At 67.8% G+C, this 49,990-nt stretch carries 28 protein-coding genes and 1 pseudogene; 8 read left to right on the top strand and 21 right to left on the bottom strand.

Going from position 1 to position 49,990, the window contains the following annotated elements:
- Positions 1 to 817: pseudogene (locus GT354_RS45020) on the bottom strand (ABC transporter permease); the annotation flags it as partial.
- Positions 814 to 1,740 carry an ABC transporter ATP-binding protein gene (locus GT354_RS45015; protein WP_161363115.1) on the bottom strand — a complete coding sequence of 309 codons (927 nt, stop codon included), beginning with the start codon at positions 1,738 to 1,740 and terminating at the stop codon, positions 814 to 816. The pseudogene GT354_RS45020 and the gene GT354_RS45015, both read right to left, overlap by 4 nt.
- A gap of 221 nt (positions 1,741 to 1,961) precedes the next feature.
- Between GT354_RS45015 and GT354_RS45010 the strand changes: the two genes are divergently transcribed.
- Positions 1,962 to 2,465, top strand: a complete 504-nt coding sequence (locus GT354_RS45010) for a MarR family transcriptional regulator (RefSeq protein ID WP_161363124.1) — start codon at positions 1,962 to 1,964, stop codon at positions 2,463 to 2,465.
- A 112-nt stretch (positions 2,466 to 2,577) separates the two neighbouring features.
- Here GT354_RS45010 and GT354_RS45005 read toward each other — a convergent pair whose 3' ends face one another.
- From GT354_RS45005 to GT354_RS44955, 11 genes are all read right to left on the bottom strand, one after another.
- Complete coding sequence (locus tag GT354_RS45005) at positions 2,578 to 8,157, bottom strand: DUF4011 domain-containing protein (RefSeq protein ID WP_161363113.1); 5,580 nt, start codon at positions 8,155 to 8,157, stop codon at positions 2,578 to 2,580.
- 223 nt (positions 8,158 to 8,380) lie between these two features.
- Entirely contained in the window at positions 8,381 to 9,154 is a 774-nt protein-coding gene (gene drmC / locus GT354_RS45000) for a DISARM system phospholipase D-like protein DrmC (RefSeq protein WP_161363110.1), read from the bottom strand.
- Positions 9,151 to 11,058 (bottom strand): DUF1998 domain-containing protein, encoded by a 1,908-nt coding sequence (locus GT354_RS44995; RefSeq protein WP_161363108.1) that lies wholly within the window; start codon positions 11,056 to 11,058, stop codon positions 9,151 to 9,153. Before GT354_RS44995 ends, drmC begins: the two co-directional genes overlap by 4 nt.
- Positions 11,055 to 14,888: a DISARM system helicase DrmA gene (gene drmA / locus GT354_RS44990; RefSeq protein ID WP_161363105.1), complete on the bottom strand. Its 3,834-nt coding sequence runs from the start codon at positions 14,886 to 14,888 to the stop codon at positions 11,055 to 11,057. Before drmA ends, GT354_RS44995 begins: the two co-directional genes overlap by 4 nt.
- Before the next feature lie 237 nt (positions 14,889 to 15,125).
- The gene (locus GT354_RS44985) at positions 15,126 to 16,325 is read right to left on the bottom strand and encodes a DNA sulfur modification protein DndB (protein WP_161363103.1); all 1,200 of its coding nucleotides are present in this window, start codon (positions 16,323 to 16,325) and stop codon (positions 15,126 to 15,128) included.
- A gap of 115 nt (positions 16,326 to 16,440) precedes the next feature.
- Positions 16,441 to 18,189 (bottom strand): ABC-three component system protein, encoded by a 1,749-nt coding sequence (locus tag GT354_RS44980; protein ID WP_161363101.1) that lies wholly within the window; start codon positions 18,187 to 18,189, stop codon positions 16,441 to 16,443.
- Positions 18,167 to 18,433, bottom strand: coding sequence for an ABC-three component system middle component 6 (locus GT354_RS44975; protein WP_161363099.1), 267 nt, complete (start codon positions 18,431 to 18,433; stop codon positions 18,167 to 18,169). Before GT354_RS44975 ends, GT354_RS44980 begins: the two co-directional genes overlap by 23 nt.
- A 1-nt stretch (position 18,434) precedes the next feature.
- Entirely contained in the window at positions 18,435 to 19,376 is a 942-nt protein-coding gene (locus GT354_RS44970; protein WP_237536083.1) for an ABC-three component system protein, read from the bottom strand.
- Positions 19,377 to 19,416: 40 nt separating this feature from the next.
- On the bottom strand, positions 19,417 to 19,857 hold the full coding sequence (locus tag GT354_RS44965; RefSeq protein WP_161363094.1) for a DUF4357 domain-containing protein: 441 nt from the start codon (positions 19,855 to 19,857) through the stop codon (positions 19,417 to 19,419).
- A gap of 93 nt (positions 19,858 to 19,950) precedes the next feature.
- Complete coding sequence (locus tag GT354_RS44960; protein WP_161363093.1) at positions 19,951 to 20,316, bottom strand: DUF2924 domain-containing protein; 366 nt, start codon at positions 20,314 to 20,316, stop codon at positions 19,951 to 19,953.
- Between the two features lie 104 nt (positions 20,317 to 20,420).
- A complete protein-coding gene (locus GT354_RS44955) occupies positions 20,421 to 20,894 on the bottom strand; it encodes an ATP-binding protein (protein ID WP_161363091.1) in 474 nt (157 codons plus the stop codon).
- A 156-nt stretch (positions 20,895 to 21,050) separates the two neighbouring features.
- On the opposite strand from GT354_RS44955, the gene GT354_RS44950 reads away from it, so the two are divergent.
- Both GT354_RS44950 and GT354_RS44945 read left to right on the top strand, forming a co-directional pair.
- Positions 21,051 to 21,884, top strand: coding sequence for a helix-turn-helix transcriptional regulator (locus GT354_RS44950; RefSeq protein ID WP_161363089.1), 834 nt, complete (start codon positions 21,051 to 21,053; stop codon positions 21,882 to 21,884).
- A 14-nt stretch (positions 21,885 to 21,898) separates the two neighbouring features.
- A complete protein-coding gene (locus GT354_RS44945; protein WP_161363122.1) occupies positions 21,899 to 22,078 on the top strand; it encodes a DUF397 domain-containing protein in 180 nt (59 codons plus the stop codon).
- A gap of 81 nt (positions 22,079 to 22,159) precedes the next feature.
- Here the strand turns inward: GT354_RS44945 and GT354_RS44940 are convergent, their stop codons facing one another.
- The 4 genes from GT354_RS44940 to GT354_RS44925 all read right to left on the bottom strand — a co-directional run bounded on the left by GT354_RS44940 (position 22,160) and on the right by GT354_RS44925 (position 32,658).
- Complete coding sequence (locus GT354_RS44940) at positions 22,160 to 26,584, bottom strand: DNA methyltransferase (RefSeq protein WP_161363087.1); 4,425 nt, start codon at positions 26,582 to 26,584, stop codon at positions 22,160 to 22,162.
- The gene (gene drmD / locus GT354_RS44935; protein ID WP_161363085.1) at positions 26,581 to 29,901 is read right to left on the bottom strand and encodes a DISARM system SNF2-like helicase DrmD; all 3,321 of its coding nucleotides are present in this window, start codon (positions 29,899 to 29,901) and stop codon (positions 26,581 to 26,583) included. Before drmD ends, GT354_RS44940 begins: the two co-directional genes overlap by 4 nt.
- Before the next feature lie 147 nt (positions 29,902 to 30,048).
- The gene (locus GT354_RS44930; RefSeq protein WP_161363083.1) at positions 30,049 to 31,638 is read right to left on the bottom strand and encodes a serine/threonine-protein kinase; all 1,590 of its coding nucleotides are present in this window, start codon (positions 31,636 to 31,638) and stop codon (positions 30,049 to 30,051) included.
- A gap of 90 nt (positions 31,639 to 31,728) precedes the next feature.
- A complete protein-coding gene (locus tag GT354_RS44925; protein WP_161363081.1) occupies positions 31,729 to 32,658 on the bottom strand; it encodes a serine/threonine-protein kinase in 930 nt (309 codons plus the stop codon).
- A gap of 206 nt (positions 32,659 to 32,864) precedes the next feature.
- On the opposite strand from GT354_RS44925, the gene GT354_RS44920 reads away from it, so the two are divergent.
- Entirely contained in the window at positions 32,865 to 34,949 is a 2,085-nt protein-coding gene (locus tag GT354_RS44920) for an N-6 DNA methylase (protein ID WP_161363079.1), read from the top strand.
- 31 nt (positions 34,950 to 34,980) lie between these two features.
- Here the strand turns inward: GT354_RS44920 and GT354_RS44915 are convergent, their stop codons facing one another.
- Complete coding sequence (locus GT354_RS44915) at positions 34,981 to 36,513, bottom strand: serine/threonine-protein kinase (RefSeq protein ID WP_161363076.1); 1,533 nt, start codon at positions 36,511 to 36,513, stop codon at positions 34,981 to 34,983.
- Positions 36,514 to 36,824: 311 nt separating this feature from the next.
- Here GT354_RS44915 and GT354_RS44910 point away from each other — a divergent pair, with 311 nt between their 5' ends.
- Genes GT354_RS44910 through GT354_RS44895 form a run of 4 tightly spaced genes read left to right on the top strand, consistent with a single transcriptional unit; the run spans position 36,825 to position 46,259 of the window.
- Positions 36,825 to 38,426, top strand: a complete 1,602-nt coding sequence (locus tag GT354_RS44910) for a PD-(D/E)XK nuclease family protein (RefSeq protein ID WP_346012464.1) — start codon at positions 36,825 to 36,827, stop codon at positions 38,424 to 38,426.
- On the top strand, positions 38,423 to 39,589 hold the full coding sequence (locus GT354_RS44905; RefSeq protein ID WP_346012463.1) for a hypothetical protein: 1,167 nt from the start codon (positions 38,423 to 38,425) through the stop codon (positions 39,587 to 39,589). The genes GT354_RS44910 and GT354_RS44905 overlap by 4 nt, the downstream gene beginning before the upstream one ends.
- Positions 39,582 to 43,298 carry a hypothetical protein gene (locus GT354_RS44900; protein ID WP_161363072.1) on the top strand — a complete coding sequence of 1,239 codons (3,717 nt, stop codon included), beginning with the start codon at positions 39,582 to 39,584 and terminating at the stop codon, positions 43,296 to 43,298. Before GT354_RS44905 ends, GT354_RS44900 begins: the two co-directional genes overlap by 8 nt.
- Positions 43,299 to 43,325: 27 nt before the next feature.
- Positions 43,326 to 46,259, top strand: coding sequence for a DUF3962 domain-containing protein (locus GT354_RS44895; RefSeq protein WP_161363070.1), 2,934 nt, complete (start codon positions 43,326 to 43,328; stop codon positions 46,257 to 46,259).
- A gap of 68 nt (positions 46,260 to 46,327) precedes the next feature.
- Here the strand turns inward: GT354_RS44895 and GT354_RS44890 are convergent, their stop codons facing one another.
- The 3 genes from GT354_RS44890 to GT354_RS44880 form a co-directional block, all read right to left on the bottom strand.
- Positions 46,328 to 47,011, bottom strand: a complete 684-nt coding sequence (locus GT354_RS44890; protein ID WP_202513011.1) for an HNH endonuclease family protein — start codon at positions 47,009 to 47,011, stop codon at positions 46,328 to 46,330.
- Between the two features lie 115 nt (positions 47,012 to 47,126).
- A complete protein-coding gene (locus GT354_RS44885; protein WP_161363068.1) occupies positions 47,127 to 48,215 on the bottom strand; it encodes a Zn-dependent alcohol dehydrogenase in 1,089 nt (362 codons plus the stop codon).
- A gap of 106 nt (positions 48,216 to 48,321) precedes the next feature.
- Positions 48,322 to 49,776: an aldehyde dehydrogenase family protein gene (locus GT354_RS44880; RefSeq protein WP_161363066.1), complete on the bottom strand. Its 1,455-nt coding sequence runs from the start codon at positions 49,774 to 49,776 to the stop codon at positions 48,322 to 48,324.
- Positions 49,777 to 49,990 lie beyond the last annotated feature (214 nt).

Genomic DNA, 49,990 nt, shown 5'->3' with positions numbered 1-49,990 from the left:
AGGCCACGGCGACGCCGGCGGCGGTCAGCGCGATCGGCAGGAGCAGGACCCACCAGCGTTCGTCGGCGAACGGCCGTGCCTGCTGGGGCCAGCCCAACGGGGACATCCACACCAGCGCGTGATCGCCCGTGGCCGAGGCCGCGTTGCCCGCGCCGCGCAGTACGAACGAGAGGCCCACGAGCGTGATCGCGCTGCCCTTGGCCACCCGGGTGTTCTCGGTGACCTGGGCAACCACGGCGGTGAGCGCGCCGAAGGCGGCCCCGGTGAGCGCGACGCCCGCGCCGAACGCGGCCGAGCCGGCGGCCGGTTGGTCGGCCTTGATCAAGAGCGCGGTGTACAGCACGAACACGATCGCGTTGGCGATGCCCACCGTCACGAGTGCGGCGGTGAGCGGCGCGCGCCGGCCCACCATGCCGGAGGACAACGCCTCCTGACGGCCCGTCTCCTCCTCCTCGCGGGTGTGCCGCACGACCACGAGCGCGCTCATGATCGCGGCCAGAAGGGCGACGTAGCCGCCGACGCGCCACATGGTCAGGCCGCCGTAGGAGTCGTCGAAGATCGGCCCGTACAGTGCCCGCATCGACGAACCGGCGTTCGTGTCCTTGGCCACGTCGGCGCGCTCGGCGGCCGTTTTGTACACCTTGTGCAGCGAGTTCTCGACACTCGCCACCATGACGACCAGGCCGAGCAGCCACGACGGCAGCAGTACGCGGTCTCGGCGCAGCGCCAGACGGAGCAGGATGCCGGTGCCCGCGAGGTCGCGCGACCCGGTGCGTGGGCGCGTGGCGGCGGGTGCGGCCTCCAGTACGGCGGTCATCGCGACGTCGCCTCGCTCGGCTGGGTCTCGGCCGTCGTGGAGTCGTCCTGGTAGTGCCGCATGAACAGCTCCTCCAGGGTCGGCGGACTGCTGGAGAGGCTGCGCACGCCCGCCTCGGACAGCACCCGCAGGACCGCGTCGAGGTGCTCGTTGTCGACCTGCAGCGCGATGTGTCGCTCGCGCGCGTCCAGGTCGTGCACGCCCGGCAGGCCGGCCAGGCCCGAGGCGGGCCGGTCGAGTTCGGCGCGGACCGTGGTACGGCTGAGGTGACGCAGATCGGCGAGGCTGCCGGACTCGACGGTGCGGCCCTTGCGGATGATGCTGACCCGTTCGCACAGCGCCTCGACCTCGTCGAGGATGTGGCTCGACAACAACACGGTACGGCCGCGATCGTGCTCCTCGCGGACGCACTCGCGGAAGACCTCCTCCATCAGCGGGTCCAGACCCGACGTGGGCTCGTCCAGGATCAGCACGTCGACGTCGGACGCGAACGCGGCCACCAGGGCGACCTTTTGCCGATTGCCCTTGGAGTAGGCCCGGCCCTTTTTGGTCGGGTCGAGCTCGAACCGTTCCAGCAGATCGGCCCGCCGTGCGGCGTCCAAACCGCCGCGTAACCTGCCGTACAGGTCGATCACTTCGCCGCCGCTGAGATTGCGCCACAGGGTGACGTCTCCCGGTACGTAGGCGACGCGCCGGTGCAGGTCGACCGCGTCGTGCCAGGGGTCGGCGTCGAGCATGCGCACCTCGCCCCGGTCGGCGCGCAGCAGGCCGAGCAGGACCCGGATCGCGGTCGACTTGCCGGCGCCGTTGGGGCCCAGGAAGCCGTGTACCTCGCCGGTGGTGACGGTCAGGTCGAGGCCGTCGAGGGCGTGAGTGTGCCCGAAGGACTTGTGCAGACCGGACACGGAGATGGCCGTATTCATGACCGGTAAACTACGCTGGTTTCAGAAATTTGTGAAGTTAAGAAATCATAAGAAGTATGAGGGATGATGAGACGGTGACCGGAAAGATCGATTCCCCCGCCGACCGCTCTGCGGCGGCACCCGACGCGACCCCGCGTGACCAGGCCAAGGCGCACGGCGACGGGCTCGACCCGACCCGCCCCGACCCCGCCCCGGGCGATCCGACCCCACCGGATCAGGACGTGCCCGCGCGCGACCGGGAGGCCGTGTCCCGCTTCGTGGAACGCTTCGCCGCCGAACTGACCGAAGCCGGCATGCAACGGATGAGCTCACGCGTGTTCAGCGCCCTGCTCGCGTCCGACTCGGCCGCGCTCACGTCGGCCGAACTCGCCGAGAGCCTACGCATCAGCCCGGCCGCGGTGTCGGGCGCGATCGCCTACCTGGCCCAGATCCACATGGTCAACCGCGAGCGCGAGCCCGGTTCGCGGCGCGACCGCTACCGGCTGCACAACGAGCTCTGGTTCGAGATGTACGCCAGCCGCGACAAGTTCCTGGACCGCTTCGAGAAGACGCTGCGCGAGGGCGCGCGCGTCCTCGGCCCGGACACCCCCGCGGGTGTGCGAGCCGAACAGTCGGCCGAGTTCTTCGCCTTCCTGCAAGAGGAACTGATCGGCATCATGGAACGCTGGCGGCTACGCCAGGAAGCCGCCGAGGCACAGACGAACCACCCCGGCCGCACGCCGTGAGGCCGCGCGAGGGGGCACCACAGAGCCGACTTCTCGCAAACTGCCTGCCCGTCGAAACGCCGAGACGTTCGCCGACCTCACTGTGACCGGCCGCTGAAGCACCGGTGGGCGGTCAGTCCCGGACGCTCCTGATCCGGACCGTGCGTGTCGTGCCTGATCCGTCGGCATATTCCACCGAGGTGCCGGCTTGGCGCCACAGCAGGGCAGCGCCGAGTGGGGTGAACGGACTGAGTGCCTGGGTGTCGTGCGACATCGGTTGCTGAGACGAGATCTCGAACTCCTCGGCCTCGTCCCCGAAGATCAGGCTGACGAGTCGGCCCGGGGCGACCAACGGCGCGGTCCCCGTGGTGCGGCCGGCGGCAGGCACGTTGTCGACGAGTTCCCGCAGAAAGGCCGCTCGTTCCTCCAACTGCGGTCGCAGCCGTTCCCGGCGCCGCCGGTTGTCCGCGCGAACCCGGGCATCCGCTGCGGAGTCGTCGAGCGCGGGGCCGGTCAACGCAGCCTGGATCTGCCGCAGTTCATGCTGCACTCGTTCCCGAGCGGTGTGGCCAAGGGTGTGGATGGGGTAAGCGGCGGGAGTCGCTTTCCCGGCCTGTGGGTTGGCCGCGCGGGCGGTCGGCCGCTCCGGGCGAGTCGCGCCCGAGGACACGGGAGGCTTCGCGGCTGTGCGAGGCGGCGCCGGCGTCGACTCGGTGGGGACCACCGGCGATGCCGCTCCGGCAGGCGCCGGAGCGGTGCGGACCGCAGCCTCGACGGCGGCTCGAAGTCGTGCCTCGGCGGTGCTTCGGTCGCGATACCAGTCGGTGCCCCAGATGCGGTACAGCCGCCAACCGAGTCCGCTCAGCACGCTCTCGCGCAGCCGGTCGCGCTCGCGGGCGGCCTTGGACGAGTGGTACATCGCGCCGTCGCACTCCACGCCCAGGACGTACAACCCGGGCCGCTGCGGGTGCCGGATGCCGAGGTCGATGCGGTAGCGGGCGACTCCGACCTGGGGCTGTACGTCGTAGCCCCACCCGCGCAGCACGGCGAGCACCGATTCCTCGAACGGGCTTTCCGGCCCGGCGTTCGCGTCGTCCGGTTCGTGGGCGAGCACCGCGTGACCGCTTCGCACGTAGCGCAGGTAGTTGTGGAAGTGCCGCAGGCCGCGGCTGTCGGTGAGGCGCATCTCGTCGGGATCGAACGACGCGACGACCTCCATCCGAAACCGCGCCCGAGTGGCCGCGACGTTGAGCCGGCGCCACCCGTCGGCCTTGTTCATCGGGCCGAAGTTCATCGAGAACTTGCCGTAGGCGTCGGGACCGTAGCCGACGGACATGATCATGACGTCGCGCTCGTCACCCTGCACGGTCTCCAGGTTCTTGACGAAGAATCCGTCGAGTCGGCCCTCGGAGAAGCAGTCGTCCAAGTCCGGTCGCCCGCGTCGGGCCACGTCGACCGCGTCCTGGATGGCCAGGGCCTGTTGCTGCGAAAGCGCCACCACACCCAGCGATTTGCCCTTGCGCGTGCTGAAGTGCCGGATGACGCGTTCAGCGACCGCCGCGGCCTCGCCCGGGTTGTTGCGGGCCGCCGCACCCGAGCGATACACGCCCTCGGCGGCATGGAAGAAGGCGACACCCACGTCGTCACCCTCGGCGTGCGCGCCGGGGAAGGTGGTCATCGACTCGCCGTAGAACTCGCGGTTGCTGAAGGCGATCAGGTCTTCGTGACGGCTGCGGTAGTGCCAGCGCAGGGACAGGCTCGGGATCAGGCCGCTCGCCTTGCACAGGTCCAGGAGCGACTCGAAGCGTTCCGGTGTCTCCTCGTCTTCCTGGTCTTCCTCGTCGCCACCGGCGGAGCTGAAGAACGTCGTGGGTGGGAGCTGTTTCTGGTCTCCCGCGACGATCAATGCCTTGCCCCGGTAGATGGAGTTGACCGCGTCCTGCGGCAAAACCTGGGACGCCTCGTCGAAGATCACGACGTCGAAGGTCAGGTCGGGCGGCAGGAATCGACTGACTGTCAGCGGGCTCATCATGAAGCACGGCTTGATCAGCCGGACGACCTGTCGGCCTTGGTCCAAGAGGTCGCGCACCCGCTTGTGTCGGCTTTTGAGCTCCCCTTGCCGATGAATCAGCACGGCCGCCTCGGTCGTCGCGGAACGCGGTCGGCGTCCGTCACAGATCCGGACGATCCGCGCCCTGGCATGCTCGGCCAAGGCGGTGTCGACCGCCTGGAAACGCACGACGGCCGCATCGCGATCGCCGGACCGCGACATGCCCAGCCGCGGATCGCGGTCCAAGCGCCCATCCGCCCAAGCGTGCAAAGCGGATCGCTCGACCAGTCCCTCGAATCGGTCGTGCGGGATCGCGTTGCGTACCGCGCGGTCCACGAGGTCACCGAGATGCTTCTCGTCCAGCACCCACCGACCCCGGTAGTAGGCGTGCCATTCGCTCGGGCCACTGCGATCGTCGTTCAGCCGTTGGAGCGTCAGCCCGGCCGACTTCGCGTCCAGGAACAGGTACGCACTCACCTCGGCCGCGCGTTCGGGGCGAAACATCGCGGCCAAGGCGCCCGCGTCCGCCCACCAGGACCGCTGCGCGTTCGCCAACTCCTCGTCGGTGCCGGCTGCGTACAGCCGGTCCGCGACGGCATCCGTGGGCGCACCGGCCGCGGTGAGCCCGCAGGCGCGCCGAAGATCCAGGTTCCAGCGCAGGGCGGCCGATACCGCCGCCCGGTCGGTGGCCCTGCCCGTGTAGAGGTTCCCCAAAAGTGCCCGGTCGCGGTCGGCCGTCGCGGTGAACGCGGCGACGACCGCGCGGGCGGCGTGCACCGCGCGAATCGCGTCGCGCGCCGTCCCCAAGGTCCAACTGCCCCCGGGAGGAACGGCCGTCGGGGAGGCCGTCTCGGCGACGACTCGAATCAGCCGCTCCGCGGTCCGCAGCGGCTCCACGTGCGCGCGGCTCCACGCGGCGGCCGAAAGCAGGCCGATCGACGCCAGCTCGAACGTCGGACCGGGCGTCGGCGGGAAGACGAGCGAAGCGTTCCAGGCGGTCAATGCGGCGGTCGTCGTCTCGGTGATGAGGCGGGCCGCCTCGCGCGGGGCGCCACCGCGCGCCACCTCGCGGGCGAGTGCAGCCGGGTCGAGGACCACCGGGGCGAGCGCAACGATCCGCGCACCGCGTGCGGCGGCGGCTTCCAGGGCGGGGAAGTCGGTGTCCTCGCCCCGCCAATACGGACCCAAGAGGTCGCGATACCGGTGGGCCGTGGCCTCGAACTCGCGCTGGGCCCGCTGCCAGGCCACTGCGTCCGGCAGCGCGGCCACGACCGCGCGGGAGCACTTGCGGCCGTCGGGGAGCAACCCGCGGACGAGCTTGCGGTCACTGCGACAGGCACCCGACATTCGTCCCATGAACGAGCGGTGTACCGTCGCGAAACGCTCGGCCACCGACTCCAATTCCGGTTCCTCCAGCACCTTTTCGGTGAACTGCGAGCCGGCTTTGGCGCGGGCGGATCGCACACCGACCGTGACGCCGCGCAGTGCGTCCACGGCGGTGCGGACCTGCACGGCGCCTACGGGGGAGAGCCAACCGGGCAGCGGCTTGGCGTGGTCGGGCCGGGAGGAGAACTCGGTGACCTCGTTGAGCCGCAACGCGTCGGCGTAGGTCGTCGGGGCCGGCAACCCGTACAGGCCGGCCACGCCCGCGAGCGATTGCGCGGCCTGAGTGAGGGTGTTCGCGTCGGCGTCGAGGGCGTCCGCGATGCGTTGGGCTTCCGGCGCGGTAAGGGCCGTCGGATGGAGACCCTTGGGGACGAGGTCGGCCAACGCCGTCTCGGCCGTGTCCGGTTCCGACGTGGGCCCTTCCGGAAGCCGGATCCAGTCCGCTCCGAGGAGGCCGGCCGCGCGCGCCTCGGCCGGCGCGAGCGCGGCCCAACGGAACCAGAACTCGTCGACCCGGGAGACCAGTTCGGCCTGATCCGCGGTCAACCAATGCCTGGGCAGATCGGGCCTGCGCTCGGCTGTACCCAAGAGCTCGACGAGCCGGGCCGCGTTGCCCACACCCTCCCACCCGAGCGCGGACAACAATGTCCGGTGCGGGCCCAGGGCGCCGTTCAGGCGTCGCAGACTTTCGCGGGCCAGGTCCAGCGAGCGCAGCGGATCACCCTTGGCGGTGAGGCCGTACCACGCGAACTCCCGTCCTTCCAGGGCCGGCCGCCACGAGCGGGCCACTCGACCCGCCGCGTCGAGGATTTCGTCCAGGGCCGCCGCCGTCAGGTGTGCCGCGTCGAACGCGCGATCCGCGGGCAGCAGGTCGTCGCCGTCGAGCAGGGCGATCCTGCCGAGCACATCGTGCAACGAACTGCCCAAGTGCGGGTCGATGTCGTTCATCGCGTCCGCGTAGCCCGACAGTTCCTCGCGCAGTTCCCGGGCCCGGGCGACTTCCACCGTGGCGCCCGCGGACACGGTGCGCCGGTCGGCCGAGAAAGCTCGGCCGAGTTCCTGCGCCACCTGCTTGCGGCCCGCGCTGTTGCTGTGCAGCGCGAGCACGAAGTCGTCCAGTCCGACATCGCGCAGGCGATTGCGCACCACATCGAGGGCCGCCGCCTTTTCGCTGACGAACAGCACGGTGCGGCCCTGCTCCAACAGGCCCGCGATGATGTTGGTGATGGTCTGACTCTTGCCCGTGCCCGGCGGGCCGTCCATCACGAAACTGCGGCCGTCGAGGGCGGCCGCGACGCACTGGCGTTGCGACGTGTCCGCATCCAGCACCAGCGGCGCCTGTTCGGGAGGCTGGAGGATGTCGATGCGACTCGGGTCCGCGGGCGTGAACGCGAACGTACCCGGCGACACTCCGGACGCGGGACCCAAACCGACCGCGCGGACCAGGTCGCTGTCGAGGATGCGATCCATATTGTCCGTCAGGTCGTTGTACATCACTTCCTTGCTGGAATTGAACGTGTCCAGGACGACCCGATCGGTGACTTTCCAACCCCTGCGCCCGGTCCCCACGGCCCGCCGTATTCGGTTGATCAGGTCGGGGACATGGGCGAGTTCCACCTGCTCGTCTCGCGGCCAATCGACGCCGAGTTCGTCCATCTTGATCTTCAGCGCCGGATTGAGCGTCGGCTCCTCGCCGGCCTGCGCCTTGAGCACGTAGACACCGTTCCCACCACGGCGGCGCTCCAGTACGACCGGAACCATGACCAACGGCGAGCTGAACGCCTTCTCCGCCGAAGCCGCAGGAGTCCAGTCCACGAAACCGACGCCCAGGTGCAGCACCCACAAGCCGTAATCGTTGAACTTCTCGCGAGTGACCGACGCCAGGCGGCGCAGGTGCCGTTCCAGCTCGACCTGCGAGGTCTTGGACGTCACCAACTCGACCGAGGGCCCTCCGCGCCCGACGCCGGAACGCGACGCGGGGGTGTCGATGGGGCGGCCACCCCGCTGATCCCCGGCCGGTTTGGCAAGGGCCACCGTGCGAGGGGCGGAGGGCGCGTCGGCGTCCGGTATCGCGGCGAACAGGCAACCGCGGCCCAACGCCTCCAGGAGGTCGAGCACCCCGGGATCCGACACATCCATGCCCACCGACGTCGCCCGGCGCTGGTAGTTGAGGAGCCGGTTGCGGAAACTGAGATCGATCAGCGACTCCCGCCAGGAGTCCACCAGCATGGCCAACCGCGCACGGTCGCCTTTCGCCGCCCGGTGACGAGCAGTCATGTGGTCGTGCTCCAATCGCGATGATCCGTCTAGCAAGTGATCGGGACCGAAAGTGCGCAGAGCCTATCCACGTGTGGTCGTGACACGTGAGCCAGTCGGCTGCTACCGGGTGAGCAACGGACTTGAGGCAAAGGGGAACTGACGCAGACTCAGCCGAGCAGACCGGTGGCGGAGTGACCGGATCCGGATGGGCCGCACCACTGTCGACCGCAGTCGTCGTGGGTCAACTGCCCGAGTCGGTGAATCGTTGCAGAAGCCCTCGGCGCTGGAGTTCGCGGACATGCTCCAACGCTCGCTGCGGTGCAGTGCCACCTCGTACGACGAGCCCGGCCTCCATGTTGCGGCTTGCTCCCGACGCGGTGAGATTGGCACTGCCCAGGAAGAGCACCCGTCCGTCGGCGACGGCGATCTTCGCGTGCTGCCGAGCGCCGGGAGCCGAACGTTGCTCCTTGGGCCAGTGCCAGATTCGGACCCCGGCAACGCCGGCGAAAGCACGCGCCGGTTCGGGGCCGGACAACAGACCGCCCGCGCCGGCGTGGGTCTCCACCACCACGTCCACCCGAACCCCCCGCGCGACAGCAGCACGCAAGGCGCTCACCAGTGGCCCATAAACGCGTGCCGAATAGGTCATCGCCACGAATTCCTCGGTGGCCTCGTGCACCACCTCGACGAGAACCTGGGCGGTGGCCCGCACCGGAACCCCGGCCGTGGGCGGCCCGCTCCACACCGTTTGTACGCTCACCGCATCCCGATGCCGAGTCCAGCCGGCGATGTAGCCGCGCACATAGGCGGCGGCCTCCTGGTCGGCCACGCCGGCTCGGTCCTTGGCGTCGAGGAACACGGTCAATAGTTCCTGCGCTGCCGGGACGTGCATGGTCGTCAACACATACTCGCGGCTGCGCTCGCGAGCGAGCAGCCCCACCAGGTCCTTGGCCCTGGTGGGGCCCAACGCATCGACGATCGAGGCCGCGGCGGACTCGAATTCGCGCCGGCTCACGAGACCAGTTCGGCCGGCGTGAGCAGCAACTTGGGATCGTCGTCGAGCGGCACGAGGAACCGGCGGTCGAGGAAGCGGTTGCCGCGCTCACATGTCGTCTCGGACAGGAACAGGCAGACGTGGCACGCCGCCCCGTGCAGGTAGTCGTAGGGCGCCTGCGGCAAGCGTTCGGAACACAACGGATCTTGCGAGCAGTGTCGGGCATCGGTCAGTGCCCGTCGCACGATCCGCTCGAAGTGCGCCTTCTCCGCGAGCGAAACGAGCCCGCCGAGCGTGCCCTCCGCGTCCGGTACCGCCGTGTACAGCAGGATTCCGGTTCGGGGATCGTCGTCGTCGCCCGCATAGATGCGCTCGGCGAGGCTGGCGGAGTTGTAGCCGCACTCCAGCGCGATCGTGCGGATCAGCAGGTGGGACAGGGTGTGCAGAGCGATGTAGCGTGCGCCCGGCCAGTGCTTCATCGGGTCGAAGTCCCCGGCCAGGCGGTCCGAGTGGCGGTTGGTGCGGAACTGGACATAGGCCCTGCGGTGCCCGGCCAGTACGTCGGACTGTTCGGCGTGTGCCACCCAATCGGCCATCAACTCGTCCTGTACGCGCAAAAAGATTCCCTCTCCCCGCACCTCACTCGCCGGTACCCAGTTGCGCGGACGTGAACTCAGCTCGACCTGCTTGACCAGCGCCGGGTCTTCCGGATCCGGAGCATCCAAGCGCGTGAAACCGATCAGCGCGCGCGCTTCGCGCAACCGCTCGACCTGTCGAACGTCCGCGAAAAGGCCCTGGAGCGCTGTGGGGACGGCGGCTTCCACCAGCGCGAAGTCCTCGGTGGGCTGGGGAAGTTGCTTGCACGTGAACAGATCCCACTCGGGCGTGAGCAGGTCGACTCTGGCGTCCGTGGGGCCGGCAGCGACGACGACACCGGCATGCCGGGCGTTGACGGCCGCGATCAGTTCGGCGGCGTCGTACTGCTCCAGATAGCGGTACGACGGAGACTGTGACATCGCGGTATGGATGACCGCGTTGGTGATCATCTGGAGCTCGGTCCACCGCTCCTCGACGACCCGGTGGATGTCCTCCGTCTTGGAAGGCGGCAGCGCAAGGGCGTTGAGCGTGATCGGGAACCACTGATTGGACGCGCCCGCCACGAGGACGATCGCCGCGAGTCCGCAGCCACCGGCCGCGAACGTCCCCAGGTGCGGGTGCCGGCCCCGACACGCGGGCAGATTCCGTTGCCCTGCCTCGCCCATGGCCTCACGGATGTTGCGTGTCGCCGGGCACGCAAGGCACCTGATCGTCACGTTCGCGGCTTGATTGCCGCCGTGGTCGATCATCCGCATCCGCGGTCGCGGCACCTCGGGGCAGACGCCACCGTGGTGAACGAACGCCTGGTACGGGAACTCGTCGAGATGGCCGTCGGTACACACGAGCGTGAAGCGCGCCGCGACGGCGAGGGGCTTGCGCCGAGCCTTCGGCTTGCAGTCGTGAATGAACTTGGCCTCGTGCGGTGTACGCGGGTTCTGGTTGACGAACTTGAACGTGCCCGCGTCGATGCCCGCCAGTTCATTGCAGGCAGTACACCGCAACCACTGGGGAAAGGGCATGACGGGAACGCCGATCCGTTGGGCCTCGATGCCCTTCGGGTTGCTGTCACCACCGTCCGCCCACGGCGCCGAGCGCAGCTCGGTGACCTTCTCCCCGGGGGTGTATCGGCGCAGCGCCCGGTTGACGGCCTCGCGCAGTCGCGGCTCGTCGACCAGGTAGTTCCCGGTCAGCCCGGTGTAGTTCCACGATTCCAGGCCTCGGACGAGGACGGAGAAGTTCGGCAGATCGACCAAGGCGCCGACCCCACCCGAGAACATGAGGTGACTCGGCCGCGCGGCGCCGACGCGGGGAAAGTAGTCGTCGTTCATGCCGGGCTCTCCTCGGTCTCTCGACTTGCCTGGGCGGCGCTGAAGTCCCATTGCGGGCTGGGACCGGCCATCGAGCCGAATCCGTCACTGCCGGGCAGCAGCAAATTGATTTCGTTCTCCGTCTCGCGCATGGACTGCGGGACCGTCAGCGAATCCCAGCGCGATCCGTTCGCCGGACGCAACAGCCCCACCACGAGTTCGTCACTCTTCTTGCTCTTGCTACCGGAGCGGAACCCGAGCTTTGCGCTGCCCTCGCGTCGTTGGCGCCACAGGTCCTTCAGTGCCCGGATGCGCTCGTCCAGGTAATCGCGCGCAGTCGTGCCTCCGACGGCCTCGGCGCGGTCCAGCAATCGAGCCTCGACCTGTCGGGCCTCCTCGCCGTCCAAGTCCAGGTCCTGCGCGTCGGTGTTGCGGGAGTGCGTGTGCTGTGCGTGCCGTAGGGCGGTGACGTATGTGGCTGTCGTCCCGCGGTCGAGGGCCCTGCGCGTGAACGGCGTCACGGACAACGCTTCCACCTGGCGGTAGAACGTCGCGTGATAGTGCTCGAAGTCCTCGAAGTGCGCGAGGTCGCGCGGGCGCGACCAGTTGTAGAGCGTGACAACCAGACCGGGACGGGCCGTGTCACGGCCGACTCGGGAGGACGCCTGGATGTATTCGGCGGTGTTCTTCGGCTGTCCGACGACCAGCATCAGCCCGAACCGGGGGACGTCCACGCCCACTTGCAGCATCGACGTGGCGAGCACGACGTCGACGGGCGGGACGCGCTTGTTGCCGATGCGGGGCACGCGTGGTGGCTTGCTGCCCAACGCGTGACCGACTTCGGTGCCGATTGCCCTGGCCCGCAGGCTGGTGTCGCGTTCGGGATCGAACCTGCCCTGCAACCGGGTCAGCGCCGCGCCGATCTGGTTCGACGAGATCCGTGAGGTCAGTTCCTCGATGATCAACATCCCGCTCTTCGTGGGAATCCGATCCGCGAGCCGGCTGCTGTCCCGATGGGGATTGTGCCGAAGCCGGGTTGTCACGTCGTCGTCGAGATAGCGCCGCATACCGGCGAGTTCGCGGGTCGCGTTGAAGTAGCCGACCAGGGTCATGTAGGGATCCGCCGGGGCTCCGTACGTGTCGAATTGCTGCTGCCCGGCCCGCAACAGGATCTCCGCGAGGCGGATCTCGGCGGACTTGAGCCGGGTGCCGTGGGCACACACGCCGAGGTAGCGCCGTCCCGGAGTGGCTTCGGTGACCGGCACCTGCCGGGAGAAGAAGGTGTCGGTGTGGTCGACGACCTGCGGCGGGAACACCGCGACGTCACGCCCGAAGACGCCGCGCACCTGTTCGGCCGCGCGCTTCGTGGTTGCCGTGGACGCGATGATCTTGGGGCCGACGAGATGCCTGCTGCCATCGGCGGTGACGACGGGCCAACTGCACAACTGGTCCACGGCCGCCTCGAAAAGGCCGACGATCGTGCCGAGCGCGCCCGAGATCAGGTGCAGCTCGTCCTGGATGATCAGATCCGGTGGGCGCACCGCGCCCACGCCCAGGGAAGTGACGGCCGGGAGCGAGCCCTTGCGCAGATGGCGGCTGCCGCACTTGGCCTGCGCGTCGAGGTCTTCGTGCCGGTAACCGTGCCGTGGGCACAGCGTGGTCGTATCGCCGAAGAGCAGGCCCGCCGCCCCGTTCGAGGGAAGCTGCGCGAGTTTGTCCACAGTGGCGATGAGCAGGCTCGGAACGAGCCGGTAGATCTCCTCGTCCACGGTGACCACCGGCAGGCCCGGCCGAAAGCCCGGAGTGTCGACGGCTTCGGGCTTCTCCGCGAACCCCTTCTTCGCGAACGGGCAGACGTCTGCTCCTTCACCGCGCGGGCAGTAGACCAGGATCCGCCGACGGTCCTCGTCCGCCACGACGTCCTTCTGTGGCCGGATGGGTTCCCCGCACCACGGGCAGCTCGCCACCTGGATGACGCCGGCGTAGCGGCCGTCGCCGCTCTCCTTCGCCATCGCGATCTGTTCCTGCGCCTCCTCGAACCGATTCGGCGAGACGGTGCCGCCCACCCACAGGCCGATCCGGAAGGGTACCCGGCCCCAGCGGGTGTCACCCTGCGCGTATGCCTCTCGACGCAGCACTTCGGCGGCACACACGAGGGCGGCTGCTCGCTGGAACTGTTGAGCGGTGAGGAGCCGCAGCGTGTAGCGCATCAGCACGCCCACGCCGTCGTCACCGCGGCGCGCATCGAGCCCGGTACCGATGGTCCCCTGCAAGCGACGCAGCGCGAACGTGTAGGCGGCGAGGCCGAGATAGGCCTCGGTCTTGCCGCCACCCGTCGGGAAGAACAGCAGGTCGACCAGGGCCTTGTGACCGGTACCCCGATGCGGGTGGGTCGGCTCGGTCAGGGACTGGAGGTTGAGGAGTACGAAGGCGAGCTGGAAGGGCCGCCACGTCGCCGCAGCCTTGCCGCGTTCGTCGACGACGGCCTTGGCTCGGTCGTAGGACACCGAACCGTCCTCGGCCGCGGCACGAAGCTCGGCGATCGCGGTGTTGCGTCGTTGCAACGCCATGGTCCGGTTGGCGAAACGGAACGCTTCGAGGGCGATCGGGTCGTTGGTCAAGACCTCGATGCCGGCGCCGATACGCAGCCGGATTTCGTCGGCGTGGTCGATCGCCACGTCGGCGCACTTGCCCAGGTCCTCGGGCAACTCGGCGGCTCGGGCGCGCTGTTCGACCAGCCAACGGCCGTACCCCTCGGCCAACGGCAGCAAAGCGGTGGCGAGCTCACCACGCCGGGCCGGCACGGCCAGCTCGGCGAGGTCGTCCATGGACAGTTCCAGGCCCTCAAGGAGCGTCTGCTGCTCGATGGTGGGCGCGGTGGTCATCGGGACGTCGTAGGCAGGCAGCCACGTGGTGGTGAGCCGATGCGCGCGTCGCTCCCCGGGGCGAACGTCCGTGTGCACAGCGACGTTGCGCCCGATCGCATGCCGAAGCTCGTCGCGATACAGCAGGCGCAGCCGCCTCTCTTCGGGGTCCTCGGGGGCGCCCGTCACCCCGTGCGGGGCCATCGGGTCGTCGATCGGCAAAAACACCGCCGCGGACGCGTCCGGGAAGGCGTTCACCTCCAACCGGGTCTGGAACAACCAGTTTCGGTCGCGAAGTTCGGCCGAGTCCTCCAGCGCGTTGACGAGGGCGACCTCGACGACGCGGAGTTCCTCGCCGCCGGGGCCGGCGGCCCGCTCGCGCACGTGCACGTTGAGCTTGACGTGCGGGCTGCTCTCGTCGCCTTCGAGGTAGCACGGCTGCTTGTCGCCGGCTGCCGCGACGTTGATGTCACATACCTGGGAAAACGGCTCGCGAGCCCAGATACGCTCCGCGAGGCCCGCCTCGGTCAACGCCTCGCTGCGGTCGTAGCGGCCCCAGGTCACCTCGACCGTCAGCGTGCCGATGGCGGCCGGGACGACGAAGGACAACCCCATCGAGGAGGCCCAGATCCGCCCGGCCGCGTGCGGGGTGACCTGCTCGATCAGCTCCGCCTCGTGCGCGTCGCCTTCCCCTTCCGGCTCCGCCTCGCCCGCCTGGGCGGCATCCCGGGCCACGTCACCCGGCTTGGACGGTGCGGGCTTGGGGCCGAGCATCCCGACCAGATATCGGTCGCGGGGGCCGGCGGACTTCCGCAGTTCCTCCGTCTCGCCGTCCCACGGGCCGAGCAGGTCGCGCTCGATGAAGTCCTGGAGTCCGTCGCGCACCGTGTGCGAGGTGCCCGGGGTGAAAGCCTGTGGGACGTCGTCGAACGGGTGGGGCGGGAGGGCGGACGATCCGCCGGCGGACACGGCGGGCGGCTGGGGCATGGGCGAAAGGTTCCCTTCGGGACGCGTGCGCGGCGCGGCGGATACGGGCCGGCGACGACCTCGATGCGGCAAGACGACCAACGCGCGGCTTCAACAAGCACTATCATGACATTCGTGTACTGAGTTCACAAGTCTCAGATGTGCTGTCGTCCGCAGATGTGCCTCGGAACCGGCGCAGCCGCGTGTCTTCGCCACCGAATCGGGGGTGAAGACACGTGGCTGCGCGGCATCCACCACTCAGCTGCGACCGCGGATCTTTCGGCCGGCCTCGGACTGGGGGTTCAGGAGGGCCTCGCAGACGCGGTAGCCGGAGTCCTTGGCGCCACCGGCGAACGACAACCCCTTGGCGGCGCTCACCTTGGCGGCCACGCCATCCCAGTACTTCGCCTCCCGCTCCCAGTGGATCTCGGACAGCAACCCCAGGAAATCGAGGTGCGGGGGAAGCAGGTCCTCGGCCCACGGCATCGTTCGGTGCGCTGCCGCGCCCAAGCCCGCGAGTACGGCGGGAGCGGTGATCGCGGAACGGGTCTCGAACGCATCGGTCAGCGTACGCACGATCGCGGACAGTGCGCCGACGACCTCCTGGGTGACCTCCTGCTCACTGAGCCCATCCGGCAGGTTGTCCAAGTCCACGGTGCCCGAGGTCGCGCCGATCCCGGACTTGCCGAGCATCGTGGTGACGACCATCGAACGGACCGCCGACAGCGTGACCCACTCGGTCGCGTTGACGCTGAGCTGACGCTTGCTGGAGTTGACGAATCGGGCGAGCGGGGCGTCTCCGTCGTCGGTGCTGACGATGGTGTTGTCGACCAGCGTCCGCGTGATGACGGTGGCGAGGTCGCGCTGGTCCATGGACAGGGCAAGGCTCTTGTCGACGGCGACGCCCTTGAGGTTGCGGTCGTGGAAGATCTGACGGGCGTCCTCGGTGCCGATGCCCCAGTAGATCTCGAAGGCCACCAACACCTCCGCGAAGTCGGTGTCTTCGAGGCCGTAGATCCGACGGTTCTTCCGGATCCGGTGCATCGCGGTGAGCTGCGTCTCCGCGTCCACCGCGATGATCTGGTCGCGCAGCGGCAACATCGTGTCGCCCTGCTCGTTGAGGATCAACGTGCGCGGGCACCACAGCGTCAGCGGCGGGGTCGACCACGCGTCGCCGAACTCCCCACGCAAGCCGGCGGCGATGTAGTCCGCGTACGGACCGACGTTCTTCGCCTTCGCGCTGCTCTTGTTGCCGATCAGCCGCTGGACTTCGGCGCGCAGCGCCGCGTACTCCTCCAGGCCAAGATCGACCTTGCTGGACGTGGACTTCTCCACGACCTCGGGATCGTTCACGATCGCCAGCAGGTTTTCCCAGTCGAGTACGCCGATCGCCACCTTCTCCCGAAGCTTCTTGACGTTGACCGGGAGGCCGGTGCGTACGGGCGTGGAGGTGGACATGGAGTTCCCCTGTTCGTGCGAGCTGTCGCGGCCTCACTTCGAGGAACGCGGTCTGCGCCGGGAGCCATCGTATGCGTTATCTAAGTTCACAGCAATCGAGATGGCTCCCTGACCATCAGAATCGGAACCCGAACAGGCCACCCGCCTCGTAGGCGTCCGTCAGGCGGGGAGTCAGGACCACCTCGGACGCGTCATAACCGCGCCGCTCGATCTTCGCAAGGTCGTCCGAATTGAGGCTCGCGATGTACTGCAACCCCTCACGCGCGCTCACTTCGCTGGCCAAGGTGAGGGCGGCGAACAGCTGCCGGTCGTCGACACCGTCGAACAGGTGGCTGTCGTGCACGAGGAAGTCCGGGCCTCGGCCGTGCCGATGGGCGAGCACGGCGAGTGTGAGGTCGAAGCAGAAGATCACCATGTTGCCGATGCCGCGACTGTCGTCGCTGTCGATCCGAGGAGTGATCTTGAGGCTCGACGGCCCGGCTTCGATGGCCAGGTACGCGCTGCGGCCGTGGCCGTAGAGTCGCTGGGCGTACTCCGAGAACAGCAGCGTGGCTTCTTCGGTCTGCATGCGCCGCTCGCCGAGGTCGGCCGCGAGGGATCGCTGCAACTCCACCTTCTTGGCCTTGATCTCCAAGGCGCTGCTCTCCAGCGTCTGGGCGGCGTCGTAGCGGTGCCGCAGGGCTTGGACCGCCGCCTGCTTGTGGGCGAGGGCCTGTTGCAGGGCCGTGAGTGCGTCGAGGGCGCCGCCCTCGGCGAGTATGCGCAGCACGGTCTGCAACTCGACGCCGAGCCGGCCCCGTTCGGCCTTCCGCTCGACCAAGGCGGCCTCGGTCGAGCGGATTTCGTCAGCCAGGTATCGCCGGCGATTGCGTACGACCGACTCGTGGAATCCGCGCACGTCGTCGAAACGGCGCCGAACCTGTTCGCCGAGGAGGATGTCGAGTTCCCGGTAGACCGGCTCCAGGTAGCGCACCGCTGTGTCGGTGGTCTCCTCCACGGCGGCCTTGAGGTCGCCGAGGTTGCGGAGGTCGATCGCGTCTTGACTGTTGAGGCTGCGAATCCGGTGATCGATCTCGTCCGCGCGCCGCTGTAGTTCCTCGTACTGGGGAACGACACGAAATTCGGTGATCTGTTGCGAGATCCGCCGCAACTCGTCCTCAGCCAACGTGATCTGACCGCGTAGATCCGCCGTATTGCCGACGATCCTGCCCCAGACCGGATCGCTGACGGCCTGCCGCAGCTGACGACGGGTCGCCTCACGGGCGGCGATCTCGCGGTAACCGGCCGCCAACTTCCAGTCCAGGCCGAGCAGATACGCGAGGTTCGCCGCGGCATCCGCCTCGGACTGTTGGTTGTGCGTGCGGGTCGCCTGGTTGAAGGAATGGCTGGCGACGCGGCGGATCAGGAAGCTCAGCATGGCTCGCCCGGTCAGGCCCTGATGGTCGGCGCGCAGTCCGAACAGCTCACGGTCGATCAGTTGCTGCCAGCGAGGGTTCGGAACATCCACCGGCCCGTCCATGTCGAAAAGGACGTCGTGGTCGGGATCGATGTCGTGGTTCAGCCGGACGACCTCGGGACGTGCGCCGGAGCGGGTGACCGCGAGTCGTCCGTCCGGCGTCTGCGACCAGTCGAGTTCGAGGGTGAACGCGGTTCGGCGCAGTGCTTTGCGTGTGGGCAGGCTTTTGACGTCCGCCCGCGCGCCGAGCAGGAAGTGCAGCAACTCGATCAGGCTGGACTTGCCGGTGCTGTTACGGCTGTCCTCGTCGGTGGAGGTCTCGGTCGTGTCGGCGACGAGGAGGTTCACGCCCGGCTTGAAGTCGACGGTGCGAAACCGTGCATCGTCAGCGCTCAGCTGCCGCAGCATCGCCCCTCCTCGGGATCAGCAGTTGGTCTTGCAGCTCCACGGCTCCCAGGGCGTGCAGCACGTCGAGCGCAAGCACGAACCAGCCGAACGAAACGGGGGAGCGGTGGCCGAGTTCGACCCGGCGCGTCTTGAGTCGGGCGAATGCCTGACTGACCGTCACAGGACCGTCGAGTTCCATGAGGATTTGCGCACCGACGGCCAGGAGGGCTCGGTCGGGGGCGATGCCTTTGGTGGGGGTGAGCATCTCAGGGCCTCCCCGCCGGTGTGCCGTTGGGCGACCAGCCGGGCGGCGGAGCATCGAAGATGTCGCAGCGCTCGAAGAAGTGGGCGATGACGACCATCGTCGCGCGGTGATCGCGCGGATGCTGACTCTTGTTGCCGTGCACGTACTGTTGGAGGTCGTACAGGATGTCTTCGGGGTCCGCGGAGTCCTGCCGAGCCAGCGCGAAATGCGCCTTGAAGCCGGCAGCCACGTCGTCGTGCTCGAACGGATCGAGAACACCGGCGTAGTACTCGTCCACGAGACGCGTGTGCCGCATGCCCTTGACCAACTCTCCGCGCACATCGTCGCGCAGGTCGTTGAAGTCGAGCTTCAGCTCGCTGACGGCCGCGAGGCTCATCAGGGGATCGGCAGTCTCACGGTGTTCCCTGAGCCTGGCGAGCAAGGGCGCCAGATCCTCCAGACCGACGCCGTAGACGAGCTCATCGATCGGGATCTCGCAGCCCAGCACGTGTTCGACATCGCCGCGTTCAAGCCGCCTGATTTCACGCCACAGCCCCCTCCGCCCCATCACCTCGAAATCGAGGTCGGGATGCGCGGTACGGGCGTCCGCCAGCATCGAAGAAACCTCGGGATGGACGCCCCGAAGGTCGTTGTGCACGAAGACGAACGTACCGAACTGATCGAGACGCTTTTCCAGCGCCTTCTCCAGGTCGGACGTGAACTTCACCCGGACGGCCGATGCATTGAAGGAGCGTGGTGCATAGCAGGCGTACAGCTTCCTGGAGTGCAGTCCGAGGCCGTCCGCACCTTGGTCACCGATGTTTCCGTGCGTGCGCACGTCGACGAAGTCGGGGTGACGCAGGCACATCAGGTCGTGGAAGAAGTCCTCGAACGCCTCCGTGTGCAGGTCGCCCAGCATTTCCCGGAACTTGATGTTGGCGTACATCCAGTGCGCGAAGCGCATGATCCCCCCCGCCCCCACCGCCAGCCGAGGCCGGCGATCCTCACAGCTCCGAGAGCCGCTTGCCATCCTCGGTCGCCCAGCACTTCAGCCCGTTCTGCGGGTTGCCCGCGATCTCGGTCGCGGCCCCGGACGGTGACCCGAATTCCCGCCCGTCGTCGAGCCGGAGGTTGCCGTTGGCGAGGACGGTGGCGTGATGCGTCTGCTTGAGATTGCGGCGGTGCCACACGAGGCGTTGGCCGGCTTCGAGGCGCCCGTCGTTGAGGAAGGGCGCGAGCCGCTGCTCGCGGGGGGATGTACCACCGGCCGACTCGGTACCCAGGTCATCGGTGGGCGCCTCGTCCGACGCCTCGGGTCTGCCGGACCCGGGGGTCAGCCCGAGGAGCTTGCGCAGGGTGCTGTTGGGCGTGTCTACGAACGGCTCGGCGCGACGCTGAAGGGCGGCGTACACCTCGTCATCTACGCGAATGGTGCGACTCGACATGCCTTGACTCCCAGTGCGACATCGTGACAGTCGAAAGCCTACGAGGTTGCGCGGCGAGCGCACAACCCCGCAGGCGATCAACGACGCGTGCCGTCACAGGTCACGCACGGCGATGCCCTTCTCGGTCCTCCAGACTCGGGGGCCGCTCTCGGATATGCCCGAGACCGCGCGGGCTGCCCCGGACAAGGACCTGAACACACGGCCGTCGTCAAGGCGTACGCAGCCGGTAGCCAGCACGGTGGTGTGGTGCAACTGCCCCAACTGCTCCCGGAGCCACTGGAGACGCTGCCCGACGTGCAGGCGGCCGTCGGCCAGGTAGGGGGCCAGGTCTCCCCAGACGGTTCGGCGCCGAGCGGGCCGCCGTGCCGGCGGCGCGGGGGAGACCTTGGACTTGGCGCTCGACGGGGCTATGAGTACGCAGGTGACGTTTCCGGCGAGGTTGAGGATACGGATGTTCACGTGCCCACCTTTCACTATCCGAGTGATAGTCGAGAGAATAGTCAAAGCGTGGTCGTCTGTCCAGGCCTCCGGGCGAGTGGATGTCGCGCCGCGATCGAGGCGCCTCACAGCACTACGTCGGCCCACACAGATTTCGTACCTCTGTCGAGCGAGAGGCAGCCCCAGCGCACGGCGAGCCCGATGACCAGAGAGAGGCCGCGGCCGGACTCGGAGTCCTGGGGTGGTGGCGGGGCGATTCGCACGGGTCGCTCGGGGCACGCGTCGGTGACCTGGATGCGGAGGGTTGCGGGCGCCACGGGGTCGGATGGAGTCGGATGCATCGAGACCTGAACGCTGAAGTCCCATCCGGCATCGGCGCAGTGCCGGACCGCATTGCCGGCCAATTCGGCGACGACCAGGATGGCGGCGTTGAAGCCGTTGCTGTCACGGTGGACGTTCCAGTCCGCAAGCCGCTCGGCGATGACCAGCCGGGCGAGGCGGGCACCTCGCGGGGTCGAACTGAGCACGATGCCGAAGGTGGCCGTGGGTGGCGGCAATTGCGGTCTGTGGGCATCCGGAATGAGAGTTTTCGGTTTCATACCGTGACCATCGGCTCACGCAGATAGCCTGACCAGGTGCGTCGAAGGTACGGAGCCTGGACGTACGGGTGGTCGGCGGCGTTGTACGAGCGGGCCACGGTAACCGGGGCGAGCAGAAGGCGTTGGTATCAAGACGATTCGCGAGGAGTGACGCCCATGGCCCGTCCGCCGAGGAAGCGCAAGAACGATGACGACAGGCCGCCCACGTGGCGCGCGTATGGCAAGTTGGTCCAACTGTTCCGGGAGCGTGCCGGGTTGACCCAGGCTGAGTTGGCCGATGCGGTCGGCTACTCGGTCGAGCAGGTCGCCTCGATCGAGCAGGGCCGAAGGCCTGCGAAGGAGGCCTTCACCTTGGCAGCTGAAACGACGCTGAGCGCGCTGGGCGTCTTGCAGGCCCTACAGGAGGACGTCGACTTGGCCAAGCTACCGGCGTTCTTCCGGGACTTCGCGCTCTTGGAGACGGAGGCTCTGAGCCGCTTCGCCTACGAACCGTTGCTTGTACCGGGCCTACTGCAGACCAAGCAGTACGCCGAAGCGCTGCTCAGGGCCAACTGTCCGCCATTCGACGAGGAGACCTTCGAGCAGCATCTCGAAGCCCGGATGGACAGGCAGACACTGCTGACCCGCGTGCCAGCAGTGGAGTTGTCGTTTCTGATTGGTGAGGCCGTCCTGCACTGCCCTGTCGGTGGTCGAGCCGTGCTGAAAGCCCAGTTTCATCGGCTCCTCGAAGCAGCGCAGCTGAGCAACGTCGAGGTTCAGATCATGCCCATGTCATTCGGAGCCCACGCAGGGTTGAACGGCCCGATGGTGCTCGTGGAGACGATTGATCACCGTCGCGTCACCTACATTGAGTCCCAGGACGAGAGCATGGTCATCTCCGATCCCGACAGAGTCAGTCGGCACGAACTCCGCTATGGCAAGCTCCGGTCGCAGGCTCTTAACGTATCGGAGTCAGCACGTCTCATCGAGCGGGTGGCGGGAGAACTGTGAGTACTGAACAACGGATGAACGCCGGACTCCATATGGCGTGGCGCACGAGCAGTCACAGTGGGACGGGAGGCGGTGACTGCGTGGAGGTTGCCATTGATGACCAAACTCTCTGCGTGCGGGACTCGAAGGTCCAAACGGCTGCCGCTCTCCGTCTCCAACCTCACATTTGGGAGGGTTTCTTGTCTCGCCTCTAGAATGATGTCTCGTGCTCGGGGCATTGGATGATGCGATGCCCCGTTAAGCAAACGGGATCGAATGAGTGAGAATGCGGTCTTCTAGAAGAGAGAATTCTCGGGTCGAAAAAGTCCATCGTCCTCAAAATCGACCTCTATGGTCGGTCTTTTTTTCGCCTTATCGAGAGCGGCGAGCGACGGGGAGGGCATATCCGCGTGACGTGTCGGCTTTTTATGCATACCCAGATAGACTTCATTAGCATATTGCTGGTGGTTCATTTCTCGAAGCCGGTCGACGATCTCTGTTCGGGAAACAAGGTCGATAGTATACCGCACCCCTTGATCGGTGGTGTGAAACCCGTGCCCCAAACCACCACGAGTGTCTAGAAGGTCGTCCCATCCGTACGCTTCGACCGTCGCAATGTCGATATCACGATGAATTGCACGAAGGGCGACGATATCGGCGTCGCTGCAATCGTTGCTGTGTATCAGGTTACATACAGAAGTAAGTCCAATGTTTCGACTTTCTTGAATCTGATGACGATGGGTATCCAAGCGTCGCCCGGCGTCTCGAAGATCTGCATTCATTCCGGGGCGCACAAGTGTCTCAAAGACGTCAGACGGGGTGTATCGGAGATCGCCCTTCATGGTTGATGCTCGATCGAGCGCCCACCAATAGTGGAGGGCGCTGCTGAGATATGCCAGCAAGGCGCGATCATCAGACGCGAACACGGCAAGCATGTGTGAGAATACTCGACCGGTCGGCATCAATGCAGGCATGGCAGCCTTGCTTACCAGGGCCATCACGATACAAGAGTCTAGGCCGGTCAAAGCCTGCGTCAGGGCAGGCCTCTTTTCTCCGAATTGCCACCAATAATCCCGGTAAACCTTGCGGTTATTGGCATTACGCTCCGGCTTAACTTTCTCAAGGACTCGTTCGTACGCCAACGGATAACGTTGAGCACATTTTTCGCACCGGTCGCCGAAGTCAATAACCCAGCGATCGCTCGAATAGTCAGCACTATTGTTGATATCATAGCCGTTGAAATATGGAAAAAGGATATCCGAATATCGCGGTTCCTTGGCGATCCACGAAAGCGCTTCGGCTTCCGTCAGAATGAACCCCATGCCGAGAACGTAGGATCCGATAAACGAGGTTCGCCCGAATTCCTTCAGTGGCTCTGCCCAGCTGGAAATCCGCGACTTTGGTGCAAGTGATGACGAGATTCCGGAAAGTGTCGGAATGCCGGAAATATACCGGCCGGCATCTTTCGAAAGAATTGGTACGCTGGTCCATACTGCACAATATTCCAGCACTGCGGATTTTGATGGCCAAGGTGCGCTCTTAATGGCCTGTCGGATCTCTACGCCATCTGCAACCAGCTGATCGAGCCCAACCTCTCTGCTATCGCCTTGGGCGAGAGTATTGGTTGCAATAAGGCCAGTTTGACCTCTCTTGCTTAGCACCTGATGAGCTCGGAGTTCGAAATAGGCGACTAGGTCGGCGCTGCCGCGTTTTCCACGTCCGATTGACTTCACCAAATATTCACGGTAGGCGTCGCCCATTGCGCCTGTAAGCTTTTGGCCTCCGAGAAATGGGGGGTTACCGATTACGGCATCGAATCCGCCTTGTTCGAAAACCTCCGGAAATTCGAGTGGCCAGTGAACGGGGGCTCGACGGAAACTGCCCTCCGGGAGATCTTGGCCCAGCCATTCAATGGCTTGCTTCCGTGCTTCTCCGAGGGCTGAGAAACTTTCTAGCAGGTCTTCACCGGCGATGTCATTCGCGATGCTGGCGGCCTTTGTGTGTATCTGCGAACGCTGCACCTCGCTGACTCCAGTTGCAGCCAAGGCTGCACCCGCGACCAAGTCTGCCACCAATCCAAGCCGTGCCATATGTTGGTGAGCCAATTCGAGACGCCGTCGTTTCTCGTCCACTCGGGCGAGATCGTCTCCTTCTATTCCCGTGATAGCCCTCCGCTCTTTGGCTACTTCTGAGACTCGTGTCCGTGCTCCTTGCGTCCATTCGAACAGGTCACCTGCGTGTAGCGCACGCCCTTCTCTAACATGCATATGTACAGTTTCTAGCTGTTCCAACGAAAAGATCCCCAACAGCGAGTCCCCCGCTACCAGCCTGTCGTCGAGAAAGCTAAATGGGCGCTTCGGATCCATCGATACCAGCCACAGAGACAACTTCGCCATCTCGACCGCAAGCGGGTTGATATCCACACCGTATAGACAGTGTTCGATGATCTGACGGCGGGCGTGAATCAGCACTGGATCGGCTTCCGCATCGACCGCGGTTACCTCGTCCACTACGTCGCGGGTCGAATGGTACGAGACTGCTTCCGCTGAGCCCTCGCGCGCCCAAGCTTCGATGAGCCGGTCCGCCAAAAAGCGACAAGCAGCAACCAAAAATGCTGCTGAGCCCATAGCGATATCAGCGACCTTGAGGCTCAGAATTTGATCGGCGGTTTTCGGAACCCACTTTTCTTGGTGTTTCGTTTGGAGGGGCCCCGGTTCATAGACCAAGGGTTCAAGGGCGCCTTCGACGACCTCTTCTGCCAGGAAGCGCGGCGTATAGTGAGCGCCCGTGTTCTTACGCAGAGACGACTCGGCTACATAGAGTGCGCCTCCGGCCATGACTGTTGGGTATCCCCGCAAGTCAGCCCGAATGATGCCGTAGAACGGCATCAACCGGTCCGCCAGGTCGCGGTCGTGGCAGCTCGCGTAGAGGCGGCGTTCGGCGTCGATTACCTCGTCGTCGGGGAGAGGGCTGATGGCCTTCTCGATGGCACCGGCTGAGCCGATGCCGGGCTTTGGTTCCTTGAAGGTCTCGGCGATCTTTTTCGCCAAGCCCTTCAGGTCCGCCGCTGCCCCCGGCGCCGCCAACGAGCCGACGCCGAAGGGAGCTGCCAAGTGCTCCAACTCGGCCAGCTCGACCTCGTTTTCCTTGCCCAGCGGGCCAATCAGACCGACCATCGTGTCCTCGGCCCGTTGGGCGTCGTAGGAGAGCAGGCCCTCGTAGACGTAGCCGATCTGTTCGACGTCCAGCGTCCGGAACGTCAGTTTGCGGCGCTCGCCCGTCTTCTTTGACTTCTTCTTCTGCTCGGCCACCAACTGCCGTGCGGACTTGGCCTTTCGGTCGCCGCCGATCGTGACGTACTGGACCGACGCCAGCATGTGCAACACCGTGCGGTCGTCGATCGCCAGCAACGGGACGCGGCCGGCCGACTCCGTGCCCGGCTCGGCTTTGCCCTCCAGCCACCAGTAAGTCTGTGGGTCGAAGATCGAGCCGCCATACGCCGGGAGCCGTAGCTCCGGGTGGTTCACGCCGCCGTAGACCGCGTGGAACAGCGCGATCAGGCGGTGCCATGCCGCGTTGCTGTAGTCGAGGGAGCTCTCGCCCTCCGCGTCGGCGTGTGCCTCCAGCTCGGCGCCCAGGCGACCCGCGGAATAGGACTTCGCGTACACCTCGTTGTCCGCCGGCAACAGGCCACGCTCTTCCGCGACCAGCAGGAAGATGACGCGCATCATCACCGCGACCGCGCCCCGGTAGACCTCGGCCGCGGACACTCCCTGCGCGTGCAGGCCCGGCCGACCCTGTTCCATACCGCGCCGGTCGGCGCGATGGATCGCGTCCACCAGCAGCTCGACGGCCTGGCGGACCTGGACGCCGAGTGCGTCGGTGACCTCTTCCTGGTTGTCCAGGCTCCGCTTGAGCAGCGGGATCAGGGTTTCCTCGTCGGGCACCGCAAAGAAACGGTCGCGGCGCAGCATCGAGAGCCAGGCGCGGACCACGTTTCGGTCCGCGACCTGGTTCCAGTCGATCGCGTCGAGGACCACCGTCGTGGTGACACCGCCCACCGGCGCCCAGACCAGGCACCACCAGCGGCCGTCGGTGAGCACGCCGAGGTCCACGTGGTGGTGGCGCAACAGCTTGGCGAGCCGGTCGGCCGGCGTCGCCGCCCATGCGTCGGTCTTCAGGCGAGCCGTCGGCGGGGTCCCCGGCGGCAGCACCATGCCAAGAAGGGGGATGTGCTTGGCCGCCGCAATGGCGTCCGGCTCATCCTTCAACTCGCCGAATTCGATGCCCGGCGCCACCAGCGCGAAATCGGCTCGCAACTCCGTGTCGTGCTCGGGCACCGGCAGGGTGAACCGATCGAGAAGCGCATCGGTCGAAGGCGCGTCGGCATCGGCGCCCTCCGCAGCCGCACCCCGCAGCGCCAGCCGGTCGCCCCATTCCAGCAGGTCACCGAGGACGTACTCGACCCACTCCGCATGCCCGGCCACCTGATCGGCCTGCCACATGCCGTGCCGCCGCCGCAGCAGTTGGCGCTGCTCCTTGTCGAGCGAATCGAGCTGTGGCCAAGCCCCCAACAACACCGGCAAGGTCAGGAACGGCCCGGAGATCTCGGCCAGATTGAGCCAATCCAAATGCTGACTGCGCCCATCGGAGGCCTTGGCGATGGCCGCGGCCATGCCGAAATTGCGCCGGGGCCCTGCGGCGGCGGGGGACTGGCTCATCGGATGGCCTCCTTACGGGGGATGACAAAGACGACAGCGACGGGGAAGACGTGGTCACGAGGCTCGTGATAGCGGTCGGTGATCACTGCGGCTTCGCGAGCGCGTTCCCCCGGGCTCGCGTCGAGCCGCTGCTGCCAACGAGTCCGGTCGTCATGGTACTGACGCTGTTCGGCGGTCGTGATCTCGCGCGTGTGGAACAGGGCGAACTGTTCGCCCTCGGCCTCGCCCTCCTCGCGCAACTTCTTTCGTAGGTTCGTCTCGAATCGGTCGAAGGCGTGGTTCATCCGGGCCTCCTCCCGCTCCTGCCGTTGCGCGAGGGCCGTGACCAGGCTGTCTCGACGTTCCCTCGCGCGAGCTTGCAGCGAGTCGTACAACGGCTGCTGTACCCGGGGCCAGGCCTCCACCAAGGCGTTGCGCAGATGTTCGGCCACGGGCCGGCCCGTCGACGACAATGCCTTTTCCAACGTACGGCCCTGCTCGTTCACGCTTGCCCACCGGCGGAAGCGGCTGCCCGCCTTCGGGACCCACCCGCCCGCGTACAGGATCTCCTCGTGCAGCCTTATCCCGTCGCCGCCGACCAGGACGTAGCGTGCGTACGCACTGACGAGAGTCGTCTCCAGCGCCGGATCGTCGCTGACCACCGCACACACTCGACTCAGCCCGACGGCGTCGGAACTCCATACGGCCGCGCGAAGCAGGCGGGTGGACATCGCGACGAGTGGGTGATTGAGGTGAGCGAGTACCACGTCGTCGCGTCCCTCCGCCACGATCGCCGGGGTGAAGGTGATCGGACGCTGCTCGTCCGGCCGGAGCTTGTGTACCAACCCGCGCGAGGCGCGTTCCCACGAGCCGGTGAGCCGCGGGATCTCGAACAGCGCCCCGGTCGGGTCGACACTGTCGAGGTTGTCGTCCAGGCCGTCGAAGAGTGCGTCCGACAACACAGCCGGCCGCAACGGCTGCTGATTGTCCAGAGCCAACGCCGTGTCCACGACGCGCTTGATGTTGTCCGGGGTCAGCCTGAGCGCTTCCACCGTCCAGTCGTACTGGTCGGCGAGTCGCTTCACCTGCGCGGTGACGTTCTGTTCGGGGGCTACCGTCCCACCCGTTCTGCGTCCCGGGATCGCCTTCGGTGTGGCGTTCTCGATGTCCACGTTGTACAGCGGGTCGGTCATCCGGCGCTGGACGGCATCGGCCAGGACCGCGTTGACCGAGCCGAGGTCGGCCTCCATCTGCGTGACCTTCTTGGCCACCCGGGAGAGGAATTCGAGGTCGGCCTCGTAGGAGCCCGCCGCAGCCTGTTTCCACCCGGAGCCCACGAAGTGTCGGATCTCAGGGTTGTTGCGCTGACCCCAGCGGTCGATGCGGCCGATGCGTTGTTCGAGCTTGTTCGGGTTGAACGGGATGTCGTAATTGACCAGCCGCCAACAATACTTCTGAAGGTCGATGCCCTCGCTCGCCGCATCCGTCGCGATCAGAATGCGGACGACGCCTTCTCGCCGACTGGGCTCTGCCTGGAAGCCAAGTCGCACGTGTTCGCGCTCGTCGGCCGTGAGGCTGCCGTGCAGCAGTTCGATCCGGCCGCCGCCGGCGAGACCTTCCTGACGCAGCAGTTCGAGCAGCCACTTCTGTGTGTCGCGGTACTCGGTGAAGACGACGATGCGCTCGTTGGTCCAATGCGCGCCCGGATGGCAGATCGCCTTGATATACGACAGCAGTTTTCGAGCCTTGGAATCGGCCGTGGCCTCGTGGGTGAGGGCCCAGCGCTCCATGTCCTGAAGTACGCCCACCTCGTCGTCGCTCGTGGCGGGGGTGAGACGGGTGCTCATCCCGAGAGCCGTCTCCTCTTCACGGGCAAGCTCCTCGTCGTCCAAGTCGGCGACGAAGTCGGAGAACTCGTCCAACCAGTCCGGTACGTCGGTCGCGGCGACCCGGGGCTTTCGAGCGTGGCCCGCCTCCTCCAGACCGTCCAGGTAGACCCGCAGAGTCCGGGCGAAAGCGGCGGGGGAGGAGAACAGGCGCTTTTTGAGCAGCAGGGTCACCAGGTCGGCCGCGCGACGCCCACCCCGCGCCTGGGGGGCCATCTTGGCGCGGCGCATCTGTGCGAAGCGGCCGAGAAGGGCGTGGATCTCGCGCTCGCGGTCGGTGTACTCGACCTCCATCTCGAAGGTCCGGCGTTTCGGGAAGCGCTCACTCTCGTCCCGGTTGCGGATCGCCGACTTCAGTCGTCGGACGACCGTTTCCTTGAGCGCTTCCTTGTCGGGTTCCATACCGCGGGTAAAGCGCTGGTCGTCGATGAGTTCGAGCAGCGCGGTATAGGACTCGGAATAGCCGTTGTGCGGGGTCGCGGAGAGGAACAGCCGGTGCTCGAAGTGCGGGACCATGCGACGGATCAGCCTGGTCTGCTGGGAGTCGACCGCGTACACCTGCTTGGGGGCGGCCGGCGCGACGTGGTGCGCCTCGTCCAGGATGAGCAGGTCGAAGAAGCGACGGCGTTCGCCGTCCTCGTGCGCACCCGCACCGGCCGGAATGACCTCGTCGAGCAGGCGCTGGGCTTTCGCCCCGCGCAGCCACGGCAGGGACACGATCGTGTGCGGGTACACCCGGAACGGGTTCGCCGCGGTGCCGTGCGTCCGGCGCAGCTCGGCGCAGCGGGCCGAGTCGACGATCGTGAAGTCGAGGCCGAATTTCTCCGCGAACTCGTCGCGCCACTTGAGGGTCAAGCCGGCCGGGCTGACCACCATGATGCGGCGGACCCGGCCGCGGAGCAGCAGTTCCTGGGCGACCAGGCCGGCCTCGATGGTCTTGCCCAGGCCGACGTCGTCGGCAAGCAGGAGGTTCACCCGGGGGGCGTTGACGGCGCGGTCCACCGGTTCCAGTTGGTAAGGCTCGACGGCGACGCCCGAGCGGAACGGGGACTGGAGGGTACGGACGTCGGCGGAGGTGACGGCCGACCAGCGGATCGCGTCCAGGAACGCGGCGACGCGCTCGGCGGGATCGAAGCGGCCGGTGCTCGCGTCGGGCAGCGAACCGGCCGGCAGTACGCGGCGGCCCGGTTCGATTTCCCAGATGACGCTCAAGGTGTCGCCATAGCGGCCGTCGGCCACGGATTGCAGCTGAACCATGGTGCCGAAGTAGTCGTCTGACTCGGCCGCTTCGGACTCGGCTGCTTCAGGGTCGGCTGCTTCCGGCCCCGGGGATTCCTGGACGCCGGAGACCACCCAATGCTGTCCGCGGACCTCGACCAGTTGGCCTTCCGCCGGCAACGCCTCCGCGTCGGCGGTCGCACCGCTGCGCCGTGCCGTTCGCACCCTTGCCACGTTTTCGTCCTCCGGTGATCCGCACGGGCGTTGTATCCCACCTGCCGTCGGCCGCACGAGCGGTTCCGCAGCAACCGGCCGGGTAGGGAGACGATATCAGCCGCTCATATCGTTTACATAGTTCACATAGAATCGGCGGATGACTTTTCAGTTGGGCGACAGTCGCTCCAGGCGGACCAGGAGCCTGGCCACGAGTTCGTGCGCGGGATCACCCGATGCAAGCGCCGCGTGCTGATCATCACGTAGGGTAGCCAGCTGTTGCCGGGCGAGCGCCACCGAGCCGGCGCCCGCGTGCAGGACGGCGATCTCGTAGCGAGTGCTCAACGTGTCCTGTGCCGCCGGACCGAAGGCCCGGCGCTGGAGCGGCAGCAGCTCCTCGTAAGCCACCAGGGCCTCGGTGGTTCGACCCGACTCGCGAAGGCATCGGGCGATACCCAGGCGACACGCGAGCGCCTGCGAGTCGGTGGCCGGCCGTACGGCAGCCAGCTCGGCGCCGAGCCGTGTGTAGCCCTCCAGCGCCGGCCGCAGCTGCCCGGCCGCCCGGTGGTACCCGAGGAGGGTCAGTCGATCTGCGACGTAGGTCGGGTCGACCGGATCGAGGCCTTCACCGCGTTCGAGCAGCAACTCGCCCAACAACTCGGCAGCCTGGGTGAAACGGCCGTTGCTCGCGAGTTCATCGATCCGGGCTCGGCGGGGGTCGGCCCCCGACCCCGCCCCCGACCCGGCCCCCGGCTCGGCCGTTGCGGGCGCTGCCGCGATGACATCAGCGGGTGGCGCGACGTGTGGCTGCTCCGGCTCCGCCGCCACGACCCGATGGCGGGCCGCGAATTTCCGCGTGTACGGCATGGTCGGGTTGTACTCGTCGGGTGCGGGGGCGGACTCGACCGCTACGCCCGGGTGGGCCTCCGGCCAATCGATCCAGGCCGCTACGAGTGCGCTGACCTCTTCGGCGCTCTCGGGACGATCCGCCGGAAGTTTGGCCAAGAGTCGCATGACCAGGTCGGCGAGTTCGGACGGCAGATGCGGGCAGCGCTCGGACAACGGCTGCGGTTTCTCCTTGGCATGTAGGTACAGCAGTCCCATCGGCGTCTCCGACGTGAACGGCGGTACTCCGGCGAGGAGTTCGTACAGGACGCAGCCGAGGGCGTACAAGTCGCTGCGGGGGCTCGCCTGTTGGGAGATGACCTGCTCGGGCGCCACGAAGCCGGGAGTGCCTGTCACCACGCCCGTCCCGGTGAGCGCGGGCCCGGGTTCGGGTTCGAGCGCTGCCGCGATGCCGAAGTCGAGCACCTTGATGCTGCCGGTCGGGGTGAGCATCAGGTTGGCGGGCTTGAGGTCACGGTGGATCACGCCGAGCCCGTGGGCGTAGGTCAACACCTCACAGATCTGGGCGGCGGCGGAGGCGGCCCAACTCACCGGGAAGCGGCCGTGCTTCTTGAGGACCTTGGCCAGGGTGCGACCCGGCACGTACTGCATCACCACGAACATCCGGCTCTCGCCGTCGATCCCGACGTCGTACACCGTCGGAACGCCCGGGTGTTCGAGACGCGCGGTCGTACGTGCCTCGCGCCGAAATCGTGCCTGAGCGGTGGGCAGGGAACGGGCCGTCGCCGGGGAGGACATGAACTTGACGGCGACCTTGCGGTCCAAGTGCTTGTCGAAGGCGAGCCAGACCTCCCCCATGCCACCTTTGCCGAGTTGGTTGGTCAGCTCGTACTGTTCATGCGCTTTTGCCACGCTGTCACCCCGCCCTTACGGTCCGTTCTCGCGCCTGATCCTCGCATCGATGCATGGATCGGCGATCGGCGTGGCCTCGCGAGCGAGCGATCAACCAGGCAGCGGGGCAAAAGGGAACAGGAACGGGCGGCAGGGGTCTTCCGAGGCTGCGATACCGGAGGCGGCGCCCCCCACGCGAGGGGAGGGCACGTACTCGGCCAACGCGGCATGCACAGCCGCGGCCGAATCCGGACGTCCGCCGGGTTCTTTGGCCAGGAGCGCGAGGACCAAATCCTGAAGTCGCGGCGGCACCTCGATGCCGCAGTCGGCGAGGGTCGGCGGTTCCCGGAGCAAGTGCTGCCCCGCGAGCAGGGGCAGCGGTTCGGGCGCGAAGGGCGCGGACCCGGTCAGCAGGTGATGCAGCAGGCAGCCGACCGCGTACAGGTCGCTTCGTCCGTCGAGGGCGTCGTCGCCGCGGATGAGTTCCGGTGACGCGTACAGCACGTTGCCGACGTTCTCGCCGGTCACGGTGAGTCGGGTGGCCTGCTCGGCGAGCAGCTTGACGAGCCCGAAGTCGAGGATCTTGACCAATCCGGCCCGGTCGACCATGAGATTCGCGAGCTTGAGATCCCGGTGGACGAGTTGCTGTTTGTGCGCCTCGGCCAAGCCGGCGCATACCTGGCTGGCCACTGCCGCGGCGGCGGCCACGGTGAAGGGTCCGCGTTCCGACAAGAGACAGTCGACGGTCGCCCCCTCGATCAACTGCATGACCAACCAGCAGATCCCGTCTGCGGTTGCGCCGGCATCGTGCACGCCGGCGATGTTCGGGTGATTCAGCAGGGCCGCCGTCGCCGCCTCGCGGCGAAAGCGCGCGAGCAGCCGCGAACCGTCGTCGCCGGACTCGGACGTGTGCACCACCTTGATCGCGATCGGGCGTCCCAGGTGTTGGTCGGTGCCCTGCCAGACCATGCCCATGGATCCGCGTGCGAGGGGTTGGTCGAGGCGGTATCGATGCTGGAGAAGATCTTTGGCCTTGAGCATCCTTCGGCCCACCCCGATCGTTATTCCATGCAGTAATGGTGTGACTTTAAGTGAGTGTTCGATGCGACCGCAATACCCCAATCCCCCGTGAACTGAGTCAAGTGACATACTGGTGTGGATCTTGTTCGACTAGTACTGTGGCCGCCGCCGGAGGGTCTGACATCCCTTCGTTCGGGCCATTCGAGACCTGACGCCGGGAGTACCTCATGCCCGACCCCGCCGATTCGTCGGTCACCGTGACACTCGCGGAGATCGCGCGCATTGCGGGCGTCACCCGCGCGGCCGTAAGCAACTGGCGTCGTCGACACCCGAACTTCCCCGCACCGACCGGGGGCACGGACATAAGTCCGCTCTTCTCGCTCGACGACGTGCAGGATTGGTTGAGAGCCCAAGGAAAACTCCGCGAGGAAGCGCGTGACCTGGACTGGCTGTGGCCCCAGTTCGAGGCGCTGGGTGACCGGGACGTCATGGGGGCGGCCATTGCCGCTGTCGGCACGTCTTCCCTTCCCGAGGGCGATGTGGATCGGGGCACGTCCGCCGTACCGCTGCCCGAAGGCGCGCGGCGGTTGGTACGGCAGGCGCTGCAACTGGCGGAGGACGAAGGACGCGCCGAGACGTTCCGCTTCCTCTTGGATCGGTGGCTGCGGGCGCATGTGCGGCAGATCGTCACGACCCCGGCGCCCCTCGCGGACCTGATGGCCGAGATCGCGGAGGCCGACGTTCGTGCGCGCGCCGAGAGTGAGGGGCAAGGCCCTCCGACAGGAGCAACCCGGACCGTGCTGGACCCGGCCTGCGGCACCGGCAGTCTGCTGTTGGCCGCCGCACAACGGGAGAGCCATGGTGGGCGGCTGCGATTGCTCGGTCAGGACAACGATCCGGTGCTCGCCGCGCTCGCGGCGGCGCGAGTGGCGCCGGCCGCGACGCTCGACGGTGGTGTGCCGAGTGTGGATGTCCGGGTCGGTGACACGCTGCGCGATGATCGTTGGGCGGGCGCTGCCGTCGATGTGGTGCTGAGCAACCCTCCGTCGAACGAGCGGGACTGGGGCCACGAGGAACTGGCCACCGACCCACGCTGGACCTACGGTCATCCGCCCCGCACCGAACCGGAGTTGGCCTGGGTTCAGCACGCGCTGGCGCATCTCGTCCCGGGTGGGACGGCGGTGCTGCTGCTTCCTCCCGGGGTGGCCTCCCGTCGGGCGGGCCGCCGGGTCAGGGCCGCGTTGCTGCGCGCCGGGGCGTTGCGCGCGGTCGTGTCGTTGCCGCCCGGCGCCGCGCCGCCGCACGGTGTCTCGCTGCATCTGTGGGTACTGCGCAAACCGGTGGATGACGGTCGGATGGCGCCGGAGGCCGCCACCTTGACGCTCGTCGACACCACACAGGTGCGCATCGAGCATTCGGGCGGTGGCAAGGCCGGCATGGATTGGGCGGCCCTGCGCGAGGTCGTGCTGGCCGGGATGGCGTCCGCCGGTGGCCGAGGGAACGAGAGCGACGCGCCGATCGGCACCAGGACCGTGCCGATCATCGATCTGCTCGACGAACAGGTCGATCTCACCCCCGCGCGGCACGTCCCGGCCGCAGCCGCGGTGGTGGGACTGCGGCTGCGCCGGTCGTGGAGTCGATTCGGTTCGCTGCTGCACGAGCTCCAGGACCTTACCTCGGTGCTGGCCCGGCTCGAATTGGACTTCGAGCGAGGGTCTGCCCAGACCACCACGATCGACGAACTCGTGCGGGCCTCGGCGGTGCAGTTGCGGGCCGGTCAGGCACCGGCCGAGGGCAGCATCCGAGGCGGCGGCGTCGTGGCGGGTGGCGTACCGGTGCTCACGGCCCAGGATGTGCTGCAGCGCGGGAAATCGACCGGATGGTTGCCGATCGGCGAGGTGTCGGCAGCGGCCGAGAAGCTGACGGTGACGGCGCCGGACGAGGTGATTGTCGTGGGTGTCGCTCGCGCCTTCGACGCGTGGGTGGACACGAACGCTCCGACCGTGTTGGGGCCGCAACTGTTCGCTCTGCGTACCGATCCGTCGGTACTCGATCCATGGTTCGTGGCCGGTTGTCTGCGGGCGCCGGCGAACGGGCGGCAAGCGGGATCCCATGCCTCGACGGCGTCGCGGATCAACGTCCGCCGGTTGCACGTGCTTCGTCTCCCGCTCGACGAGCAGCGTCGATACGGTGATGCGTTTCGGCGACTCGCGACGTTCGAGCGGACACTCGCCGAGGTCGACGGCCTCGGCCGTGAGCTGGTCGGCGGCTTGAGCGACGGGTTGTCGGCGGGCGGGCTGCCGCGCGCGTGACCGTGGCCCCGCGGCAGCCCGCCCGGGTCGGCTACTCGGTGAGAGCATCCTCGCGGGACGCGTCGTCATCGTCGAGCGGCACGAGCGTGAGCAGTTCGTCGACCTCGCTCGCACAGCCCAGGTCGCGGAGTTCGCGGAAATGGTGTCCGAGCGCGTGTACTCGGCGCCGCAACTCCACCGACGCCGGCTGTGGTAGCGCCGCGGTGTCGTGCACGATGTGGGTCCACTGCTCGAAGGATTCCGTCACTTTGCCGAACATCGGCAGGCAATCGGCGGCGCCTACCCGGGCGCGTAGCGCGATGTCCCGTCCGAAGGGTGACGGGTCTCGACCGAATTCGGCGATCAGCTGCGCGTACCAGGCCGGGGCTCGCCGATGGTCACCTTCCACCAGGGATCCGTCGGCCGCGACCAGCTGTGCTCGGGCCACGATCGGCTCGCGCAGACCCCAGTCCTGGCGGGCGTCGGGGAGAATCTCGATCACCCGGCGGGTACTCGGCCCCGGCTCCTCGACCACGAGCTCCTTTTCGGCGGCGACCACGATTGCTTCGACCTCTCGCCGGCTGAGCCACGTCGTGCGCCGGTGTGCCGGCGCGCGGCCACTTGCTCCGGCCCGTGGGCGAGCTGCGGCTTCGAGCCGGCGATTTGGTTCCCGGTAACGCAACGTGGGATCGGGAACGAGACCGGGATTGGGCGCGAGAGCGCCTGCCCTGGGCAGAAAGCCGCGCAGCACAGCCAGCACGGGACCGGCGTCGGCCGGCCGATCGTTCGGATCCTTGGCAAGCAAATGCATGGCCAGCGAAGCGAGTTCGGTCGGTACGGACGCGGGCAGCGGTCGGGGCTCCGCGGTCAAGTACTCCTGAACGATGCTCAGTCCTCCCTGTACGTGAGCGAACGGTTTGTCGCCGTGGAGGAGTTCGTAGAGCAGGCAGCCGAACCCGTACCAGTCGGTCCGGGGCGTGATCAGCCCGTTGAGGATCTGCTCAGGTGCCATGTAGCCGAGACTGCCCGGAGTCGTTCCGTGCGTGGTGTAGCGGGTCGCACCGGGGCGCAGCGGGAGCGCGATGCCGAAGTCGACCAGAAAGACCCAGCCGTCCGGGCCGATGATGATGTTCTCCGGCTTCACGTCGCGGTGCACGACAGGAATCGTGTGAGCACAGTCAAGTGCTTCACCGACCCCGACCGCGATCGCGACAGCGGCGATCACGGGCAGCGGGCGGCGCCGGTTCAGCAGGTCGCGCAGCGAGCTTCCTTCGACGAAGCGCATGACCAGGTACGGACGGCCTTGATGCTCGCCCTGGTCGTAGAACTCGGGGATGCCGGGGAAGTCGAGTTCCCTGAGTAGTTTTCCTTCGCGGCGGAACCGGTTGCGAAGCTGGGTGGCCCCCGTATGTGGATGGTCCGGGTCGATCCAGGTTCCGATCAGATCGTCGACCGGTCGGAGCATCTTGACCGCGACCTTGCGATTCTCGCGCAGGTCGTAGGCCGCGTAGAGCGTGGCGACGCCCCCCAACCCGTGGACCACGTCAAGGCGGTATCGACCGCCCAGTACTTCACCAGCGTTCATGTTCGCCTTCTTCATGGCTGTTCACAGTCGGTATCGGCAGATCGGACGACCGGTTTTCGGCGGACTCCCACTCTAAACCGATACGCACATGCCCAATGCTATGCGCCTTGACTCAGTACACAGGACATGACTATCGTCGATTCCGACATCATCGGACTCGCACCTCTTGAGGAGCCGAGGAGCCTATGAGTGCTTGGTCGCCTCCGCCCGGAACCCGCGGAGACATCTCGCTCGTGCGTACCGGATTGCCCATGGCCCGCGCTGATTCGCGGGACTGTCCCACGGCCCGAGCCGTGAAGGTCCGACCCGGTGTGCGCGAGACAGGGGCGGGAACTCGTGGCAAACCGATCTACGAGACCTTCACGCCCGGCCCGTTCATGGCGGCACTGGATCTGATCGAGTTCGACGACTCGAGGTCCGTGGACTCCGTACTGGAGCAACTGCGCGTGACCCGAGGGAGGTTCGGGAAGCGCGGAGCTCCCGCCCACCCCGGCCACATCGCGTGGGTGGCCGAAGCCGTCGAGCGCTATCTCGACAGTCGAGCGGCCGACGAGGCCGCCCGGGCGGCCTCGGGGGCACCTCCCACCTATCCCGTGCGCCACGAGTGGATCGTGCGCGACGAACTCACGGTCGCCGATCGGCGCGGCGCGCTGATATACGAACGCACCGCCTGGGGACGGCGCTACGCCACGGCCGATGGCAGCCTGCGCGAACTGCGCCTGCTTTCGGTCGGCGACTCGAAGGAAGACCGACCGGCATCCGAGAAGGCGGCGGCCGCGTACATCGTGGCCTTCGGCCTGCCCGCGTACAACGAATGGGGCAAGGCATATCTGCCGGTGCCCGATCTGCCGGCGCAGGCGACCCGGGTGCCGGATCGCGTCCGAGTCCTGGACTTCGGGTGCGGCGACGACACCGCCACGGAGTTGGTCGACTGTACGCCCGAGCAGGCTCGGGACGCCTTCGCCGAGCACGCCGTACCCGTGCTGGCCGAATCGGTGGACGGAGACGGGAAGTCGCCGGGGTCCGCGTGTGTCGATTGCAAAGCGCTCGCCGGGTGCGCCGAGTTGCCCCGTACGCCGGTCCTGCTCGGCGTGCCCGCGCCGCCCCGGCGGCGGCGCCGACGCAGCGTGTCCGCCAGTGATCTGCGCACTCATGCCGAATGTCCCACGAAGTTCCACTTGACGAGGGTCCTGCACGTACGCTCACCGCGTCCGGAGAACGATGCGATCCAGCGCGGCCGGGCCGTCGACGCCTGGCTCAACCAGTGGCATCTCGTTCGGCATCCCCGAGGCTGCCGAGACGTCGAACTCCCGCCCGACGGCGAGGAACTGACCGTTGGTGCTCTGCACCTGGTCGGTGCGCCGGCCCGGACCGCCGCCCGCATGATCGCCGAACACCGCACGTTGTGTCCGCTCGACGGGCTTGCCGGACGGGAGGTCGTCGAAGTCCAGAAACAGGTCACCGCCTACGACCCCGAACTCGACGCCGTGATCATCGCGAAGCCCGACCTGCTGTACACCCGCGACGGCGGGTGGATCTGGCGGGAGACGAAGACCGCCGCGCACTACCTCTACGAGGGCAAGCCACTGCTGGGCAGCTATCCGCAACTGGCGTTGGCCGTGCTGTTGATGGCTGCGGGGGTGCTCGGTGGCGACTCGACGAGGGCACGGATCGAGCTGGAGATCCTCTACCCGGATGACAGCAGCCTCGAGGAGATCGATCCGGGACGCGACAGTGTCGTCGAGGAGGCCCGGGCTGCCGTGCGCGAGTTGGCCGCGCCGTGGGCCGGCGACGAGACGCACGAGCCACGTGTCGGCCGGCAGTGCTCACACTGCGAGGTCGTGGAATGGTGCTCCGCAGGCCGTGAACACATCGCCGCCGGCGGGGTCGAGGCTCCTCGGGGGAGTTCGTGAGCGAGGAGCCCGCACGCGCGTCCGGCGCGTGGCTCGCGGACGCCGGCGTGCCGCTGATGCACACCCTGGCCGGCGCGATCATCGCCCTGGCCGAGACCACCGGCCTCGACGCGTTCACCCTGCCGTACCCGCCCGAGGCGCAACGAGCGCTCGACCGAACCGCCCTCGCGTGCCTGCGACGCGGTGCGGCGCCACCACACAGCATTCCGGAGCTGGTCTCGTGGTGCCGGTCGCGGCCGATCGCCAACTGGCCGTTGGACCTACCACCGGATGCGGTCGGCGACACCGATCGGCTGCTGGATCCGCGCTCGGGCCTGCCCACCGAACTGTGCCACGAGTGGTATCTGAAGACGCGCGACAGTGCGACGAGACGTTACGACCGCGACATCATCCACGAAGCGTTCACCCGCTGCCGGGAGAGTGGTGAGCCGGATTCCTACACGAGCTTTCGCCGGCTGCTGGTCGAGCGGCCCGTGCGTACGTCCGCCGAATTCTTCACAGACCGCACCGATTGGCAACTTGCCCCCGTGCGAGACCTCTTGGGCCTGATCTACTTGCCGGTTCCCGCGAGTCACCGTGGCGCCGACGGCGAGGGCTATGCCGTGTGTGGTCGATGCGCGACGTTGCTGATTCCACTCGTCGGTGGGGGGTGGTGGTGCGAGCGCGATGCATGCCGGCGTCAGGGAAGCGCGCCGATCGACCGTCGGTTGCCGGTCGCGGAAACCGGCGGGCTCGTCCAACTCGCCCGACCGTTGCGGCAGTTCGTCACATGGCCCGGACGCGCCGAAATCGAGCTGGAGCGGATCCTCCTCGCTGCGGGCCTGTCCGTGCAGATGTGGCCCGGTTACGACGCCTACGACCTGCGGGTGACCTTCCCCGACGGCTGGGTGTGGGCGATCGACGTCAAGGATTGGGCTCATCCTGGGCTGCTCGGCACGAATGCGACCGCGGTGCGACGCGAACCTCCCTACGACGAAGCCTTCTGGGTCGTACCGACCCATCGGATCCGTGATCGCCCCGACTACATCGACGTCTACAACCGCAACCGGCCCGAGCACGCCGAAGACCTCGTTCTGCTGACGGACCGTCAAGTGATGGACACGGCTCGACAACGCCTGCGCGCAGGTCGCTGCCGGAACCGAGAGGACGACCCGGATGCGTGATCGCGAGAGCTGGCACATGCCGGTCAGTGGGCCTTTGACGCGGCTCCTCGACGAGGAGCACAGACCCGGAAGCACCCCGCAGGCATCCCAACTGTGCCAAGTGGAACTGGGGCTCAGGCTGTTGGAGAAGCTTGCTCCCGAGCACTCGGCCGAGGGCGTGTGGACCCTGCTCGGTGGCTACCCGTTCGCCCGTGCGGCGGCTATCGCGCGCACGACGGACGACGAACGACTCCTGGCGGTCGGCCGCCACCTGTTGTGGCCCCTGCGGCGGCGCCGCGCGTGGTTCCAGGCCCTGGACACCTACCGCGACGTGCCCCAACGACTGCGCGGCTATCTCGTCCCGCCGGGCGCCGGCCCGGCTCGACGATACGAGCCGGCGATCCTCGCCGCGCGGTTCGATGTCTACGACGCCGCGCTCGCCGCGCCGCCCGCCTTCGTGCGCCGGCCGCTGCCGCTCGCGGCGCCGGGGCCGAGCACCTTCTACGAACGCCGTCGACCCACCTCTGTCACCTTCCCGTCGGACCTGACCCCGGAACCGGCCACCGGGCACGATCTCGCCGGCGGATCACCCGGGACCGGTGCACGTCTGACCATCCCGAAGGCGGAACTGGGCGAAACCGCACAGTGGATGGAGAAGTGCGAGGCCGAGCGTGGCGCCACCGGCGGCGACTGGGTCCGTCGGCTCGCGGACCTGCACTTGTCCACACGTAGTGCCGACGGACGGGGCTTCGACGACACCGAGGAACTGACCCTCGATCGCCTCGTCCACCTCGTCGGCATGGTGGGAGCGGGCAAGAGCACGCTGATGATCCTGGTCTCGGTATGGGCGGCACGCCGCGGCCTGCGGACCACGCTGGTGGTCGGGGATGTCGCCGAACAGCTCCGACTGGCCGCGCTCTTTCGCTCGCTGGGGCTGCCCGCGACGCCCATGGTCGGTCCGACCACCCGGCAGACCCACGTCCAGCGGCTGCATCGTCGTCTCGCGGGGCGGGGCGACGACAATCTACTTCGGCACGACGACCCCGGTTTCGACGACATGAGCACGGTGTGTGTCGCCGACGCGCTGCGCGGAACGGAAGCGGCCGAACCGCTGCGGTACGCGGACGCGCCGTGTGACCAGCTGTACCCCGAAGCCGACGTCGAACCCGACACCGGGTCGGAAGCGAACCTGCTCCCGCCCGGACCCTACCGACCACGCGAAGGCTCGGTGCGACGCCCCCGGCGCGGCGACGATACGCCGCGGCTGGGTAAGCGACACGGTTGCCCACTCTGGAGTGTCTGCCCTCGGCACAAGTCCGCTCGCGAACTCGTCGATTCGTTGATCTGGGTAGCCAACCCGGCGGCCCTCGTGCTGAGTGCGGTGCCCAACCAGCTGAACGAGGAACGGCTTCGTCATCTCGAACTGGCGTGCCTGCGCAGCGATATCGTGATCGTCGACGAGGTCGACCGAGTGCAGATGCAACTGGACGACCTCTTCGCGCCGGCCGCGACGCTCGTGACTCGTGGCCCCGAGTCGTGGCTGGATCAGCTGCACACCCACAAGATCGGCGAACTCTCCAACCAGGGACGGCTACCGCTCACCGAACGCGAGATCGAGCGCTGGGCGGCGTGTCTGGATGTCGTCGGTATCGCCACGAATCGGCTCTACGCGATGTTGATCGCCGACCCGGATCTGGGCACCTGGGTCGATACCGACTACTTCAGCGCTTGGACACTCCAGGAAAAGCTGTTGGAAGACTGGTACCCCAGCCGGCGAACGACCGACGACCTCGGCGAAGGCGCGCTGGACGAGCGAGAGTTGTACGAGCAGGACGACGAAGTCGAGGAGGCGGAAGCGGTCCTCTGCCGAGATTCGACGGGCAACGACGGCGGTCAGCCCTGGTCGGCGCGACGAGCCGAGGTCAGGGGCCTGTTCGACATCTTCCGTGATGATCCCCTCGGGGATCACGGTCCGTACGACTCCACCACCGATCTCCTGGTGCGCAGCACCCAGGACCTCATGCACACCCTCAACGAGCCCGGGTCCCGACAGCGACTGCGAGTCGTTTTGGATCATCTCCTGGCCGGCTCGCCGGCCGCCGAGGCCGGGCCATCCGATCATCCGAACCAGGCGCAGCACATGCGTGGTGACGGGCGATCGGAGGATCCGGCGGACACGCACGGAAGTCCACAATGGTATGAACGGACCGCCCGACGGCTCACGTTCACGCTGCTGCTCGCGGCGCTGCACCAACGGCTGGATCGGCTTGTCTGGCTGTGGCCGATGGTCGAAGCGGCCCTGCACCTGGAGGCCACCGGCAACGAGCTGTCGCGCCGCCCGCCACTGGATTACGCGCCGCTGGTTCCGGAAGCGCCCATGGGTAACGTGCTCGGATTCCAGTACCTACCGGACGAATGGGGAACCGACGCCGACCCGGACGGTCTGCGCAGTGGCACGTTGCGGTTCTTTCGTTGCGCGGGCATCGGTAGGGAACTGTTGCTGACGCTGCCGGAACTCGGTGCCGATGCCGCGGCGGGGCGACCCGGGCCGCACGTGCTGCTGATGTCCGGCACCAGTTGGGCAGGCGCGTCCACTCGGGCCCATGTGTTGGCCCCCGTCGACATGGTCCTCAAGCCGGATCAAGGGTCACTGGACGCCATTCGGCGGACGGTCTTTCGAACCGCGTTCCTCTATGACGAGAACAACCGTGCGCTCAGCGTTTCCGGCCGGCCCCCGAAGTTGCGAGGACCCGTGCTCGCAACGGTGGTCACGCGTCTCGCGGGACCTCGCCCCTCCGGCGCGCTCAGCCCGTTGGAAGAGGAACTCGGCCTGATCGAGGACCCCGAACGCAAGCGAGCCCTGTTGCTCGTCGGCAGCTACAAGGAAGCCACATCTGTCGCGGACCAGTTGCAGTCGATGGACCGTTGGAACGGCCGAGTACGCGTACTCAGCGCCGACGACGCGGATCTCAACCACGGTGTCCACGACGCCGGGCTCGGGGCGGAGACGTTCGGCCCCGCCGCGGCGGTGAGACGCGGTGACGTCGCCACCTTCGCCGAGGATCCCGAGGCCGAACTGCTGATCGCACCGCTGCTCGCCGTGGAACGCGGGCACAACATTCTCAACCACGAACGCAAGGCGGCCTTCGGAAGCGTGCTCTTCCTGGTCCGGCCGCATCCCCGGCCCGATGACCTGTCGCTGGCGATCTTCGCGATCAACGATTGGGCGGCCAGATTCGTCCGTGACCACCCGAATCTTCCGCAGGGGACGTTCGGCAACCTTGTCACCGAGGCCGTCGACCTCGATGCCGCCGGTCTGGCCTTTCGGCAGACCTCGCGCCGGGAATGGCGACGACTGCTTTCGCGGCGATACATGTATTCCCGGCTCGACAAACGCGAGAAGGAATCCTTCGCCTGGGATCAATTGGTAACGGTGTGGCAGGTCATCGGCCGACTGGTGCGAGGCGGAGTTCCCGCACGGGTGGTCTTCGTCGACGCGCGCTTCGCGCCGGCCCTGGCGGCGAGCCTCGCCCCGGGTGGATCGCCCGGTCGGCCCGGACGAGCCGACGAAGGGCTCCTGGCTCGCATGCAAGGCGTCCTGGAACCCTACTTCGATCCACACGCGGATCCCAACGGATTCGCCGACCCTGCGGACCCGGTGTTGGTTCGCATGCTCTACGCGCCGCTGTACGCCGCTCTGCGTGAGCTTCACGGCCGACCGCTTGCCTGACACCCTCCTTCCCGGGCTGGAGCCACCATGGGATTCACTTACGATCGCATCCGCCGCGCCGCATACCTCCCCGTCGAAGGGGAGCCGCTGAGCGCTTCCTACCACGTCTTGGGCTTCCCGGAGCAGTGGCGCACGACCTTGCTCGATCTGTGCAACGTCGGCCGGTCCGACGCCGCCGAGCCCCTTCGCACCGTGCCGACCTACCACTTGGACGGGGTCCTCCAGACCCTCGCTCCGGACCTGATCGTTCGCCCGCGCGTGGTCGGCCCTCAGCGGGAAGGCATCGATCACTGGCTGTACCGGCCGGCCGACCTGCCCAACCCCTTGCCGGATATCGCGCTGGAGGGGTTGCTGAACGTCTGGGTCAAGGGGCTGCGGCCCGAGCCGGAGCATGCGTCGCGGGTCGGTGAGATTCTGCGGTCGTTCGCCGCCGAACCTCCCACGTGGCGCGCCGTCGACGTCGATCTGCTGGCCTGCCCGGTTACCGAGGGCGGGACCGCGAGCCCGGATCACCGGCAATTCCAGTTGACCGCCGACTACTTGGCGCGCCGGGTGGCGGCGTTGCCGCCGTTCGAGACGGGGGCCGGAACGCTGAGGTTTCGTGCGGTGCCGCGGGGGCCGCGTCAGCAGGGGGCGGAACTGATGTCGCAGCCGCTTCCCTACGAAGCGAAGCGAGGCACGTGGTGGTTCTCGGTGGTCCTCGGATTCACCCTGCACACAGTCCCGTTCTCACCGGTCCCACGCCTGCACGTGCACTCGTCGATCCGCCGTTGGGCCACGCGAACCGGCAGCGGCGGCCGGCTGCATCTGCCCCATGGTGTGCGGACCTCCGTCTACTTGCGCCCGACCATCCCGTGGCTGCCGGGTGCTCCGACCAGTGAGCGCTACGCGATTGCCAGGGTGGCCTGGGATCGTTCGCGGCGACAGCACTCATGGCGCGGCGGAGATCCGGCCGGGCTGTTGCAGGCGCTTACCTTGAGCGGGCGATTCCCCGACCCTGTCGATGTGTTGACAGCTCCCGAGCAATGGATCGGCGACGGCCCCGGTGTGCGTGCGGCCGTCGTGTACAGCACTCGGATGGGGGCGCACGCGGTCGGTGCCGGGCTGATGTCCCATCAGCGGTCGCAACTCGTCGCATGGCTGGAGCAGGCGTTGCCGGCCGGATTGCGTCCCGCGCCCGAGCTGACGCGCAGCCGTCGGGCTTCCGGGCTGCCCCTCAACCCTCGGCCCAAGCCGGCGAAACCCGAGAGGGAAGCCGAGGAGATTCGGGCGGCCGAGGAACGAAGGGCCGCCTGGACCGCCTCGATCAACGATATCGCCGGTGCCGAGACCTCGGTGGTCGAGGTTCGGCTGCTGTGGCAGACCGAGCGGATGAGGGACGAAGCGGTGGCGGCGCTCGAGCGGCTGTTGGCTTTGAAGGGAGACAGCCGCGTTGGTACTACCGGCGAGGTGGATCTGCGCCAATGGAACATGCCGGGACTCACTGTTCGCTTGCGCAGTCTGCGGCTGACCGGTGGACTTGCCGACGATTTGGGCATCGACCCGCAGGTGCGCCCGCGCCGCCGTGCGTTTGCGCATGCGCTCGACGAACGACGCAAGAAGGTGTCGAGTTTTCTGACGGCGGACGGCGCTTCGCCGTCGGTTCCGAGCCTGGCGTTGGTCGAACTCGATCGACGCGCGGATTTCAGCTCGGGCGCGCACGACCCGAAGTACGCCTTGCGGCTCGGCTGCGCGGACGCAGGTGTACTCACCCAATTCGTGTCGGTGCCCAAGAAGGTCAAGGGCTACGACTCCGAGAACACCGCCGACTACCGCGCGTGGCAGGGATGGTCGGACGGGCTACGCCAGTTGGGACTTCGCGTGCACCCTGAGCACTCGCTGGGGAACCAACTGCCCGAGGGCCTGCGGTTCGCCGCCGTGTGGATGGTCAAGCGTCGTTCGGACGGCCCGACGCGAATGGCCCTGCACATGCCGGTGGCCGTCTTGGTGACGCCGGACCGAGGGGTGGCAGGCCGGGCCACGGTGCAGGGCTGGGACAGGGACGCCAAGTGCTGGATTCCGTATCCGGAGCTGCTTTTGCGGCTGGCGCAATGTGCCGAACTGCCCGGCGACGAGGCGGAACTCGACGACGGTAGTAACCCGGCCGCGCCGGACGAGATCGAGGCAACCGTTTCGCCGAAACCGACCTTTCGGGAGCGGCAGCGGAGCAGGGACGAACAACGCAAAGAGACGGCCCGGTTCATGCAGCACGTGATCCGTTCGTTGCGAGGAGAACCGACGGTGTTGTTGACACACGCCCAGAACAGTCGATCGCACTGGCCTTGGCTGCAGGACGGCCAGGTGGTCCGGGACCTGATCAAGACCGGTCACGCCCCGGCCGGTCGGCTTGATCGCGACCTACGATTGGTTCGGGTACGCGCCACGGTCGGCGCGGAGACACCGCAGTGGTGGGGAACCGGCGCGCCGACCGGCATCAACGGCCTGTCGTCGGGGATGTGGACCGAACCCCCGGCCGAGGATGGCTCGGCCGGCGAAGCCCGGGTGTTTTACAGCACGACCGAGAAGCCACCGCAGTTCAAGGCGTCCGCCGTCAAGGCCGACAAGTTGGCGCCCCGCACGATGGAACTCGGGGCTCGCAAGGGCGAGGCGACGATCGACACCGGTACTCCTGCCTGGAATTCGGGCCTGGTCGAAATCGCCGTGCTCGGTTGTCACGAGGACGCTGCCGACGACGCGGAAGCGTTGGCCCTCGCCGTGCATCAACTCAGGTATGCGCCGGACTTTCCGGACGCGCTGGCGTTGCCCTTGCCCCTGCACTTGGCGGCGCGAGCACAGGAGTACGTCCTGCCGACCGAGACCGAAGGCGAGTCTTCCGGCGAAGCCGCCGACGAGGCTCTGCTCGAATCCGGACCGACCGGCGACCCGGACTCGGAACAGCTCGAACTGCCGGGCTTCGGCTGAGTGGTGGGGCAGTAGGAACCGGCCGGCCCCTCCGGGGCCGGCCTCGGGGCCGTCTTGCGACGGGCCCGCTAGCGGATGTCCGGCTCCACCGGGGTGTTGGGGCAGTCGGCCGCGAGGTTTTGCAGGGTGGTTCGTTCGGTGGGGTCGACGGTCAGGTCGTACTTGGTTTTCACGGTGACCCAGTCGGTGAGGTAGGTGCAGCGGGCGCCCTCGTACGGGGGCATCCAGGTGCTCGGGTCCTGGTCCGCCTTCTGGCGGTTCCACTTGGCGGTCACCGCGACCAGGGCGCGGGGTTGGGTCAGGTCGTTGGCGTAGTCCTGGCGTTGCTGCGGGGTCCACGCGGACGCGCCGGAGTCCCAGGCTTCGGCGAGCGGGACCATGTGGTCGACGTCGAGGGCGCCGGCGCTGTCTACGTAGGCGTTCTCGTAGTACGAGTACCAGCGGCCGCCGGTGAGGGCGCAGCGGGTGCCGACCGCGGGGGGATCCACGGCCTCGGAAATGAGCACTTCGGCCCGGGTGTTGCAGCCGTTCTTGTCCGCGTCGATCCAGTGCCGGAAAGCGTCGCGGTCGTAGCCGGCGCGGTTCTCGTCGGCCACGCGCAGCGCCGCGATCGCGTCCCGCAGCGGCGTCCGGGCGTTCGCCGCGGTGTCGGTGCCCGGCGCTGCGGTCGCGGGCGCCGCGAGCAGCGCGCCCGTGCCGGCCGTCGCGATCAGTACTGCGGCGAAGCGCCGCCCCATTGTCGTCTTCGTCATCACGTAGCCCTCAAGATCGCCGAGACACGGTCGATCTCTTTGTAGTGGGTCGGCTACGCGACGTGTACATCGCGGCCGGCGCGCCACCCGAACGAGTGGCCGCCGATCGGTCGACTCAGAACACCACCACCGAGCGGGCGATCTCGCCCTTGCGCAGCGCGTCGTACGCGTCGTTGGCCTCGGTCAGGTCGATCCGCCGGCTGATCAACTCGTCGATCCGCAACCGACCTTGCAGGTAGAGATCGACGTAGCGCGGCATGTCGGTGGTGAACGTGTTGGAGCCCATGTGCACGCCGCGCACCGTCTTGCCCTGGCCCCACAGGGCGTAACCCGGGACGTCCACGGTCGCCGTCATCGGTGTCACCCCGACCACGTACGCCGTGCCACCGGCGCACGTCATCGCGAGCGACTGGGCGATCGTTGCGGCCAGACCGATCGCCTCGAAGGCGTGGTCGACGCCGAACCCGTCGGTGAGTCCGAGGACTTCGGCGACCGCGTCGGTGTTCGCGGCGTCCACGACGTCGGTGGCGCCCAGGGTCAGCGCGAGGTCGCGCTTGGCCGGTTGCAGGTCCACCGCGATCACCCGGCCCGCGCCGCGCAGCCGCGCGCCCTGCACGATGTTGAGTCCGATCCCGCCACACCCGAGCACCGCGACCGTCTCGCCGGCTCGGATATCGGCGCTGCGCCATGCCGCGCCCACTCCGGTGGTCACCGCGCAGCCGATCACCGCGGCCACGTCCAGCGGCATCTCGGGATCGATCGCCACCACCGCGTTCTGGTGCACCAGCATCTGCTCGGCAAGCCCACCGATCCAGGAACTGGCGTTGACGGCTTGCCCGTTCATCGACAGGCGGGGGCGCTCGTCGGCGCCGCGCATGGTGGCCGCCTTGTTCGAGCACAGCCAGGTCCGGCCGCGCGCGCACTGCGGGCAGCGGCCGCAGAACACCGACAGGCACGCGATCACGTGGTCGCCCGGCGCGACGCGGGTGACGCCCGCGCCGACCGCGAGTACGGTCCCGGACGCCTCGTGGCCGAGTACGGCGGGGCGCTGGTGTGGGATCGCGCCGTCGAGGATGTGGATGTCGGAGTGGCACAGGCCGCACGCCGCGGTGCGGATCAGCACCTCGCCGGGGCCGGGGGAGTCGATGTCGACGTCGGCTATGTCGAGGGTGCCGGGTTGGGTGGTCAGGATGGCCGCGCGCATGGGGGGCCTTTCGGGGGTCGGGGGCGGGAGCCTGCGCCCGGGTCGCCGGGTCGCCGGTCACCGGAGCCGGGTTGCCGGGTTGCCGGGTCGTGTGGTCGCTTGGTGCCTACGCCGGGCGGCTGACGCCCTTGGTCTCGGTGAACTCGCGGAGTCCGGCGAGCCCTTGCTCGCGTCCCAGGCCGCTTTCCCGGAAGCCGCCGAACGGCCCGAGTGCCCGTGCGCCGTTCACGGTGACCTGGCCCGCCCGGATCCGCCGCGCGACGGCGCCCGCACGGTCCACGTCGGCGCCGTGTACCGCGCCCACCAGCCCGAACCGGGAGTCGTTGGCCATCGCCACGGCCTCGTCCACGTCGCGGTAGGGGATCACTGCCAGGACCGGCCCGAAGACCTCCTCGCGGGCGATCCGCATCGTGTTGGCGACGCCGGTGAGTACGGTCGGCGCGACATAGTGGCCGGTGCCGGGGCCCTCGACGAGGCCGCCGCCGTGCGCGATCACCGCGCCGTCGGCCACCGCGCCCTCGATGTCGGCCAGTACCCGGCCGGCCTGCGTCCCGCTGATCAGCGGGCCCATGTCGGTCGCGTCGTCGCGCGGGTCGCCGACCCGTACCGCCGCCGCCAGTGCCACCAGGCGCTCGACGATCTCCCGCTCGCGCGCGGCCGGGACGAACAACCTGCTCTGGAGCACGCACACCTGGCCCGCGTGCCGCGTACACCCGTCGAACAGGGCCTGCGCGGCCAGGGTTTCGTACGCGTCGGAGCCGAGGTCGTCGAGGTGGATCGAGGCGGACTTGCCACCGAGTTCGAGCACGACGCGCTTCAGCGTGCCGGCCGCGTCCGCGGCGATGCCCTTGCCGACCGCGGTGCTGCCGGTGAAACTGATCATGTCGACGCGGTCGTCGCGAGTCAGCGCGCGGGCCGCGTCGAGCGATGTCGTGGACACCACGTTGACCACGCCCGGTGGGATGTTCGTCTCGGTGTCGACGATCCACGCGAGCGCGAGAGCGGCCAGTGGGCTCAGCGGCGACGGCTTGAGCACGACGGTGTTGCCCGCCGCGATCGCGTTCGCGACCTTGGTCAGGTTGAGCGTGTGCGGGTAGTTCCACGGCGTGATCGCCGCGACCACGCCGTGCGGTTCGTGGACGAGCGTGCCGGTCGCGCCGGGGCCCGACAGCGGCTCCTCGGCCGGGACGAGCGCGAGTTGCGCGGCCCCCGCCGCGATCGATGCCGCCGCCATCACCTGCCCGGGCCGGTCGTTGGCCACGCCCCACTCGATCCTCGCCAGGGCGTCGAAGAAGCCCTGATGCCGAGTCAGCGCCGCGGCCAACTCGCCCAGGCACGCCGACCGTTCGGCGGCGCTCAGCCTCGGCCACGGACCCGAGTCGAACGCGACCCGCGCCGCGCGGACCGCGTCCCGCATGTCCGTGACGTCACCGTCGGCCACGGCCGCCACCACCGACCCGTCCACGGGCGATACGTCGTCGAACCGGCCGAGCCCCCCGGCCCGCCACTTGCCGCCGATCAACAGCCCGGCCCGGGCCACCGTTCGTATGTCCAACGTCATGGCCGGCACTCCGTTTCCGCCGCGAGACAAGGTCTCTGCTCCACCGCCGGGCGACACGTGTCGCATCACGCGGCATCGGCGGGAGGCTAACCACAAACGCTGCACTTGACTAGGTCAAGCGATACCTGGAGAGCATGGCATCCGACACACCCCGGACCGTCACCCGACAACTCCACCCACCGACCACCCCGCCACCGCCGCATCACACCACCGC

It is taken from the genome of Streptomyces sp. SID3343 (assembly GCF_009865215.1).
Lineage (GTDB): Bacteria > Actinomycetota > Actinomycetes > Streptomycetales > Streptomycetaceae > Embleya.
This window is presented reverse-complemented; position numbering and strand designations above follow the sequence as displayed.

Bases quoted from the DNA above. Each gene is read 5' to 3' on its own strand.
- GT354_RS45015 (WP_161363115.1), bottom strand. From the start codon at position 1,740: ATGAATACGGCCATCTCCGTGTCCGGTCTGCACAAGTCCTTCGGGCAC.
- GT354_RS45005 (WP_161363113.1), bottom strand. From the start codon at position 8,157: ATGACTGCTCGTCACCGGGCGGCGAAAGGCGACCGTGCGCGGTTGGCC.
- GT354_RS44995 (WP_161363108.1), bottom strand. From the start codon at position 11,058: ATGAACGACGACTACTTTCCCCGCGTCGGCGCCGCGCGGCCGAGTCAC.
- drmA (WP_161363105.1), bottom strand. From the start codon at position 14,888: ATGCCCCAGCCGCCCGCCGTGTCCGCCGGCGGATCGTCCGCCCTCCCG.
- GT354_RS44985 (WP_161363103.1), bottom strand. From the start codon at position 16,325: ATGTCCACCTCCACGCCCGTACGCACCGGCCTCCCGGTCAACGTCAAG.
- GT354_RS44980 (WP_161363101.1), bottom strand. From the start codon at position 18,189: ATGCTGCGGCAGCTGAGCGCTGACGATGCACGGTTTCGCACCGTCGAC.
- GT354_RS44975 (WP_161363099.1), bottom strand. From the start codon at position 18,433: ATGCTCACCCCCACCAAAGGCATCGCCCCCGACCGAGCCCTCCTGGCC.
- GT354_RS44970 (WP_237536083.1), bottom strand. From the start codon at position 19,376: ATGCGCTTCGCGCACTGGATGTACGCCAACATCAAGTTCCGGGAAATG.
- GT354_RS44965 (WP_161363094.1), bottom strand. From the start codon at position 19,857: ATGTCGAGTCGCACCATTCGCGTAGATGACGAGGTGTACGCCGCCCTT.
- GT354_RS44955 (WP_161363091.1), bottom strand. From the start codon at position 20,894: ATGAAACCGAAAACTCTCATTCCGGATGCCCACAGACCGCAATTGCCG.
- GT354_RS44950 (WP_161363089.1), top strand. From the start codon at position 21,051: ATGGCCCGTCCGCCGAGGAAGCGCAAGAACGATGACGACAGGCCGCCC.
- GT354_RS44945 (WP_161363122.1), top strand. From the start codon at position 21,899: ATGAACGCCGGACTCCATATGGCGTGGCGCACGAGCAGTCACAGTGGG.
- GT354_RS44940 (WP_161363087.1), bottom strand. From the start codon at position 26,584: ATGAGCCAGTCCCCCGCCGCCGCAGGGCCCCGGCGCAATTTCGGCATG.
- GT354_RS44925 (WP_161363081.1), bottom strand. From the start codon at position 32,658: ATGCTCAAGGCCAAAGATCTTCTCCAGCATCGATACCGCCTCGACCAA.
- GT354_RS44920 (WP_161363079.1), top strand. From the start codon at position 32,865: ATGCCCGACCCCGCCGATTCGTCGGTCACCGTGACACTCGCGGAGATC.
- GT354_RS44915 (WP_161363076.1), bottom strand. From the start codon at position 36,513: ATGAACGCTGGTGAAGTACTGGGCGGTCGATACCGCCTTGACGTGGTC.
- GT354_RS44900 (WP_161363072.1), top strand. From the start codon at position 39,582: ATGCGTGATCGCGAGAGCTGGCACATGCCGGTCAGTGGGCCTTTGACG.
- GT354_RS44895 (WP_161363070.1), top strand. From the start codon at position 43,326: ATGGGATTCACTTACGATCGCATCCGCCGCGCCGCATACCTCCCCGTC.
- GT354_RS44890 (WP_202513011.1), bottom strand. From the start codon at position 47,011: ATGACGAAGACGACAATGGGGCGGCGCTTCGCCGCAGTACTGATCGCG.
- GT354_RS44885 (WP_161363068.1), bottom strand. From the start codon at position 48,215: ATGCGCGCGGCCATCCTGACCACCCAACCCGGCACCCTCGACATAGCC.
- GT354_RS44880 (WP_161363066.1), bottom strand. From the start codon at position 49,776: ATGACGTTGGACATACGAACGGTGGCCCGGGCCGGGCTGTTGATCGGC.